The organism is Microbacterium sp. Root322 (genome assembly GCF_001425645.1).
Classification (GTDB): domain Bacteria; phylum Actinomycetota; class Actinomycetes; order Actinomycetales; family Microbacteriaceae; genus Microbacterium; species Microbacterium maritypicum.
Genome location: NZ_LMCS01000001.1, coordinates 1 through 57671, shown reverse-complemented (window position 1 = coordinate 57671; position 57671 = coordinate 1). Strand labels below are relative to the sequence as shown.

The window sequence follows — 57671 nt, the reverse complement described above, 5'->3', positions numbered from 1 at the left end:
CCAGCCGTGCCAGGCCAGCACCAGCCCGATGACGGCGGCGAGCTTCACGTCTCCGCCTCCCATCCCTGCACGGCTGAGCGCCCGCAGCACCGCATAGAAGCTCCCGAGGATCACCATTCCCAGGAGGGCACGAACGAGCGGTGCCCCCTGCCCCGCGGCCAGGGCGTCGACGGCGACGAGCGCGAGCAGGCAGCCGAGCGTCGGCAGCACGATCCTGTTCGGGAGGCGATGCGTGCGGGCGTCGATCACGATGAGCCACGCGCCGACGCCGATCAGTGCGGCGTGCACGAGGGCGATGAGGGCGAGCCGGATGTCCATCCCCGCAGGTTAGGAGATCGGCGGACCTCGCTCCGACTCCCTGTGGAGAACCCCTGGCCGATGTCCGATGTACGAACTATCGTCATTCACGCGGGTTGTTATATTAGAATATATCTTCGAGAAAGGATGCAGGTGATCGGGCTCGATGCAATCGCCTCGCTCTCTCCGGCGGGCGACTCCCGCGCGGGAGAAGTGCTGCGCCTGCGTCGCGAGATCAACCGGATGCAACGACGGCGCAGCGAACATGCGCTGCTCCCCCTCGACCCCGCCTTCGCCGCGCTCCTTCCGGAGGAGGGACTGCAGACCGGCACCTCCTACACCGTCTCCCCCTCGCCGAGCCTCGTCCTCGCACTGCTCAGCGCCGCATCGCAGAAGGGGCTGTGGTGCGCCGTGGTGGGCATGCCGACCCTCGGCGTCGAAGCCGCCGCCGCTTTCGGCATCGACCTCGCACGCCTGATCCTCGTCCCCACCCCCGGAGACCGCTGGTTGGCGGCGACCTCCGCCCTGGCCGAGGTCGTGCCCCTGATCGTCGTGGCCCCGGGCGCCCGCGCACGAGACGCGGATGTCGCTCGGCTGAGCGCGCGCCTGCGCGACCGCGGGTGCACGCTCCTGGTCACCGAGTCTCCCGTCACCGAACGCTGGCCGCAGAGCGAGGGGACGATACGCCTGCACGATCCGCACTGGCACGGCCTCGGCGCCGGCTGGGGGCTGCTCTCCGACTGCACGGTGACGGTGACGGCGCAGACGCGGCACAGCCCCCGCCCGTCGAGCGTGCGGGTGCAGCTGCCGGGAGGACACGGGGCCGTCGAGGCCGTCGGGGTCGAGCTCGCTGCACTGCCCGCACGACCGGCGGAGTCCGTCGCCTCACGCGAATCCGCACCACCGGAGCTCCTGCGATGGGCGGAAGCCGGATGAGCAGCCCGCTCCGCGTGCTCGTGCTGTGGTTCCCGGATTGGCCGATGCGGGCCGTCCTCGGCAGCGCGCCCCCGCATCCGCCCACCGCCCTGGTGCAGGCCAACACGATCGTCGCCTGCACCGCCTCCGCCAGAGAGCATGGTGTGCGCACCGGTCAGCGCCGCCGGGTCGCGCAGGGCCACCTCTCCTCGCTGCGTGTGCTCTCCCACGACCCCGATCGAGACGAACGCGCCTTCCTGCCGGTGCTGCACCTGATCGAGAAGCACGCCCCCGGAGTCACGCTGCTGCGCCCCGGGCTCGCGATCCTCCGCGCCAGGGGCCTCTCCCGCTATCACGGAGGAGAGGCGGAGGCCGCGGAAGCACTCACCGCCGTCCTGACGGAGGCCGGCTTTCCCGAGGTGCGCGTGGGTGTGGCCGATGGCCCGTTCACGGCCGAGATCGCCGCACGGGGTCCCATGCCCTGCACGGTCGTGCCGCCAGGAGGTTCACGGGAGTTCCTGGCGCCGTACCCCGTGCAGGTGCTGCGCGACGAGCAGGTCACCGGCCTCCTCGTGCGGCTCGGAGTGCGCACTCTCGGCGAGTTCACCGCCCTCGCACCGCTCGATGTGCGCGATCGTTTCGGCGAGCACGGTGCGCGCCTGCAGGCACTCGCCGCCGGCGCCGACTCCCGTCCGCTGACACCGCGCCCTCCCGACCCTGAGCTGGTGCGCAGCATCGAGTTCGACTCCCCGCTGGGCGGAACCGATCAGGTGGCGTTCGCTGTGCGTCAGACGGCGGATGCGGTGCTGCTCGCTCTCGGTGACGCCTCGCTCGTCTGCACGGAGGTGCGGATCGACCTGACCGACGACAACGGGGTGGTCTTCTCGCGGTCCTGGCTGCATCCGACCTGCTTCGACGCCTCCGACCTCGTCGACCGGGTGCGCTGGCAGTTGGAGGCGCTGGCCGCGCAGTCCGCGAAGGATCCGGTCGACGAGGCACGAGCGTTCGGCGGCATCGTGGCGGTGCGCATCATCCCGGCCGCCGTCGACGATGCCGCGCACCACCAGCCCGGCCTCTTCGGATCCGGCACCGATGAACGCCTGCACCATGCGGTCTCGCGCGTGCAGACCATGCTCGGCCACCAGGGCGTGGTCACAGCCGCTGTGGCGGGCGGCCGCTGGCTCGCCGATCGCCAGGTGCTCACCCCCTGGGGCGAGCGCACGGTACCCCCGCGCGACCCCGGATCCCCATGGCCGGGCAGCCTTCCCGACCCGCTGCCCGCCGAGGTGTTCCTGCCCCCGCGCCCCATCGGGGTGCTCGCCGCGGATGAGAGCACCATCAGCGTCGATGAGCGCGGGGCTCTCTCGGGCAAGCCCGCCCGCATCGACGGAGCCGCCGTGCAGGCCTGGGCCGGCCCCTGGCCGGTGCATGAGAGGCGCTGGACCTCCGGCGGTGGGAAGCGAGGGCATCGCCTCCAGATCATCGACGCCCACGACCGCGCGTGGCTGGTCTTCCACACCGGCGAGCGCTGGTGGGCCGAGGGGAGGTATCGCTGATGGGCTGGCACAATCCGCCCCTGTCCTGGAACGACCTGGAGCGCACCCTCAGTGGCGAGGAGTCACCCCCGTCGCCTCCTCCTGCCGCCGAGCCCCGGGGGCAGCGGACGGATGCAGGGCCGGTGAGCCATCGCCGCAAGCGCACCCCTCCCGTCGCCATCCCCCGTCCCGAGAGCGCGGTCCCCTATGCCGAGCTGCACGCTCATTCGTCGTACTCGTTCCTCGACGGTGCCTCCTCCCCCGAAGACCTCCTCGCCGAGGCCGATCGCCTCGGGCTGACCGCTCTCGCCCTCACCGATCACGACGGCTTCTACGGCGCCGCGCGCTTCGCCGAGGTGGCTGATCTCATGGAGAGCCCGCTGCAGACGGTGTTCGGGGCAGAGCTGTCGCTCGATCTGCCCGCGCCGCAACGAGGCTCCGCCGACCCCGCCGGCGAGCATCTGCTGGTCCTCGCCCGAGGCATGGAGGGCTATCACCGGCTCTCGGGGGCCATCACCGCGGCACAGCTGCGCGGCGGTGAGAAGGGACGCCCGGTGTACGACCTCGACGATCTCGCCGCGCGTGCAGACGGGCACTGGACGATCCTGACCGGATGCCGCAAAGGTGCCGTGCGCCGCGGGCTCGAGGCGGGAGACGCGCGCGCCCCGTTGCGGTCGCTCGTCGATCTGTTCGGGAGCGACCACGTCGTAGTCGAGCTCTTCGACCATGGTGATCCCCTGGACACCCGTCGCAACGACGCCCTCGCCGAGCTCGCCGGTCGGATGCGACTGCCGATGGTCGCGACCAACAACGTCCATTACGCCACCCCTGCGCAGGCGTCGCTCGCCGAAGCCGTGGCCGCGGTCCGCGCGGTGCGCAGCATGGACGAGCTCGACGGCTGGCTGCCTGCGCACGGGGGCGCGCATCTGCGCAGCGGTGCCGAGATGTCGGCGCGCTTCTCACGCCACCCCGGAGCGATCTCGTACGGGCTCGAGCTGGCCGCGGCATCCGCCTTCCCCTTGCGCCTGGCGCGACCGGCACTGCCTCAGCAGAAGGTGCCGGCGGGGCACACACCGATGACGTGGCTGCGCCACCTGGTCTGGGAGGCCGTGCCGTCGAAGTACCCGCGAATGGACGACGACGGTCGCCACCGGATCGCCCGCGAGCTCGACGTGATCGAGGAGAAGGACTTCCCCGGGTACTTCCTCATCGTGCACGGCATCGTCACCGAGGCGCGCAGACGCGGCATCCTCTGCCAGGGGCGGGGGTCGGCTGCGGCGAGCGCGGTCTGCTACCTGCTGGGGATCACCGCGGTCGACCCGATCCTCTACCGCCTGCCGTTCGAGAGGTTCCTCGCGACCACGCGGACCGAGGAGCCCGACATCGACGTCGACTTCGACTCCGATCGCCGCGAGGAGATCATCCAGTGGGTGTATGCCGAGTACGGCAGGGAACGTGCGGCCCAGGTGGCCAACGTCATCCAGTACCGCCCGAAGAACGCGGTGCGCGACATGGCAAGAGCGCTCGGCCATTCCCCCGGTCAGCAGGACGCCTGGTCCCGTCAGGTCGATGGCTGGGGCGCAGGACTGGAACCCGTCGAGGGGCACGACATCCCCGAGAAGGTGCTCGCCTATGCCGGTGAACTGTTGAAGGCCCCCCGGCATCTCGGCATCCACTCCGGCGGCATGGTGCTCACCGCCCGTCCCGTCGGCGAGGTCGTGCCTGTGGAGCACGCCCGTATGGAGAACCGCACGGTCATCCAGTGGGACAAGGACGACTCGGCCTTCATGGGCCTGGTGAAGTTCGATCTGCTGGGGCTCGGGATGCTCGCCGCCCTTCAGCACTGCTTCGATCTGATCCGGGAGAGCACGGGCGAGGAGTGGACGCTCGAGACCATCCCCAAGGAGGAGCCCGCGGTCTACGACATGCTCTGCCGTGCGGATTCGATCGGGGTCTTCCAGGTGGAGTCGCGCGCGCAGATCGGGCTGCTCCCCCGCCTGCAGCCCCGGGCCTTCTACGACCTCGCCATCCAGATCGCCCTCATCCGCCCCGGCCCCATCCAGGGCGGCGCGGTGCATCCATTCGTGCGGCGGAAGATGGCCAAGGATCGCATCGACGAGGAGAACCGGGAACGGGCGACTCGCGGCGAGGCGCCGGTGGAGTTCGCGATCCCCTACCCGCACAGCGATCTGGAGGACATCCTCAAGCGCACGCTGGGCATTCCGATCTTCCAGGAGCAGCTCATCCAGATGGCGACGGCGATCGGCGATTGCACGGCCGATGAGGCCGACCTGCTGCGTCGTGCCATGGGATCCAAACGCGGCCTGGAGAAGATCGAGAAGGTCAGGGACAAGCTGTACGCGGGGATGGCCAGGCGGGGCCTGGTGGATGAGGCCGCCGATCGCATCTACGCGCAGATCCAGGCATTCTCCAATTTCGGATTCGCCGAATCGCACTCCCTGTCGTTCGCTCTCCTCGTCTACGCCAGCTCCTGGGTGAAGCTGCACTACCCCGCAGCGTTCCTCGCCGGCCTCCTGCGCTCACAACCGATGGGCTTCTATTCCGCAGCGACCCTCACCGCGGATGCGCGGCGGCATGGGGTCGAGGTCCGACGTCCCGATCTGCACGTCTCGGGGGCGACGGAGACCCTGGAGCCGCTCGTCGACGGCGCCCCGCGAAGGCCGACGGGTCGGGACGGGTGCACCGCCGACCTGCAGCCGCCCGCGCTCCGCTTCGATCGGGATGCGCCGGACGAATCGGCCGCGCACCGCAGGGACGGGAACTCCGCGGTACGGCTGGGGCTCAGCGGCATCCGTGGGATCGGTGTGCCGATGGCGGAGAGGATCGTCGCCGAACGCGACGCGAACGGCCGGTACCGGGATCTGAACGACCTGGTGCGGCGAACGGATGCCACCGCCGCACACGTGGAGGCTCTGGCCACCGCCGGCGCTTTCGACTGTCTGGGCCTGGAGCGTCGCGAGGCCATCTGGCTGGCCGGTGCGGCGGCAGACGACCGCTCCCGGTTCCTGCCGGGGACGACGGTCGCCGTGCAGCCTCCGCTGTTCGCCGACCAGACCAGCTACGAGCGCCTCTCCGCCGACCTGTGGGCGACCGGTGTGTCGACCGACGATCATCCGATGGCGCACTTCCGTGAACAGCTGCGCGCCCGCGGTGTGCTGACGGCACTCGACCTGCGCGGGCACGAAGTGGGTCGACGCATCGAGGTCGCCGGTCTCGTCACCCATCGTCAGCGACCGGCGACGGCCGCCGGGATCACCTTCGTGAACCTCGAGGACGAGAGCGGCCTGGTGAACATCGTCTGCTCCGCCGGGGTGTGGAACCGCTACCGCCGCGTCGCCAGGGATTCACCGGCGCTCATCATCCGCGGCATCCTGGAGCGATCCACCGAGGGCGTGATCAATGTGCTCGCCGATGGCTTCGAGGACCTGCGCACCGGTCTCACGCACCGCTCCAGGGACTTCCGTTGAGGAGGACCCCCCGACTCACCAGAAGCGCTCTGACTCCTCCATCGGAGGACGGTCGACTCCACCCCATCTGTCGGCTTCGGCCTTCGCGGCATCGGCAGCCGCGTCGGCTTCGCGCAGAGCGACCTTGGCGCCGGTCGGGCCGGGCCCGAGGGGATCGACGAGCAGCGTGGTGTGCGCGCCTGCGTCCCCCATCGTCACGGTGCACCGCAGGACTCGCCCGATCCAGCGGGAGAAGTCGCCGCTCGGGTCTTCTGCACGTCGGTAGCGGATCCCCGTGTCGAGGTCGACGAGGGTGAGGACCACCGGTTCATCGGTGAGCGGATCGGCCTGCTCCGTCACCTCGATGCGGTGGCCGTGAGCGATGGCGACCTGAGCGGAGAGCACGAGCAGTCTGTCCATGAGTCCACCCTAGGCACGCCCGTCAGGAAGGCAACAGGGCGTCCATGCGAGTAACATTCGTAGATTTCTTTGTCCCCCAAATGGCGGACAAGGGGATTAAGCGATATTCTGCTCGGGTAGCGGGGGCTACGAGGCTGATGGACTGGGGAATCAGCCGTGAGCGCAGCGAGATCTTCGCCGCCTCCCCTACCGTCCGGGAAGGGCGGTGAGCCCTCTCGACGGCACCGTCTGGGGCGGGTCATCGAGAGGGCCATTCTCCCCGGTGGGCCTGTCGGGCCACGACTCGCCGAGCAGAGCCCTGTCGCGCAGAGTTCCGGTTCAGTCGAGCGGGATGACCTCGAGCGTGTTGGACCGCACCGGCTCCTGACCCATCTCGGGAGCGTACGGGCTGGGCGTGTACTTGCGGAGATACTCGGCATCGATCGCGGAGTTGATCGCCTCGTCGGTGATCCGCTCGAAGCGGACATCCTTGGTGACGCCACCCGCCGAGACGCGGCCGCGCAGACTGGCGAGAGCCGGGGCGTACCACTTTCCCTCGAGCCCCGTGTAGGAGCGGACGAAGAGTCGCCCGTCGACGGCGACCGCCCAGATCCCCACCGTCTTCGGCGTCGTCCCGTCTTCGAGCTGCGCGGAGAGATCGAACATCTCCGGCTCGGCGATGCGCGCGAGCTCTTCAGTGTTCCAGGTCGTCATGAGTCCTCCTCGGTCGATACGGCAGAGTGCATGCTACGTCAGATCGCGCCCGGCCTCACGATCGACCGCGGGTGGGGCATCGATGAGACGCATGCGCAGCGAATCGAGGAGAAGACCGACGCCGAGTTCGAACGTGCGATCCGACCGGGCGGTCCCCCGTTCCGCGCCGTCGATGAGGCGACCGAGCGTGCGTGTCGGCCCGCCGGGCTGCCAGACCTCGTCGGGAGATGCGAGATCGAGACCGAATCCGATCGCGAAGGCGTCGATCACCGCGATGACCGAGAGCACCTCGTCATCGGCGAATCCTCCGTCGACGAGCACGGAGGCGAGGTCGTCGTATGCGGCGATGACCGCCGGGTGCGTGATCGTCTTGCCCACGAGCAGCGGCACGAGCTGCGGATGATCCGCGTACATCCGACGCTGGGTGCGCAGCACGGTGAGCACGAACTCCTCCCAGTGCTCCCCCTGCCATTGGATGCGGTAGCCCTCCATGAGCTGTCCGCGCATGAGTTCGAGGATCCCCTCCATACCGTCGACATGGTTGTAGAGCGACGACGGCCGCACTCCGAGCTCGCGAGCGATGGCGTTGACTCCGAACGGCTCGCCTGCTCTGGCCAGCGCGAGGCCCGCGGAGCCGATGATCTCCGGGGAAAGAAGCGGTGAGGAGGGCCTCGGCATCGGAAGCTCGCTTTCTCCGGATGACCGGATCGTGAAATTCGGGGTTCCGCGGAAACCCTCTCCTGTGCATAATAATGAACACCATTCGTTTACGAACACCATTCGTTTACGACGTCGTGCCCCATCCGATGCACGTCCGCCGACTTCCCCTCCGCGCACAATGCCGTGCCGACTCCCTGGAGCCCCATGACAACTCTCGATCTCCGCACGCGAATCCCCCTCCGATTCCCGACAGCGACGGCGACCTTCGCCGTCGGAATCGCGGGATACCTCGGCGTCAACCTGTCGCCCTACATGATCACCGCCGCGCAGACGGGGCTGGGCCTCGACATCCTCGCCGCCAGCTGGCTCGTCACCGCGACGCTCCTGCTCACGGCGGTGACGGGCCTGGCGATCGCCCCCCTGTGCGCCGGCGTGCATCGCCGGGCCGTCGCACGCGCGGGCCTCGGTCTCGCCGTGGTGGGTTTCACGATCGCGGCCCTCGTGCCCGCCGCCATGCTTCCGGGACTCCTCCTCGGCGGGGCCGGAGCCGGTGGCGCGGTCGCCGCGTCCGGGGCGGCGCTCGCGGCCTTCCGCAACCCGGACAGGGTCGCCGGCTTCAACGGACTCGCGAACCGCGGCATCATCACGGTGGTACTCGCCGTGATCCCCCTGATCGGACTCGCTCCGATCGATGTCTTCGGCGCCCTCGCACTGTTCAACCTGATCGGACTCATCGCCTCGGCGTGGCTCCCCGCTGCGCCGGTCGTCGCTCCGCAGGCGGGAGCGGCCGTCGCCGAGGCGATGCCGATCGAGATCCCCCCGACCGGGACGATCCGCACCTCTCCCGCCCGTTCGCGCACCGTCACCCTCGCCGGCTTCGGGCTCCTCCTCGTGTTCGCACTTTGGGCGGCCAGCGAGGATTCGCTCTGGGCGATGGCAGGCGTCATGGGCGCGGAGCAGGCCGGTTTGACACCCGAGGGACTCGGCATCGCGCTCAGCGGCGCCACGGCCGGCGGACTGCTCGGCTCACTGCTGCTGATGATCGTCGGAGCGCGCTTCGGGCGTGCCGTCCCCCTCGTGATCCTGCTGATCGCCGGCGGCGCACTCAAGATCGTGGAAGGGTTCGTGACCGACCCCACCACCTTCATCGTGGTGTTCATCGTCTGGAACTCCGTGTATGCGATCGCGTTCATGTACTTCGTGTCGACATCGGCGGCGCTCGACGCCGACGGCCGCTGGTCGGGCCCTCTGCTCGCCGTCTACCTCGTCGGTTCGGCACTCACTCCCGTCATCGGCGCCGCGCTCGTCGGCGCTCTCGGATACCAGGGCTTCGCGATCGCTCTCGGCGTCGCGAGTTTCGTCCTGGCCGTGCCCGCCGGGGCGATCGCCCTCGTATCGACACGTCTGGAACGCATGACCGCACAGGAGATCGACGCATGACCCGCACCCTTTACCGCAACGGCCGCATCTTCACCGGCGACGAGTCGCGCTGGGCGGACTCCCTCGTCGTCGACGGCGAGGAGTTCATCCACGTCGGCACCGAGGACTCCGCGCCGCCCGCCGACGCCGCGGTCGACCTGGGAGGTCGCATCGTCCTTCCCGGCTTCACCGACGCGCACACCCACCTGCTCATGATGGGCGAGGCGCTCGGACAGGTCGGACTCACCGATGCGCACTCGCTCGAAGAGATCCAGCGCCGACTGCTCGCCGCGCGACGCACAGCGCCCGGCGTGCTGCGCGGACGCGGCTGGCTGTTCGACGCGATCCCCGGGGGCGAGCCGACCGCGGCCATGATCGATGAGGTCGTCGCCGACATCCCGGTCTACCTCGATGCGAACGACTACCACTCCTGCTGGGTGAACACGGCGGCCCTCGCCGAGCTGGGAATCGCAAGAGACACCCCCGACCCGATCGGTGGACGCATCGCGCGCGACGCGCTCGGCGAGCCGACGGGGATGCTGTACGAGACGGCCGCGCAGCTGCACGCGTGGGCTCATCGTGACGCGACCACGACCGATGCCCAGCGGGACGCGGCGGTCGAGCGGGTCGTGTCCGCCTATCTCGCCGCCGGTGTGACCGGCGCTGTGGACATGGCCTTCGACGAGCTCGGGCTCGCCGCGCTCGGTCGAGCGGCCGAGCGCGATCGGCTCCCGCTGCGCATCGCCGCGCACTGGTTCGTCGCGAACACCGGAGACGACGCCGCGAACCTCGCACAGGTCAGACAGGCATCAACCCACGCTTCGGGAACGACGGCGGGGGTACGGGTGCTCGGGATCAAGCTCGTGCTCGACGGCACGATCGACGCGTGCACGGCGGCCATGGGCGCCCCCTATGCCGATGGCACCAACGCCGAGCCGATCTGGCCCGCCGAACGACTGCTGCCGGTCGTCGCGGCGGCCGATGCCGCGGGACTGCAGATCGCGATGCACGCGATCGGCGACGCGGCGAGCGCGCTCGCCCTCGATGCGATCGAGCATGCCATCTCCGTGAACGGCGAGCGCGCGCGCCGTCACCGGATCGAGCACCTCGAGTTCGCGGCGGCAGGGACGGCGGAGCGGATGGCGCGACTGGGGGTGACGGCATCCATGCAACCCGTGCACGCCGACCCCGCGATCTTCGCCAACTGGACGGCACAGGTCGGCGACGAGCGCGCTGACCGCGCATTCGCCTGGTCGGAATACGAGGAGGCCGGTGCGCTTCTCGCCTTCTCGACCGATGCACCGACAGCGCCGCACGAGGCCCTCGCCAACATGTACGTCGCGGCCACCCGCGCCTCGGCTCTGGCTCCGGGTACACCGGCGGTTCACCCGGAACAGGCCCTCCCGCTCGAGCGAGCCATCGCGCACGCCACTCGGGATGCGGCGGCGTCGATCGGCGATGGGAGCTGGCGCGGTCGCATCGCGGTCGGCCACGCGGCAGACTTCGCCGTTCTCGACGTCGACCCGTTCGCGGCGGATCCGGCGACCCTGCTCACGACGCGAGTGGTCCGGACCGTGATCGCGGGCCGTACGGTGCACGAGGCCTAGCGCTCGGCAGCCCCTCACACCGCGGCGGCGTTTTATGCCAGCGCGTCACGCAGGGCGAGGAGATGAGCGCGGCTGCGCGCTGATGCGGCTGATTCATCACGGTCGGCGATCGCTTCCACTTGCTCGGCATGGGCGTCGTGGTCGGCATCGTCGCCGAACTTGCGACGGAGGCGGAGCATCTCGATCATGGACTCGCGCAGCCGGGGGGTGAAGCTGTCGAACAGATCGAGGAGTACCGGGTTGTGCGAGGCGGCGACGATCGTCCGATGAAACGCGGTGTCGGCATCGACATGGCTTTCGATGTCGGACCGCTGCGCTCCACGATCGGCGAGGGCGCGACGGATGCTGCGCAGGTCTGCGGGGGTACGTCGCACGGCGGCGAGCGCCGCGGCTTCGGTCTCGATCGCGATACGCGCCTCGATCACCGCGGCGATGCCGGCCCTGCGCAGAACTGCGTCCCAGTCTTCCGGGGCGTCGAGCGCCGTCACGAACACGCCAGCGCCCTGTCGCGAGGCCAGCACCCCGCGCCCGGCGAGCTGGCGGATCGCCTCGCGCACGGTGGAGCGGCCGACGCCGAGCTGCGGGGCGAGCGTCGTCTCGCCAGGGAGCTTCTCCCCCAATGCCCATTCCCCGGCGCGGACGCGCTCCAGCAGAAGCTCCGCAGCCTGGTCCGCCAAGGGTGCACGTCTGACCTGTGCCATGCGTCGACTCCGCTCTCTCCACCTCAGATCATCTCATCCGACTAAATTTGTCTACTTGTCTGAGGAGTTGTGTTACAGTCTAGCCATGTTCTCGTCAGAGCACCTTCTTCTTCGCCGCCACGGCGGGGCGTAGCCGGACCGGCTCCCCGTCGTGGGGTCGAACGTGTGCCGGTCGCAACTCCCGACGAAGGACCCGCACCGCCATGACCACGACATCGTTCCCCCGCATCTGCACCCCCACCGGCCCCGTGCCCCTCCAGGCTCCCTCCTGGAACCGGCAACGACACTCCTCGATGCCGTCGCACCGCTATCGCGACGTCCACTCCCGGGTGGAGGTGCCCCAGACCGAGCGGGACTGGCCCGCGAATCGGCTGACCGCAGCCCCGCTGTGGGTGCCGGTCGATCTGCGCGACGGCAACCAGGCGCTCGCCGAGCCGATGGACCCTGCACGCAAGCGTCGCTTCTTCGAGCTGATGGTGACGATGGGCTACAAGGAGATCGAAGTCGGATACCCCTCGGCGTCGCAGACCGACTACGACTTCGTCCGGCTGATCGCCGAGGGCGACATCGCCCCCGATGACGTCACGGTCGTGGTGTTCACTCCCGCGCGCCGGGACCTCATCGAACGCACCGTCGCGTCCATCCAGGGCATCGCCAATCCCGTCGTGATCCACATGTACACCGCGACCGCACCGACCTGGCGCAGCGTAGTGCTCGGCCGCGAGCGCGAAGACCTGAAGCAGCTGATCCTGGCAGGCGGACGCGATGTGTGGGAGCTCGCCGGAGACATGCCGAACGTGCGATTCGAGTTCTCCCCCGAGGTGTTCAACCTGACCGAGCCCGACTACGTGATCGAGATCTGCGACGCGATGACCGACCTCTGGCACGCCACGCCGGAGCGTCCGGTGATCCTCAACCTCCCGGCGACGGTCGAGGTCGCCACCCCGAATGTGTACGCCGACCAGATCGAGTACATGCACAAGAACCTCGCGCGCCGCGATGCCGTGATCCTCTCGGTGCACCCCCACAACGACCGCGGCACCGGCATCGCGTGCGCCGAGCTCGCGGTGCTGGCCGGAGCACAGCGGGTCGAAGGCTGCATCTTCGGCAACGGCGAGCGCACCGGCAACGTCGACATCGCCACTCTGGCCCTGAACCTGCATGCGCAGGGTGTGGATCCGATGATCGACTTCTCCGACATCGACGAGATCCGCCGCACGGTGGAGCACTGCAACCGGATCGAGGTGCATGCCCGTCACCCGTACGTCGGCGATCTGGTGCACACGGCGTTCAGCGGCACCCACCAGGACGCGATCAAGAAGGGCTTCGCCGAACACCGCACCCGCGCGGCAGCCGAGGGACGCGAGGAGAGCGAGATCGAGTGGCGGGTCCCCTACCTGCCGATCGACCCCGCCGACATCGGCCGTGACTACGACGCGGTGATCCGCGTGAACTCGCAGTCGGGCAAGGGCGGCATCGCCTACCTGTTGGAGACCGAGTTCGGGATCGAACTGCCTCGTCGGCTGCAGATCGACTTCGCCCGACATGTGCAGCAGCACACGGACACGACCGGCACGGAGGTCACGGCGACAGAACTGTGGAGAGTGTTCGAAGAGGCCTACCTCCGCGCTGATGTCGACGCCGGCATCGCGATCACCTCGTACGATACCGCCGAGACCGACGGGGATTCCCGCACGCGGATCACCCTGCGCATCGACGGGCGCGAGCACACGACCACTCATCGGGGCGGCGGTCCGGTCGAGGCGCTCACCGCGGCGCTCGACGCTCAGAGCATCCGGATCGACGTCGTCAGCCTGCACCAGACCAGCGTGGGATCCGGCGCCGACAGCGAGGCGCTGACCCTCCTCGAACACCGCACTGCCGACGGTGGCGCCTGGTCGGCGGGGCGGGACCGGTCGGTCCTGTCGTCGACTTTGTCCGCGGTGATCGCGGCAGCCAACCGCATCAGGGCGGACCAGACGGCCTGACGCGTCGCGCCCGACTCAGTGCACGAGGGCCTTGAGGACCACGAACACGAGCCCGAAAGACGCCGTGCCCAGCGCGCCGAGAATGCGCGTGAGGAAGGGGCTGCCCCGACGGAGGAAGGCCACGTAGCCGAGGAAGGCGAGGATGACGACGCCCGACCAGAGGGCGAGATCGTTCGCGAGCCCGTCGGGCATGGCGCGGGTCGTGCCGGCCAGGAGGAACACCGCCGGCACCGTGGCGGAGCTGAGCATGCCCAGGGAGTGCTTCACCGAGGCCGCGAACGCCGCGCGCACGCCCACGGTCTCGCCCTGTTCGCGCTCGTCCCGATCGCTGACCCTGGCCACGGTGCCGGCATAGACATGTGCGCCCCAGAACACCAGCACGGTGACGGCGACGGTCACGAGCACCACCAGTGATGTCTCCCCGTGCGCCGAGGACACCGCCACCAGACCGCTCACGAGAATCGTGCCGTAGACGGCCGCCTCCGTGCCGAATCCCGACCGCAGCGCCTGATGCACCCGGAGGATCCCGTCGTCCGCAGCCGTTCTCCGCCTGTCCGTCACCGCCGTCCCTCCCGATCCTCGGCGCCGTCGCCGCATCCGACTCCCCTCATCCCTCGACGCGCAGCGGGACCTTCACGTCGCCTCCTGCCTCCTCGGTGATCCGCTCCCCCATCTGCACGAAGGTCGGGGCCGCGATGAAGCCCCCGGCGAACAGGGCCTGCCCCTGCACGAAGTCCGCCGACCTGCGGATGGCGTCCTCAGAGGCGAAGCCGAAGACCTCGGCCAGCTCGGCGAGGTCCCGCGGTGCGTTGACGCGCATCAGCGCGAGGTTGTCGCACTGCGAGAGCACATTGGGGTGGATCTTCGTCGGTCGCTGCGTGGAGAGCAGCAACCAGAGCCCGAACTTGCGTCCCTCGGCGGCGATCTGCACGAGTTGCTCGGTGAGAGCGCGCTCGACCGCCGTCTCCGGGTTCGGCGAGCACAGGTTGTGAGCCTCATCGATGACGATCAGGACGGGTCGACGCTCCTCACGATGCGCCCAGAGGTGCTCGAGCACGGCGAGGGCGGCGACTTTCGGCTCCGCGGGGTGTTCGAATCCGCCGAGATCGAGCACGGTCGCCCGCGGGCGCTCTTCGATCACGTCGACGACCGATCCTGCACCGCGCGACCACAGTGCCCACTCCAGCACCTGCAGGTTCTCCATCCGGTTCGCCAGCCGCACCCGTGCGGGGTCTCCCGATGCGCGCAGCCCCGGGAGCATGTTCCGTCCGTCGAAGGTACGAGCGTCTCGCTCCTCGTGCAGAAGGGCGTTGTACTCCTCCGCATCCGCGATCGGGTCCATCTGCAGAACGGCCGCTTTCGACGCCGGGGCGAGATCGACGTAGCGCACGTGCAGACGCTCGCCCTCGCCGGCACCGGAGCGGAAGACGCGGATGTCGAGTTCCGCCATCCGGTCCGCATCCACCACGCCTGCAGAAGCACGCGTCTCCGGCAGGCGTGTGAAGTCGCCGTTCGGGTCGAGGATGAGCATCGGCAGCTCGGTGTGCAGCAGGAGCTGCTCGAGCACGACACCGAGCGCATAGGTCTTGCCGCTGCCGCTCTGCCCGACCCAGAAGGTGTGCCGGTTGAAGCGTCGCGCATCGAGGTCGACCGACGCGTCGGGGTCCTCGAGCGCCGCTCCGATGGTGAGGTTCGTCATCACTCCGATAGGCCTTTCACTGTCGTCATCGTTCTGCCCGGCCGAGGCGCCTCCTCCTCCGAGGCCGGTGGACGACATCATCCTCGGTCGCGCTCGTGCGCACCAGTGCGAACATGCGATGCCGCGGATTCCCGCAGGGCGGCCGCACGCCCGGAAACCGACCGGTTTCTCGCATTTCGACCATGATCGGCGCGCCCGCGCTCCACTACAGTGACAACGTGGGCGCGGAGTGGAGACGACGGGTGCTCGTCGTCGAGGATCAGGGCGCCCTGCGCATGCTGGTGTGCGACCTGCTCGAGCGCCACGGTTTCCAGACCGCCGCAGCCTCCGATGCCGCAGAGGCGACACGGCTGTTCACCGAATTCGACCCCGACGCACTGCTGACCGACATCGACCTGGGCTCCCGCCCCTCCGGAGCCGACCTGGCCGCCATGCTGGTCGAGCTCGCACCGCACATCGCGGTCGTCTTCCTCAGCAGCTACCCTCGCGCCGCCGCGGGGGCCACGGCGATGGGCATCGAGCATGCCGTGTTCGTCGCGAAGCAGGACCTCGACTCACCAGAGACTCTCCTCTCCGCGCTGGAGCGCGCCCTGTCGACGCATCCGACGCCGGCACCTCCCGAAGCCGACTCGGTCGACGCCCTCGGCGCTCTCACGCGGCATCAGCTGGAGATCCTCGCGATGATCGCCCGCGGATGGTCGAATGAGCGCATCGCCGTCGAGACCGGCGGCACGGTGCGTGCGGTCGAACGGTCCATCAGCCGACTGTTCGCGCGGCTCGAGGTGACACGCGACCCGACCGTGAACGCGCGCGTGGCGGCGGCGGGGCTGTATCTCGCCGCATTCGGTCCCGCTCGATGAGGAATCTCCTCCGCGCCGCCGGTCGCGCGGTCGGCAGCGGCCGCTTCCTCACCCCCTGGTCGATCGCCGCCTCGCTCCCGCTCTCGTTGACCGTCATGGCCCCGACAGGAGACGGCGTCGATCCGCTGAACGCGCTCGCGGCGACGGGCGCGACCTGGCTCTGCTTCGGCGCCGCACTCGCCGTCATCGCCGCGCTGGAACGGTGGAGCCGCACGAGGCGGGCGCGCACCGCCATCGTGATCGCCGGGATCATCGTCTGCGCGGCACTGCGTCCTGTGGTGCAGGACGGCTGGCTCCACCTCAGCGGCTTTCCCACCCCGCCGACAGATCAGCTGCCGTTCCGCATCGCGACGAACATCGTCGTCTGGGCGGTCGTGCTGAGCATCCTCGCCGTGCTCGAATCCTCGCTCCGATCGCTGCGTCGTGCGAACGCCCTGCTGCGGTCCGTCGCCCAGGAGCTCGCTCGGGCGAAAGACGAAGCGCAGGTGTTCGCCACCGACGCCGGCCACCTCGTCGACCGGGCGCGAGCGACTCTCGATGCGGCGATCGTCGAGCTGGAACCGACATCCGCCGGCGTCCGCCGTCTCGGCGGCGAGCAGATCCGCGAATGGAGCCACCGCCTCGCCGAGCTCTCCGCGGCGAAGGGTACGGCAGGCCCGCGCAGCGCCGACGACGCTCTCTCCGACGACGGTGTCCCCCTCGCCCGACCCGCACGGCGACGCCTCCCGTTCCGTGTGCCGCCACCGGGCATGGTCACCCTCGTCTACGCGGCGTGCCTGTTCCCCTACGCGGCGCGGACGCAGACACCGCTCGACCTGCTCATCGGGGTCGCCGCGCTCGCCGCGGGAGGCGTGCTGGCCGATCTGCTGCCCCGTCGCCGCACGATCACCCGAATCCCCCACGGAGACTCCTGGCTCTTCGCGCTCCTCTCCCTCGCCGTCGGCGTCGCGCTCGCGGCCCTCGCGGTCGCGCAAGGGGTGACACCGCTCCTGGCTGCCGTGTCCGCGATCGCGTACGTCGGTTTCGCGCTCGCCGCCGCGTCGTGCGCCGGCGTCCTGCACAGCCTCCGCCGTGAGCAGCACCGACTCTCCAGCGCTGTCTCCGCCGCCCAGGACCTCGCCCGTGCCGGTACACGCCCCACTCGCGAAGGCCTCCGCGCCGCTGCCGATCTTCTGCACGCCGAGGCCCAGGGAGCCTGCATCGTGTTCGCGCTCGCTCACCCGACACCCACCCTGGACGAGGTGCAGCTCCTGCAGGGCGACCTCGCCGCGGTGGTGGGACGCCTGCCCGATGCCTTCACCGCGGCACCCGGTCCCTCAGCCCACGTCTCTCTGACCGCGCTGTTCGACACCTGGGCGCACGTCATCGACCTTCGCCTCGACATCGACGAGGCCGCCCGCTCGGCGCTGCAGCATGCGCCGTGGGTGGCGAGAGACTGCTACGACGTCATCGCCGAGGGGCTCCTGAACTCCGCCAAACACGCGAGCGAGCGACGGGCGGCGGTGTCGCTCCACCGCGTGACGACCGGCGCCGGGCCCCGGCTTCGTGTTCGCGTCTCCTCGGCCGGTGCGGCAGCTCCCGGGGCACGACTTCGAGCCTCTTCCCGGATGCAGGAACTCGGCGCCCGCCTCATCCGCATCCCCGACGGGGTCACCCTCGAGGCCTCCTTCGCCCTCTCCTCCGTTCCGGCTGTCGTGTCAGCCGAACATCGCGTTCAGACGCGCACCCCGCAGCCGTAACGTCGTCTTCGCCCCGCTCCGCAGGGCACACGAAGACGAACGGACGCGAAGTGAACCAGCTGCACGATCTCCTCCCACTGGCGGTGGGCATGCTCATCTCGCCGCTGCCCATCGTGGCCATCGTGGCGATCATCCTCGCTCCGCGCGGACGCACGGCGGCACCCGCCTATGCGTCGGTGTTCATCGGCGTCTCCCTCGTGTTCATCATCGTCGGTGCCCTCACCTCCGCCGGCTCCTCCTCGGCCTCCCCGTCCGGTACCGCGAAGACCGTGTCGTTCATCCTCGCGATCGTGCTCACGCTCGGTTTCGCGGCCCTCGCCATCGCGAGCTGGCTCTCGCGTCCGCGCCACGGGCAACCGCCGAAGGCGCCGGCCTGGCTCGCGGCGCTCGACTCCGTCACCCCGGCCAAGGCAACGGCTCTGGGCCTGATCATGGCGGTCACCAACACGAAGAACATCCCGCTCGCGCTGAAGGGCGGTGCCCTGATCGGTGAAGCGCATCTCCCCCTGCTCGCGGCAGGAGGGCTGTGCCTCGCACTGGTCGTCGTCGGTTCGCTGCCGCTCATCGTCGCGGCCAGCGTCGCGACCAGCGGTTCAGCAGCCGTCACGAAGGCACTCGAGCGGGTGAAGACCGAGATGATCGCCCACAACGCCATCATCATGACGGTGCTGTTCGCGATCCTCGCCGCGAACGAAGCCGCCCAGGTCATCCGTCATCTGATCTGAACCACGACCATGTCAGGAGCAGCGCACATGTCAGACGAGTCCCTCCCTCTCGACGACACGCAGGTGGTCACGGCTCCGGCCGGAGCCTTCCGCGGCACGGCAACCGGCGCCGTGCGCTCGTGGCGCGGAATCCGCTACGCTCAAGCGCCCGTCGGCCGGCTGCGCTGGCGTGATCCCGTCGCTGCGCCGCCTGCCGCGGGCGAGGTCGATGCCACCGCGTACGGCAACGTGTGCCCGCAGAAGCCCAACCCCGCAGTGCCCCTGGGTGATGATGCGGTAATGGACGAGGACTGCCTCGTGCTGAACGTATGGGCGCCGTCGGAGCCACGCGAGACCCCGCTGCCGGTGATGGTGTGGCTGCACGGAGGTGCCTACACCTTCGGATCGTCGAGCCAGCCGTTGTTCGATGCGACCTCGTTCGTGACGCGCGGCGAAGTCGTGATCGTGACGGTCAACTATCGACTCGGCGCTTTCGGTTTTCTGGATCTCGCCGGACTCCTGCCCGAAGGAGGTTTCGATCGCAACCTGGCCGTGAAGGACGCGCTGCTCGCGTTGCGCTGGGTGCAGGCGAACATCTCCGCGTTCGGGGGCGACGCAGGCAGGGTCACGGTGTTCGGGGAGTCCGCGGGAGGAGGGCTCGTGACGACGCTGCTGGCGACGCCTTCCGCTGAAGGCCTGTTCACGCGCGCGATCGCGCAGTCCTCCCCCGCCTCGAGCATGTACGGCACCGAGCGAGCGCGTGACGTCGCCGCCCGGTTCGTGCATGAGCTGGGCATCGATTCGACGGATGCTGCGGCAGTCGCGGGGGCACTGCGCGCGGCATCCGTCGATGACATCGTGACCGCGAGCATGAGCGTGTACGCAGCTGTGCCTGACGCGGCCCCGGGAACCCTCGCCTTCGCGCCCGTCATCGACGGCGAGCTGATTCCGGAGGCACCGGTGACGGTCCTGCGCGAGGGACGCGGGATCCGGGTTCCTCTCCTGATCGGGACGAACAAGGACGAGGCGTCGCTGTTCAAGTTCATGAAGTCGCCTCTCATCCCGATCACAGACGATCGCATCAGGCAGATGTTCACCGATATGGCCGAGGACAACCCGACGATCACACTCCCCGCCGTCGCCCAGGTGCAGACGGCGTACGAGAACGTGCGGCAACGCGCCGTGGGTCTCGGCATCGCCCGTGACATCGGCTTCCGCATGCCGACCCTGTGGATCGCGGAAGGACACAGCACGGTGGCCGATGTGTGGCTGTACCGGTTCGATCACGCCGCCCCCTTCCTGCGGTTGCTCGGCCTCGGGGCGACGCACGCGACCGAGCTGCCGTATCTGTGGGGCAACCTGTCGAGCGGACCGAAGGATCCGACGTTCCGGTTGGGCGGTCGACGAGCCGCCGAGGAGATCTCGGTGCGGATGCAGGAGCGCTGGACGGCCTTCGCTCACGGACGCAGCCCCGATTCCCCGACGGCGAAGGATGCGCCTGCGTGGGCACCCTATCGCGCAGGCGAAGCGGACAGCAGTCGACAGACTCTCGTGATCGAGCGGCAGGACACCCTCGTCGCCGACCTCGATGCACCGCTGCGAGCAGCCTGGGGCGACGAGGTGCTCGACTTCCGCTGAGTGCGCTCAGGACCGGAGCCGTGGCAGCATTCCTCTTCCGTTCTTCACAGCGCGTCAGTATGGTGGCCGCATAGCCGTTGAGTCATCGCGGCCAACGGGCCTGCGGAGTCCCCCAACTTGGCGGGCCCGGGCGGTCCCTCGAGGTCTCCCCAGGACCAGAGGGGGACCGCCGCCGCCTCGGTCTCGTACATCGGTCCGGAGCGACTGAAATGCGGCTCACAGCAGCGCGACGACGGCCCCGCGCCGGTCTTGCCGGCACGAGAATCACCCCTTGCCGCGCCACAGTCGATCGATATACTGGCGCAAAACGGGTGCGAGATTATCTCTCACCCGCGCCAGGGGGATCGGCGGCGGAGCTGAGGTTCCGCCCCGGCCAGGGGAGGAAAAAATGAACAACGATCGTCGCGCCCTCGCTGCGCACACCGGCGAGTCACCAGGAAAGCGCCGAGCGGCCGTCATCGCTGTGCTCGCGATGATCTTCGCGATGCTGACCACGATCAACGTCATCGGGTCCCCGCAGGCCGCTCAGGCCGCGGCGGTATGCACGCCAGGGAACATCTACGCCAACACCGGTGGCGCCGTCAACGAGCTCAACAAGTACTCGACGACCGGTGACCTCGTGTCGAGCGTCCCGCTTGCGCGCTCCTACACAGACATCGCGTTCCTGGGCGATGGTGTCACGCTTTACGGCATCGCTCCGGGAACCCCGACGGTCCTGTACACGATCAATCCCGACACCGGAGCCGAGATCGCATCGGTTCCCGTCACCGGCTTGCCCGCCACTGCCTACTTCGCGAATGCCTTGAGTGCGCTGCCGGACGGGTCTCTTCTCGTCGGTGCCGCACCGAATGGGGAAACCGGCCGCATGATCTTCGAGATCAACCCGACGACGGGTGTCGCCACACCGTTCCAGGCCATGTTCCCGACGGGCTTCGGTTCAGCCGGCGACTTCCTCTCCCTCGCGGATGGAGACATCCTCGCTGTCGGTTCCACTGGGACCGGGGGTGCGCTGTTCCGCATCGCCCCCGACTTCTCGGTGACTCAGGTCGGCACCGTGCCGCAGTCGTTCGGCGCCGCCCAGAGCGGCGGAAAGATCTATCTCGCCGGGTCCAACGGTGACCTGTACGAGATTGCGACCGTACCCGTCGTGCCCTCCACCTCGCCTGTGCCGCTCACCACGATCGTCGCGACGGGACTGCCGTTCTTCGGTGCGACCTCACCCCAGGACAGCGGATTGTGCTCGGAGCTCACGCTGGTGAAGTCGGTCGACCCGGCGGATGCAGCAACCTATGAGGTCGGCCAGGAGCTGACGTACTCGTTCGTCGTGACCAACACGGGAAACACCACGCTCACGAACATCTCGGTCACGGAAGGCGCGTTCACGGGCTCGGGTCAGCTGGGACCGATCACGCCGGCATCCGTCCCCTCGCTGGCGCCCGGAGCGGTGACCACGTTCACCGCGACCTACACGCTGACCCAGGCGGATGTCGACCGCGGAACCACGAGCAACACCGCCATCGCGACCGGTGTCCCGCCCACGGGCCCGCCGATCGAGTCCCCGCCCTCCACGGTCGAGGTCCCCTCGATCCCTGCACCGGGACTGTCCCTGGTGAAGTCTGCTGACCGCAACAGCGTCTCGGCCGCCGGTCAGACACTGACGTATTCCTTCTTGGTGACGAACACGGGCAACASMACCCTCACCGACGTGACCGTCGAAGAAGGCGCGTTCACCGGTTCCGGCACCCTCGGGGCGATCACCCCGGCGTCCGTCGCCACTCTCGCACCGGGAGCATCCACGACGTTCACCACCGGTGTCCCGCCCACGGGCCCCCCGATCGAGTCCCCGCCCTCCACGGTCGAGGTCCCCTCGATCCCCGCCCCCGGACTCTCCCTCGTGAAGTCCGTGACCCCGTCGGATGAGGCCTCCTACGAAGTCGGTCAGGAACTGACCTACTCGTTCCTGGTCACCAACACCGGAAACACCACCCTCACCGACGTSACCGTCGAAGAAGGCGCGTTCACCGGTTCCGGCACCCTCGGGGCGATCACCCCGGCGTCCGTCGCCACTCTCGCACCGGGAGCATCCACGACGTTCACCGCGACCTACACGCTCACCCAGGCCGACATCGACCGCGGAACCACSAGCAACACCGCGACCGCGACCGGTGTCCCGCCCACGGGCCCCCCGATCGAGTCCCCGCCCTCCACGGTCGAGGTCCCCTCGATCCCCGCCCCCGGACTCTCCCTCGTGAAGTCCGTGNAGCAACACCGCGACCGCGACCGGTGTCCCGCCCACGGGCCCCCCGATCGAGTCCCCGCCCTCCACGGTCGAGGTCCCCTCGATCCCCGCCCCCGGACTCTCCCTCGTGAAGTCCGTCGACCGCCCCAGCGTGTCCACTGTCGGTCAGACCATCACCTATTCGTTCTTGGTGACCAACACCGGCAACACGACGCTCACCGCCGTCACGGTCAAGGAAGGCTCGTTCACCGGTTCCGGTCAGCTGGGACCGATCACGCCGGCGTCCGTCGCCACTCTCGCACCGGGAGCATCCACGACGTTCACCGCGACCTACGTCGTCACGCGCGCTGATCTGCAGTCCGGAAGCCTGTCGAACACGGCGACCGCCACCGGCGTCCCGCCCACGGGCCCGCCGATCGAATCGCCGCCCTCCACGGTCAAGGTTCCCGCGGTTCCCCCGTTCTCCGGGCTGGCGACCACGGGATCGGAGCCCCTGTGGGCTGCGCTTCTTGCAGCCGCCTTCCTCCTCGTGCTCGGAGGAGCGCTCAAGGTGAGGTCGGGATCGAGATTCTCCCGATCGTGAGTGAGGGCAGGATCCTCTAGCAGAAGGGAGGGAGTGGGAGTCGATCCCACTCCCTCCCTTCTTTGCTGTCCACGACAGGGCGCAGCTGAGAATCGGCGCCGTCTGCCTCTCCCCCGCACCCCAGCGGCCGACGGACCTCTGGGCCGTCGGAAGAGGCGTGCACAACGCATCGACACGCCCGGTCAGCCCATGGTTTCGGGCAGATGACCCAGCAGCGCTCAGGCGAAGTCGAGCTCGCCGCGCACGATCGAATCACCGGAGTGCGCCGGATCACCGTCGACCGGCTCGAACGAGATGTCGACGACGCGGTACTCGTCGAGGTCGACGCCGTCCGGCACGAGGAATGTCCCTGACGCGTTCTCGAGCACACCGAGACTGATCAGGGCCTCACCGTCGGCACGGATCAACCACACCTCGCGGTAGTCGCCGTCGAGTCCCTCGTCTCCTTCGAGAGTCACGGTGAGGGTGCGTCGTCCGTCGCCGTCGTCGTCGACTTCGGCTTGCCCTGTCGCCTGCGGGTGGTCGGGGAAGGCTGCGAGCTCGGCGGACGCGATCACCGCAGACGACGGCGTGAGCGTGCGCGTGATCCAGATGCCGGCGCCGATCGCGGCGACGAGTGCCATCGAAGCCGCGAGCACCCAGATGGTCGACCGCGAGCGACGCGTGCGTCCGGCACGCGGTGGTGTCGGCGCAGCGACACGCATCGGCTGCTCATGCGCCTCGGAGACTTCGAGTGCGCCCGAAGACGCCGGATCCGAAGCCAGCGTTGGACTCAGACGGAGCTCCTCGTGAATCCTCGACCACACATCCGTGGAGGGACTCTCCAGCTCCCCCTCTACGACGCTGGATCGAGCCACGAGTGCCACGCGCGACATCTCGGCCACCTCAGCGGCACAGGCATCGCATTCGGCCAGGTGCTGCGTGTCTGCGTCGGAGTCGACCGGTTCACCCATCGCGATCAGAGCGATCGTCTCGTCATCAAGATGCGACATGGTTCACCTCCAATCGATCACGCATTCGGGCAAGACTTCGGCGGATGTGACTCTTCACTGTGCCGAGCGGCATCCCCATTCTCCGGGAGATCTCGTCATGTGTGAGGTCATCGTAGAAGGCCAATCGCATCACGGCCTGAGCGTCCGGTGCGAGCTGCTGCAGCTCGCTCGAGAGCAGAAGCGTCTCCGAGAGATCGATGGCATCCGAGACGAGTGCGTCCGGCGGGGTGAGGCGCTCCATCTCGGCCTGCAGCTGCTGCACCTTGGCCCTCGCTTCGAAGGTGTCGGCGATGCGCCGTCGGGCGATCGTGATCAACCAGGTCGAGAGGCGCGCCTTCGACGAGTCATAACCCGCGCGCGAGTTCCACGCCGAGACGAAAGTGCGCTGCGTCACGTCCTCCGCATCGCCTCGATCGCCGAGCGATCGCAGCGCGAGCGTGAAGACGACCGGAGACCATCGCCGGTACAGCTCAGCGAGGGCTTGTTCATCGCCCGCGACGAAGCGTCGATCGAGCGCCGCTTCGGCTTCGGTGGTCTCATCCACCCGGAGTCTCCTCTCCATGGTGATCACCCCGACTCACTGCGGGACGGCCACGGCCACCACGTTATCGCGGTAATGGCCGGTGGTGCTGTCGAAAGGGCCGCCGCAGGTGACGATCACCAGGGCGGACGATCCACCTCGGGCGAACAGCTCATCGGAGGGCAATGCGGACTTCTCGTAGTAGGTCAGCGACTGGATCACGAAGTCGCGAGTCGTCCCGTCCGCCACGGTGACGCTGACGGTCTCGCCTGCGGGCACGTCCCGCAGGCGAGCGAGCGGTCCGATCGGATAGTCGATCGCGTCGACGTGCGCTGCGATCAGGATCCGGCCGCTCGTGCTCGTGGCATCCGCCCCGTATCGGTACCACCCGGCCACGGCCGGGTCGACGGGAAGCTCCATCTGTCCCGACTCCTCCACCCCGACATCCGTCACCGGCATGTCGACGTCGAGAGATGGGATGGCAAGACGCGTGGGGGCGACGGGTGCGACCGGGGCGGGGAGGGAGCCCGGTCGCACCTCCACGTCTCGCGTGGGTGTGGGAGGGACGGGGGTCGGAGTCGTGGGGGTCGGCTCCGACGACGGAGGGGAGCCATCACCCGCCCCTCCCGGTGTGCATGCCACGAGGCACGCCGCGGCGACCACTGCACCCAACGCCGCGATGGCGCGGTGCCGACCGGGGATCCGCGACGTGCCTGCGGGCATCAGCGCACCGACTGGCGCCGACGCACGACCAGGCCTGCGCCCACCGCGGCCGCGATGGCCATCGCGATGACGCCGACCGAGAGGATCGTCGTCACCGACGCGTCCTGCTGTGCGAGATAGCCGGCGGTACCCGAGGGCACACCGTCGGGGTTCGTGTGCAGCCCGCCGATCGTCTGCGCCGCGATGGCGAGGTTTCCGTCTTCGGCGCTGCCCCAGGCGTACAGGATCGTGTTGACGCCCTCCTGGATGGCGACGTCGGTCGGGCCGATGACAGGGTCGGTCGTTCCGGCCAGAGCCACGGCCGCCGACACCGTTCCCGCGGCGAGGTCGAGCTTCGCCTCATCGGGGTTGGCGAGGTTCTGGATGACGGGCGATCCGCCCGCCAGGATGTCGACCGCGGGTGCCGCGGCCGTGTGACGGACAGTGAGCCGTCCCTGACCCGGTGCCGTCTGAGAGATGTCGTTCGTGAACAGGTTGAGGCCCGGATCTCCCGCCGCCGTCAGGTGTGCGACGGCCGTGTAGTTCGCACCGCCCTCGAGGGTGAGAGTGGCCGGACCGAGGATCGGGGCGCTCGCGTCGGCGGCATCAGGAGCGGTGAGGGCGACCTCGTAGTCACCGGCGGGCAATGCGAGAGGGCCTGCCAGGTCTCCCGGGGCGAAGTTGTCGAGGGTCAGCTCGCCGTTCACATACACGTCGACCGGCGTGTCAGGGATCGCGTGGAGCACGGAGAGCTGAGCCTCCTGGGCCGTAGCGGCGCCGGCCGGCAATGCCAGGCCGAGAGCGGTGATCATTCCGACGGCGAGGCCGGCGGCGACTGTCTTGCGCATCTGTTCCTCCTGAACGCGGACCGCCCTGCGCGGCCCTTCATAGGAGTTGTTCTCCGAGAAGTCGGAGTTTGGATGCACTGGATCTGAAATTCGTCGCGACGGAGTCGCTCGACCGTTCTGCCACGGCACCGCGGTGGATACGACAGAGGCTCGGAACCTCGCGACTTCCGCGTGATTCCGAGCCTCAATGTGGTCGGGCTGACAGGATTTGAACCTGCGACCCCTTGACCCCCAGTCAAGTGCGCTACCAAGCTGCGCCACAGCCCGTTGTTCTGCACTCTCGCGCAGGCAACTCCACTATCTTAGCCGCATCCTCGGCCCCTCCGCGAACCGAGGCGTTGCGAGTGTCGGATGCCCGACTTAGCGTCGCGGCATGGCGACGATCACGACCGCGCGAGGGGATGACGTGCATGCGCTCACCGACGGCGGCGTGGCCAGTCGCCAGTGCCTCCGGCCGGTGCTGAGCGACCGGGGCTGGAACACGACCGCCGGCACAGAGCTGAAGCCGGGTCGCACTCTCGTCGTCCTCGGTCTCGCCGCATGATCGTGACCATCGAGAAGCCGCTAGCGTGAAGGCATGAGCGACGAGACTTCGACCATCGACGATCCAGAGCTCGGCACGTTCGCGCGCGCCCGTTCGGAGCTCACGGACGGCACGGTCCTGACGCACGACTGGTTCGTCGGCACGATCTCCGTCGAGGGCACCGAGCTCGAACTCATGCTCGAGGGCACGACGTCCGACGAGGTCGCCCCGCTCCTCCCCCGACTGCGCGACACGGTGAAGCGACTGCCCATCATGAAGCGGATCGCGACCGATGCGGTCGTCACGAACTTCAGCACGGGCACCCCCGAAGCCCACGAGCTCGACGGCGCCGCGTCCGACCTCACCATCGAAGCGATCGAGGCGGCCGCAGACGGCACCGTCGTCCTGCACCTCATCGACGGCTGCGGCGAGCACTTCCCCGAGGGATACTGGCCCGCCGTGCATCTCGGCGTGGACGACGGCGTCCTTCAGGTCACCGTCGAATCGTGAACAGCGCGGCCCCCGAGAGCCCGTCACGGGCGTCATCCTACGATGGGGGGATGCAGCGTCGCGCCCCGTCCCTCTCACTCACGTGGGCCTTCCTCCCGTTCGTCGTGATCTCGATCGTCCACGTCGTCCTGCTGGCCACGGACAACCCGTTCGCCGCACCCACGAAGCTGCTCCTGATGCCGATGCTCGCCATTCCGGTGCTGGTCGTCGCGCGACATCTCACTCCGCGCATCACGGTGTTCCTGTTGCTCGCGGCATTGCTGTTCTCCTGGCTCGGCGACGGTGCAGGGGCGTTCTTCCCCGCCGGTCCCGAGCTGCCCCTGATGCTGCTGTTCTTCGGCATCGCGCACGTGGCATACATCCTTCTGTTCGCGCGACACCTGTCGACGCGTCGGATGCCCTGGTGGGCTCTCGTATACGCCGCCTGGTGGGTCGCGATGATCGCTGTCCTCGGTCCGCACACCGGCGGCCTGCTCGTGGCGGTCGCCCTCTACGGACTCGTCCTCGGCAGCACCGCAGCCTTCTCGGCGCGCTGCCATCCCCTCGTCGCGGTCGGCGGGGCCTTCTTCCTCGCGAGCGACACGATCCTCGCCTTCCGCCTCTTCCTCCCCGATTCCCTACCGTCGTGGAGCAGCCCCGCGGTGATGCTCACCTACGTGATCGGTCAGGGCCTGATCATCGCGGGCGCACTCGTATCCCTGCGGAGGACGAGTTCCTGATGGATGCCGCACGTGTGGACAGCTGGCTCTGGGCGATCCGTGTCTACAAGACCCGCTCGGCCGCGACGACAGCATGCCGCGCAGGGCATGTAAGGGTGAACGGCGACAAGGTGAAGGCGGCGCAGCAGATTCGTGTGGGCGACGAGTTGCGCATCCGCATCGCGGGATTCGATCGGATCCTCATCGTTCGTCAGCTCCTCGTCAAGCGCGTCGGAGCGCCGGTAGCGGCGCTCGCCTACGAAGACCGCACGCCCGAGCGCGAGCCTCAAGCCGCCCTGGGCCTTCGTGATCGTGGGGCCGGGCGCCCGACGAAGCGAGAGCGTCGCGACATCGACAAGCTTCGTGGACGCAACGACGACCGCCTGACCTGATATCTCGGCATTCATGCCCCCTCTCGCCTTCCTTCATTCGAAGCTATGTTCCAAACTGGGGAAATGGCGAAAACGACCGATCTCGACCTCGAACTCGAGGAGCGACGTCGCGTCCTGGATGCCTGGGTCGCGACGAGGCGTCGGATCGCCGCGCTCGAGGCGGAAGCCGCAGAGCTGCTGACCGAGCAGATCGCCCTGCACGATGCCGAAGTAACCGTGAGCCCCTTCCATCGAGAGGCGATCTACCGTTCCATGATCGCGGAGTTCTCCGCCGCCGGCCACGTGTCGAAAGGCTCGGTGGAGTTCGCCTTCGCCGATGCCCAGGCGCTGCGCACCTTTCTCCCCGCCGTCCGCGCCGCTTTCTCGAAGGGCGCCGTGAGCGCCGGGCACGTGCGCGAGATCGCCAGGGCGAGCGCGATCGTCGCCGAAGCCGTCCGCAACAAGAAGGTCGACGCCGCGGTCATGAGCCTGTTCGAGACGGCGGTGCTTGTGGTCGCCGAACAGGACACGGCAGCGCGCACGAAGGCTCATGCGCGCCAGGTCGCAGCCGCGCTCGTCGGCGAGACCGTCGTGCAGAGGCACCGACGTGCTGCGGAAGAGCGCTGCGTCACGGTGAAGTCCCTCGACGACGGGCTGGCCCTGCTCACGGCGGTGCTCCCCGAGTGGATCGCCACCGCGATCTCCGACAGGCTGAACCGTATGACGCGCGAAGTCGTGCGCGCTCGGAACGACCGCGACATCGTGCCGCTGCCCTGGTGGTTCGACGAAGTCGATGGCATCAGCCCCGAAGATCTCTCGCTCGACGACCCCGCGTTCGACCTGCTCGACGACGGGGTGATCCCGAGCACCGGGGGCGACACGTTCGCCACCGACCCCGAGGTCGAGCACTTCCCCACCGACACTCGAACGTGGGCGCAGACGGAAGCCGACCTCTTCACGGATCTCCTGCTGACCGCAGACCCCAGCGTCGCGCACGGCGACGGCCTCGACGGCATCCGGGCCCGTATCCAGGTCACCGTCGCGGCGACAACGCTCGCCGGCGCCGACGACAACATTGCGGAACTCGACGGACACGGCCCACTTCACCCCGACATCGCCCGCGACCTCGCGGGTCGCAACACCGGCTGGAGCCGCCTGTTCCTCGATCCGACCGGCCTGGTGGTCGAGACCGACACCTACACGCCGACCGAGGGGATGCGACGGTTCCTCCGTGCGCGCGACCAGCACTGCCGGTTCCCCGGGTGTCGAATGCCGGTGCACCGCTGCGAGATCGACCACAATCACGATCACGCGAAGGGCGGGGAGACCAGAATCGACAACCTCGGCCACTTCTGCCGTGGCCACCACACGCTCAAGCATCCACACATGCCCGACCCGCATCGTTGGACGGCCCAGCAGGAGAAAGACGGCAGCGTCACGTGGCACAGCCCCCTGGGTCGCGACTACGTCGACCCGCCACCCCGCCGCGTGATGTTCGTCTGAATCATGATGTCCGCAGAGCGGGAGACGAAGTCAGCCGTGCGCCGCGAGATTTTCGAGAAGCCATCCTGCGGATCGGACCTGACCGGCACCGGCGCGCTCCACTCGTTCGCGGAGTTCCCGGTCGCTTGTCACCGCGATGACCGTCTCCGCGCCGGCGACGCGGCGTTCGACCTCGGCGACGATCGCGTCGTCGCCCGCGGCCTCCGCCCGGATGACGGCGACTGCGCTCGCATCGTCATCGATTCCTCGGGCCTGCCCTTCGACCACCATCGACACCTCGGGGAACCACTCGTCACCCCCGAGCTCCAGGTCGCCCGCAGAGACCGCCAGTCCCTCCAGCCGAGCCCTCAGACGAGCCGCCGCCCCTGCGCGATCCTTCCACCAGCCGTCCGGAACAGATCCGACGACGTTCGCGGCATCCACGACGACAGCCAGACGCACAGTGAGCAGTGCCCGCAGCGCCGGCCACGACGCTGCGAAGCCGGGGTGCAACGGTCGAGAATCGACCTGATCGACCGGCACCCATTCCAAGGCGACGCTCTCCGGGTCGCTGATCACCGGCTCGAAAGGAACCCGCACGTCGGCGACGACGGTCGTGTACGCCCAGATCCCCAGGTCGAGAACGCTCGTGAACCGGGCTCGCACCGCCCCGTCCGGGACGCCTGCCTCTTCCTGAGCTTCGCGGATAGCTCCGGCGATCGCGCTCTCCCCCTCGTGCAGCGCGCCTCCCGGCAGCCCCCAGGTGCCCCCGAAGTGGCTCCACGAGACGCGATGCTGCAGCAGGATCCCCCGGGCAGGGTCGTAGGCGAGAAGACCGGCGGCGCCGAAGCGCCCCCAGTACTTCTCCCCCGACTCCGCGATCACCCAGGCATCGCCGGGATTCCGCGGACCCTCAGGGCGACGCGGTTCACCGGAGGCAGGAGGTACGACAGTCACCCCCTCAGCCTTTCACAGCATCGGGGTCACGGCACCACGGCGCGACACGCGCCGGAACAGATCAGCGCTGACGCTTCTCGCGCACCCGCATGTTGATCACGATCGGCGTGCCCTCGAACGAATAGAGCTCACGCAGACGCCGCTGGATGAATCGGCGGTATCCCGGGTCGAGGAACCCTGTCGTGAACAGCACGAACGTCGGCGGACGCGTCGACGCCTGGGTGCCGAACAGGATGCGCGGCTGCTTTCCACCACGCAGCGGGTGCGGGTGCTCGGCCACGAGTTCCGCCAGGAAGGCGTTGAACTTGCCCGTGGGGATACGACGATCCCAGTTCTCCAGCGCCGCCTCCAGCGCCGGCACGAGCTTGTCGAGGTGACGACCGGTCTTCGCCGAGATGTTCACGCGCGGGGCCCAGGCGACGTGCGCCAGGTCCTGCTCGATCTCACGCTCGAGGTAGCGACGGCGGTCGGCGTTCTCGAGGTCGTCGTCGTTCAGACGATCCCACTTGTTGAACGCGAGCACGAGCGCGCGGCCCGACTCGAGCACGAGGTCGATGATGCGCACATCCTGCTCGCTGATCGTCTCGGAGACGTCGAGCACGACGACCGCGACCTCGGCCTTCTCCAGCGCGGCAGAAGTGCGCAGCGAGGCGTAGAAGTCCGCGCCCTGGGCCATGTGCACGCGGCGGCGGATGCCGGCGGTGTCGACCAGTCGCCACATCTTCCCGCCGAGCTCCACGACCTCATCCACCGGGTCGCGGGTGGTGCCGGCCAGGTCGTTCACGACCACGCGTTCCTCGCCGGCTGCCTTGTTCAGCAGCGACGACTTGCCCACGTTCGGGCGTCCGAGGATCGCCACTCGACGCGGGCCGCCGATCTCCTGCTTCGCGACGGCCGAGACCTCGGGAAGCTTCTTCAGCACGGCGTCCAGCAGGTCGGCGACGCCACGTCCGTGGATGGCGGACACGGGGTGGGGCTCACCGAGGCCCAGGCTCCACAGGGCCGCGGTCTCCGGCTCCTGGCGGGCATCGTCGATCTTGTTGGCGACGAGGAACACCGGCTTGCCGCTCTTACGCAGCAGCTTCACGACGTGCTCGTCTGTCGACGTCGCACCCACCATCGCGTCGACCACGAACAGCACCATGTCGGCGAGGTCGATCGCGACCTCGGCCTGCATCGCGACCGACCGGTCGATGCCGCGGGCGTCAGGCTCCCATCCGCCGGTATCGACGAGCGAGAAGCGACGATCGGCCCACTCGGCCTTGTACGTCACGCGGTCGCGGGTCACGCCCGGGGTGTCCTCGACGACGGCCTCGCGGCGGCCGAGGATGCGGTTCACGAGCGCGGACTTGCCCACGTTCGGTCGTCCGACGATCGCCACCACGGGCAGCGCCGGGCTGTAATGGATGCCGTCCTCGCCGAGCGTGATGCCCGCGAGGAGTTCCGCATCCTCGTCGTCCAGCTCGTAGTCGGAGAGTCCGGCGCGCAGTGTCTCCGCACGCTGCTCGGCGAGATGCTCGTCGAGCTGGTCCATCTTCTCGGCGAGCTGGTCGGGGCCGCCTTCGTATTCGTCGTCAGCCACGGTGTGCTCCTTGGATTCGTTCGATCACCGTGAGGACGGCATCGATGGTCTGGGGGAAATCGAGTTCCGTCGAATCGACGACCTCGACGCCTTCTGCGGCGTTGAGGAAGTCGACGACGGCGCTGTCTGAGGCATCGCGCTTGTGCAGCGCCGCGGCGACAGCAGCCGCGTTCTCGCCGGCGAGTTCGCCGGCACGTCGGGCGGCCCGTACCTCGGGGGCCGCGGTGAGAAGGATCCGCACCGGGGCGTCGGGGGCGACAACGGTCGTGATGTCCCGCCCTTCGACCACGACGGCGGGGTACGACGACTCGGCGACGAGCCGCCGGAACATCTCGTTGACCTGTGCCCGCACCTCGGGCACGCGCGCCACGCCGCTCACGGCCCCGGAGACCCGCGGGTCGCGGATCGCCTCGGTGACATCGACGTCACCGACGAGCACCGTCCGCTCGTCGGGGTCGAGCCCGAGCGTGAGCGGGAACGCGGACGCCGCGGTGCGAACAGTCTCGGGGTCGTCGGTGTCGGCACCCTGATCGAGTACGTGCCAGGCCAGCGCACGGTAGGCGGAGCCGGTGTCGAGGTAGCCGAAGCCGAGCGTGCGGGCGACGGCCTTGGACACACTGGACTTGCCGGAGCCGGCCGGACCGTCGATCGCGATGAACTTGTGGGCGTCGGTCACGTGCGTCTCCGCGGCAGAGGTCGAGATGTCAGTCATTGGTGCTCCCTGCGATGCGCCAGCCGCGCTCCTGCAGTCCGGTGATCGCACCGTGCAGCGCTGCCGGATCGACGCTGATCTCAGCGAGACCGAACTGCGCGCCGGGAGAGTGCTCGAGACGGAGATCCTCGACGTTGACGCCGAGCTCGCCGAGCTCGCCGAACAGCCTTCCGAGCTGCCCGGCGGTGTCGTCGACCATGACGACGAGCGATTCGAAGCGCTGGTTCTGTCCGTGCTTGCCGGGAAGACGCTCGACGCCGTCGTTGCCCTGACGGATCGTCTCGGCCACGATGCGGCGGGCGCCGGGAGCCCCGGGCTGGCGAAGGGCGTCGGAGATCTCCCCGAGGTCGGACGCGAGCGCGTCGAGGATCTCGACCACCGGCGCGGCGTTCGCCCCGAGGATCTGCACCCAGAGCTCAGGGGCGGATGCCGCGATCCGCGTCGTGTCGCGGACGCCCTGGCCCGCGAGACGGAGCGCCCCCTCCTCTGCTTCGGCGAGGCGACCCGCAAGCAGACTCGCCACGACCTGGGGCACGTGCGAGGTCAGTGCGACCGAACGGTCATGCTCCTCCGGAGTCATCTCGAGCGGCATCGCTCCCACATCGAGCGCCAGAGCCTCGACGAGGGCGAGATCGGAAGCCTTGGTCTCCTCGTCACGGCACACCACCCACGGCCGACCGATGAAGAGGTCTGCGCGGGCCGAGATCGCCCCACCGCGCTCACGACCGGCGAGCGGGTGCGAGCCGATGTAGCGGGCGAGGTCGACGCCGCGGGCCCGGAGCGTGCGGAACGGCTCGAGCTTCACGCTGGCGACGTCGGTGACGACGGCGTGCGGGAACCGTTCGAGCTCTACCTGGATCACGTCGGCCGTGACATCGGGCGGGACGGCGACCACGATCAGGGATGGTGAGTCGTCCTCCGCGGGGAGGCGGCCTGCACCGTAGTCGACGGCGAGGCGGAGCTGTGCGGGCGAGGCATCGGTCAGCACGACGTCGACGCCCTTCGTGCGGAGCGCATGCCCGATGCTCGCGCCGAGGAGTCCGGCGCCGACGATGCGGACGGTGCCGGAGAGGCGCGGCGCGACAAAGCCCGCTCTCCGCCCCGTGGGCGCACTCGTCGTATCGGTCATTCGTTCTCCTGCTCGCCTGGCGCCTCGGCGACACCGGAATCACGGCGCGACAGGGTCAAAAGCGCGCCGAGTTCGATTTTACTCAGTTCCCGCGTCTTCCCGGCCGGGAGGGTTCCCAGGTGGAGCGGACCGAACTGGCGACGCACGAGCTCTGTGACGGGGTGGCCGACCGCGGAGAGCATCCGACGCACGATCCGGTTGCGACCGGAATGCAGCGTCAGCTCCACCAGGCTCGACCCGCGAGACGTGTCCAGCAGCCGCGCCTTGTCCGCCGCGATCGGACCATCTTCGAGCTCGATGCCCTTGGTGAGCTTCGAGATCGTCTGCGGCAGCACGGTGCCCTCGACCTTCGCGATGTACACCTTGGTCACGCCGAAGGAGGGGTGCGCCAGCACGTGCGCGAGGGCGCCGTCATTGGTGAGGATCAGCAGTCCGCTGGTCTCGGCATCGAGGCGGCCGACGTTGTACAGACGCTCCTCGTAGTCGGCGGTGAAGCGACGGAGGTCGGGACGGCCGCTCTCGTCCTTCATGCTGCTGACGACGCCGGTGGGCTTGTTGAGCATGACGTAGCGCTTCGAGACGTCGAGCTGCACGGCGGTGCCGTCGACATCGACGAGGTCGTTCTCCGGGTCGATCCGCCTGCCGAGCTCGGAGACGACGATGCCGTTGACGCGGATGCGCCCCTCGGTGATGTACTGCTCGACGACGCGTCGCGAGGCCACCCCCGCGCCGGCGAGGACCTTCTGCAGGCGCACGCCCTCGGGTGCGGTCTCGGAGTCTGTCGAGGCGTCGAAGCCGGTCATCGGATGGTCCCTTCGTCGAATCCGTCTGCCCCGTCATCGAGCAGCGGGGAGATCGGGGGCAGCTCGTCGAGCGAGTTGATGCCCAGGTGCTGGAGGAGCGCGTCGGTCGTGCCGTAGTTGAGCGCGCCCGTCTCGGAGTCTGCGAACAGCTCGGTGATCAGGCCTCGGGCGAGGAGAGTGCGCACGACCGAGTCGACGTTCACCGCGCGGATGGAGGCGACCTGGCTGCGCGTCACCGGCTGCTTGTAGGCGATCACGGCCAGAGTCTCGAGAGCGGCCTGCGAAAGACGAGCGGGGGCCTGTCCGCCGACGAACTCGGCCACCACGGCGTCGAGGTCCTCACGCACGTACAGTCGCCACCCGCCGCCGACCTCCCGCAGCTCGAAGCCGCGTCGGGGACCAGTGCCCGCACCGTCGTAGTCCTCGACGAGCGCCTCGAGCGTCTGACGCACGGCGGGCACGGGCGATCCCACGGCGGCGGCCAGTGCGACGAGACCGATCGGCTCGTCCACGATGAACAGGATCGCCTCGATCCGCTCGGAGAGGGGGATCTCCGGCACCGCGTCCGTGCTCTCCGGGGTCAGGCTCTCGTCGGTCACTTCATCGGTCATAGTCGGCTCCCAGGGTCGCCAGCGTCTCATCCGACCAGGAGTCGGCTGCCCAGCGCAGCGTCAGCTCGCCGAGCGGTTCCAGTTGTTCGAAGGACAGTGCCGCATGCCGGTACAGCTCCAGCACCGAGATGAAGCGCGCGACGACGATACCCGGCTCGGTCACGCCGGCGACGAGCTCGCGGAAGCTCAGCGACTCGGCGCCGCGCAGCAGCGTCACCACGATCGCCGCCTGTTCGCGGATGCTGACCAGCGGCGCGTGCAGATGGTCGAGCCCGACGTGCGGGATCTCCTTGGGCGCGAAGGCCAGCAGTGCGAGCGCCGCGAAGTCGTCGGCGGTCAGCGACCAGACGAGCTCCGGCGTCTGGCGGCGGTGCTTCTCCTCGAGGCGGACGGCACGCACATGACGACGGTCTTCGCGCTGCAGGCAGCGGGCGAACCACGTCGAGACCTCCTTGAAGGCCCGGTACTGCAGCAACCGGGCGAACAGCAGATCGCGCGCCTCGAGAAGAGCCACGGCCTCGGCATCCACCAGCTCGCCCTGCGGCAGAAGCCCTGCCACCTTCATGTCGAGCAGTGTCGCAGCCACGACCAGGAACTCGGAAGCCTGATCGAGATCGTCGTCGTCGTCGAGCGCGCCCAGGTACGCGATGAACTCGTTGGTGACCGCGCTCAGAGACACCTCGGTGATGTCCATCTCGTGCTTCGAGATGAGGTTCAGCAGCAGGTCGAAGGGGCCGTCGAAGTTCGACAGCGAGACCCGGAAGCCTGCGGTGTCGGCAGCCGCGGAATCGCCTGTGCCCTCCTCGGGCGACGCGTCGACAGGTCTTTCGCTAGGCGACGGCGCCACGGGCGACCAGCTCCCGCGCCAGCCGCAGGTACGCCTGAGCGGCGGCGTGCTCGGGGGCGAACTCGGTGATGGGCACACCTGAGACCGAGGCATCCGGGAACTTCACGGTGCGGCCGATCACGGTCTCCAGCACGTCGTCGCCGAAAGCTTCGACGACGCGCTCGAGCACCTCGCGAGAGTGCAGCGTGCGCGGGTCGTACATCGTCGCCAGCAGGCCGTCCATCGTGATCGACGGGTTCAACCGATCGCGCACCTTGTCGATGGTCTCGATCAGCAGCGCCACACCACGCAGCGCGAAGAACTCGCACTCGAGCGGGATGATCACGCCGTGAGCGGCCGTCAGTGCGTTGACGGTGAGGATGCCGAGCGAGGGCTGGCAGTCGATGAGGATGACGTCGTACTCCCCCGCCACCTGGCGGAGGACACGGGCGAGGATCGTCTCACGCGCCACCTCGTTGACGAGGTGCACCTCGGCGGCGGAGAGATCGATGTTGGCCGGCATGACGTCGAGACCCTCGACGCTCGAGTGCACGATCGCGTCGTGCGCGTCGCGCTTGGTGTCCAGCAGCAGGTCGTAGATCGTCGGCACATCGTGCGTCGGGATGCCGAGGCCTGCCGAGAGCGCACCCTGCGGGTCGAAGTCGACGGCGAGGACCTTCCGGCCGTACTCCGCAAGAGCCGCGGCCAGGTTGATCGAGGTCGTCGTCTTGCCGACGCCGCCCTTCTGGTTGCACAGCGCGATGATGCGCGCAGGACCGTGCGACTTCAACGGCCCGGGGATCGGGAACCCGTGATAGGGGCGGCCGGTGGGTCCCATGGGGGTCTCGTCGGCCTTCTGCGCCTTCGCCCTGGACTTCGCCACTTTCTCAGCCACCCGTTCTCCTGCTCCTTCGTGCTTGGTCGATTGTACCGGCCGGGCCCCCTCTCACACGCCGCGCAACGCGGCGACCGGCTCGATGCGGGCTGCACGACGTGCCGGGTACCATCCGGACGCCCATCCGACCAGCGCACCCAGGAGGGTCCCGGCGACGGCGACCAGAGGATCGGTCACGGGCGACCACCCCTGCACCGCCGCGACGGCGATCACCGCGACCACGCCGAGTGCCGACCCGATGATGCCGCCGATGAACCCGATGACGATGGACTCCACCATGAACTGCGCGCCGATCTGTCGCCGGGTCGCGCCGAGCGCACGCCGCAGCCCGATCTCGCCGATGCGCTCCATCACCGAGAGCAGGGTGACGTTGGCGATGCCGAGACCGCCGGCGAGCAGAGCGATGACGCCCAGGATGAGGAACACGACGTTCACGTCGGCCTGCACGTTCTGGCTGAGGTCGGACGATGCCGCCGGTGACCGCGCCTCGAGCGAGTCGGGGTCGTCGGGCTGGAGGGCCAGCACCGCCTGCTTCGCGACCTGCGGCCCCGCCCCCAGCGCGATGTGGATCGTCAGCTCGGAGGGCGCGGTCAGTCCGAAGTCGGCACGAGCGGACCTTTGAGGGATGATGACCCCGTCCACGAACTCGGAACGGCGATCCATGCCCTCGATGATGCCGATGACGGAATATGAGACACCTGCGATGAAGATCGAGGGCTGCGAATCGACGCGATTGATCCCCATCCGCTCGGCCGCGCGCTGTCCCAGAACCGCGACGCGGTCGCCACGGGCGTCGTGTCCGTCATCGAAGAAGCGACCGGTCACGAGGTCGCCGTCCACCGTCTCCGGAAGGTCCTGCGTGGTGGCGAAGAGCTTCGGGGATGCCGTGATCGGTGCCGAGGGATCGTTCACCGGCACTGCCGTGATCGTCTCGCCGTCCGCGAGCTCGACCGGGGCGATCAGTGCGGCGCTGTCCACACCGGCCAACAGCTTCACGCGCTCGGGAGAGTCCCACGGCAGCCGCCCGGTCGCGACCGTCGTGTTCCCCTTGCCCGATTGCGCCTTGGCCGGGGTGACGACCACCTGCGTCGCAGCGACGCCGTCGAACTGCCTCGCGATCTGCGCGGCGGCGGTCTGCGCGAATCCGAGCGTCGCGACCAGCGAAGCGATACCGAGGACCGTGCCGAGGATGGTCATGACGAGCCGTGCCGGACGCGAGCCGATGTCGGCCGTGGCCTCGGCTACGAGGTCCTGAAACGTGAACCGATCGGCATGCTTCACCGCCGGGAGCAGCGCGGCCGCCGAGTTCTTCGGCTCCACGACCTCATCGCCGGGGTTCTCGGCGCTCGTTTCCTCGACGTTCCTGCGACGCCGCAGCACGCGTTTCACAGTTCCGTCAATCGGCCGTCGGCGATGCGTATGCTGCGGCCGGCACGCCGTGCCACCGCATCGTCGTGGGTGATGACGATGAGCGTGAGCCCATCGGCGTTCAGCTCTTCGAACAGCTCCATCACCTCGCCCGAGGTGCGCTGGTCGAGGTTTCCCGTCGGCTCGTCCGCGAGCAGCAGCTGCGGGCTGCTGACGACCGCCCGCGCCACGGCGACGCGCTGGCGCTCACCGCCCGAGAGCGAGTTGGGGAAGAAGTCGATGCGGTGTCCGAGGCCCACGCGGGTCAACGCCGCCCGCGCACGGGCCTCGCGCTCCTGTCGCGGCACGCCGCTGTACAGCATGGGCATCAGCACGTTGTCGATCACGCTGCGCCGCGGGAGCAGGTGGAAAGACTGGAACACGAAGCCGATGAACCGCGCGCGCACCGCCGCCCGCTCGTCCTCGGTGAGGTCACCGGTGAGCGAGCCCGCAAGCCGGTACTCCCCCACACTCGGACGATCGAGGAGGCCGAGAAGGTTGAGCATGGTCGATTTGCCCGATCCACTGGGTCCGACGATGGAGATGTAGTCTCCCGCTTCCACGGTGAGCGTCGCGGCCTTGAGCGCCTGCACCTCGGGCGGGCCGGGGAACGAGCGCGTGACATCGCGGAACTCGACGAGCGGAGGTGCAGGCGTCACCGCCCGACCACCACCAGGTCGTTCTCCTCGAGCCCGCCATCGACGGCCGTCACCTCGACAGCGCCCTTCGCGGCGAGTCCTGTCTCGACGACGACGAGCCTCGTCTTCGCATCCTTGCCCTCACGGGGATCGGACTCGACGACCTCCACACGGGATTCGCCGCCCGGCCCGGCAGTGAGTGCGGCGAGAGGAACGGAAAGCACGTCTCCGTCTGTCGCGCCGATCGCGAGCTTCACCCGCACGTTCTTCCCCTGCAGCTGCGTGATCTGCTCGGGCGTGAGCGGATCGGGATCGAGGAGCACCTCCCATCGCGCCTTATTGTCCTTGCCCGCTTTCAGCTCCGTGATCACGGCACGATGCGCCGTCCCGTCTGGGAGTTCGAACGACCCTTCCGCTCCCGCGCTGAGAAGGGCGGCGTCCGCCTCGGCTGCGGCACCGGTCAGACGCACCGTCGCTCCCGAGACGGTCATGGCCGAGCCCGACAGCACCGATCCGCGCTCGACGCCGACCGCGTCCACCCGGCGCGGGAGCTCAGTGAGGTAGAGCACCTCGCTCGCCGGCAGGTAGGGAAGCGCCTTCTGACGAGCCTCTTCGAGAGCCTGATTGGCAGAGGTCACCTGAGCGCGAGCCGAGTCGAGTGCCGAGCGCTGGGCGCTGGTGTCCCTGCCCTTGCGGAGCTCGTCTCGTTCGAGCTGGGCGGTCTGCAGATCCCATTGCGCCTGTTGCACGTCTCCATCGCCGCCCTGTGCCTTGGCGAGAGCCTGCTGGGCCGCGGCGACCTTCACATCGGCCTGCCAGGTCTCGACGGCGCTGGGCCCGGCTCCTGCCTCGTTCAGCGCCTTCTGGGCCTCCGTGACTCCGGTCTGCGCCGCGCGGACCCCCTCCTCGGCGGCCCGCACGCCGTCGGACGCGCCGTCCTCGGGCGAGGGCACGGGATATCCCGCCTGCGCGTACAGCTGGGCGACCGCATCAGCCGTGGCCCGATCGAACACGTTCGAGTTCACGTCGCCGACGCCGATCCCGACGCTCGTGAGTGCCTGCTTCAGCTGGAGCACGTCCGGGCCGGAGACCCCGAACCGCAGCGTGCGGTACGAGGGGAGCTCACCCGGAAGCACGATGACCGGCCTCCCGACCACCTCGAGGGCGATCGAGAGCGGGGTGAGAGTGGCTCCGACCTCAGGGACCTGACCTGTGACGACCGCCGCGCCGGAGAACGCCGACGTGTCGAGCTTCACCTCGACCGCGTCCGCGTATCCGACATCCGCACGCAGCGTCACGTCGTTGCTGAGCGGGCCGAAATCGACCGGTGCCGTGACGAGGCCGGGTTCGGGTGCATCGGCGCTGGAGGCGTCCGGCGACATCAGGAAGCGGCCGACGAGCAGCCCCGCGACCAGGCACACCACGGCGATGAGCGCCACGATCCAGAGTGCACGATTCCCCCGCAGCACCCGGCCCCACCCGCTCACGCGAGAGGTGTCCGCCTCCGTCGCCTTCTCCTCGGCATCGGGATCAGGCTCGGTGCCGTCGATGAGTTCGGAGAACGCCGTCGTCTCCGCCGTGGATGCGGCCGTGGATTCGGGTTCGGATTCAGGCGTGGAATCGGTGGGGAGCTTCGTGGTCGGGGTATCGTCCTCGCGCATCACTTGCTCTGCTCTGCAGCGGCCTTGAACGCCTCGAGCTCCGTCTTGTTCTCGGCGATGAACTTCTCCTCGAGCGCGAACTGGATCTCCAGGGACTTCGTCGCGAAGGAAGTCTTCTCACGGCAGTCGAGATCGATGAGGGCCAGCTTCAGCTCCCGCTCCCCGAGCGCCTTCATCTCCGGGCTCTTGCTCGGGTCCTCGAAATCGGCAGCTTCGGTGTCGACCGGCTCCGAGCCGTCGCCGTAGGCCGTCTCATAGATCTTGTTCTGCTCCTCCATGATCGACTCCGCCGCCTCGGCCTGCTTGGTGAAGCCGGGCTCACCCTTGTCTGCCATGCACGACGCCCACTCCGCGTTGAGGTCGGCCAGCTCCGGGGACTCCTGCGACGCCGTCGTCAGCTCCTCCATCTTCGTGCGGAGGGCACTGAACTCCTCGGACTGCGTGATGTCGTCGCCCTGGACCTCATGCTGCGCCCAGCCCTGGCAGCCGGCGTCCTCCCAGCTGTACTCGTAGCTGCCGTCCTCGGCCATCTCGTCCTCCGCCGGGCTCGGGCCGTAGAGCGTCTCATAGAACGCGGTCTGCTCCGACTCCGAGAGCGAGGAGACGTAGTCGGCGTTGGGGTCGGAGTTCTCCTCCTCGGACGGGTTCTCCTCGACCTGCTCCGCGAACGGGCTGTTGACGTACCCGTAGCCGTACTTCTCGACCCACTCCCGCTTCTCGGGCTCCCACTCGCCGCCATCCGAGATGACGGTGCCGTTGCTGGCGTTCGGTGTGTACTCGAACCCTTCGTCGGCCATGCACTGCGCGACCAGTTCCTCGACCTGGGCCTGCTCCTTCTCCATCTTCTTCTGCTGCTCCTCCTGCGAGAGGTCTCCGCCCCACGCCGCAGAGAGGTACTGGCTCAGCGGCGAGTCCTCGTAGCTGAGCTTGTCGTCGGAGGACGCGCCTCCGCAGCCCGTGAGGATGAACACCATGGCGGACGCCGCGAGCGCGGCGAGAGGAACGGTGGAACGCATGCGAAAGACTCCTTTGTACGACCGAAGATGGCCGGAGCCCTCCACGCTAAATCGTCAGACGCGGGCCCCGCATCCACCTGAGGGATGATAAATCACGCGTCGTGAAGAATCGGGGCGATATCCCTGGCGCGTCCGATAACGGACCTCTCCCCTCAGCGCGCGCGGGGATGCGAGGTCGCGTAGATGTCGCGGAGGGCGTCGACCGAGACGTGCGTGTAGATCTGCGTGGTCGCGACGGAGGAATGGCCGAGCAGCTCCTGCACCACGCGCACGTCGGCACCTCCCTGCAGGAGGTGCGTCGCGAACGAATGCCGCAGGGTGTGCGGCGAGACGTCAGTGGTGATCTGGGCGCGCTCGGCGGCGGCCCGGATGACCAGCCACGCGCTCTGGCGGGAAAGCGGGGCTCCACGAGCACCGAGGAAGAGTCGGGCCGATGCCCGTCCCTTCATGGCGAGCCCCGGGCGCACGCGCGTCAGATAGGCGTCCACGGCGGTGCGCGCGTAAGACCCCAGGGGCACGATGCGTTCCTTCGACCCTTTGCCCCTCAGCCGCAGGACGTCGCCGTGAGCCAGATCGTCCACATCGAGGTCGATCGCCTCCGACACGCGCGCGCCGGTCGCGTAGAGGAGTTCGAGCAGAGCACGATCACGGATGCCGAGAGGTTCTTCGCCTGAGGGCGCCGAGAGCAGGCGCTCGACCTGTTCTATGGTCAGCGCCTTGGGAAGCCGTTGCGGCGCCTTCGGCGGACGGAGACGGGCGCTCGGGTCATCGACCTCGATGCCCTCCCGCGCCAGGAAGCGATGCCACCCTCGCACCGAGGACTGCAGTCTGGCCAGGCTCGTCGAGGCCGGGGGCGGCTCCGCCGAGGCCCGCTCACCGATGAACCGATCGATCACCGCGGGTGTCACCTCCGCGGTGTCGCCGATCCCCTCGGCGACCAGCCACTCACGGTATGTCCCGAGGTCACGTCGGTACGCCGCGATCGTGTGCGCGCTCAGTCCGCGCTCGACCGTGACATGACGCAGGTAGGCGTCGAGGGCGCGCTCGAGCAGCATCGTCAGCTCCGGTCGCGGAGCCTCTGTGCGGCTGCGAGCACACCGATCGCGAGGATGCCGTTGCGCATCCGCCCCTCGAGCACGGCGGAGACGGCCTCGGCCAGCGGCACCCACTCCACACGGATGTCCGCTTCCTCGTCTTCGCGATCGTGTGGCGATCCGGCCGATGCGACCCCGGTCGCGAGGAACAGGTGGATGATCTCGTCGTTCCCGCCGGGAGTCGTCCATGAGGAGACCAGCGGCTCCCAGTGCGCGGCGACCAGGTCGGCCTCCTCGGCGAGCTCGCGTCGGGCGGCAGCGAGAGGCTCCTCCCCCTCCACGTCGAGCAGCCCGGCCGGAAGCTCCCAGTCACGGTGCCGGATCGGATGGCGATACTGCTGGATCAGCAGCACGCGCCCCTCGTCGTCGAGCGCGACGATCGCCACCGCGCCGGTGTGATCGACGTACTGCCGAACGATCTCGCCCTCGCCGTAGCGCACGCGGTCGGAGCGCACGTCCCAGACGCTGCCCCGGTAGACGAGGTCGCTGTGGAGAACCTCCGGCTCGAAGGGCTCGTCCCGGAGGTTCTCCGTCGACTCAGTCATCCGCGCTGACGTCGAACAGCTCGCTTGCACGGTGCCGCTCGATCGCCGCGCCGACCAGGCCGCGGAACAGCGGGTGCGGGGCGGTCGGACGCGAACGCAGCTCGGGGTGCGCCTGGGTGGCGATGTAGTACGGGTGCACGTCGCGCGGCAGCTCGACGTACTCGACCAGGTCGAGCTCAGGGTTGAGGCCTGAGAACACCAGTCCTGCTGCCGAGAGACGGTCACGGTAGGCGTTGTTCACCTCGTAGCGGTGACGGTGGCGCTCGGATGCCTCGGGCGCGCCGTAGAGGTCACGGGCGAGCGATCCCTCGGCGAGTGCGGCCTGGTACAGACCGAGGCGCATGGTGCCACCCAGGTCGCCGCCGTCGAGGATGTCGACCTGCTCGGCCATCGTCGCGATGACGGGCTCTGCGGTGTCCGGGTCGAACTCGCTCGACGAGGCACCGACGATTCCCGCCACGTCACGGGCGTACTCGATGACCATGCACTGCAGTCCGAGGCAGAGGCCGAGCGTCGGGATGCCCTGCTCGCGCGCGAACTTCAGCGCGCCGAGCTTGCCTTCGATGCCGCGGATACCGAATCCGCCGGGCACGCAGATGCCGTCGAGCTCGGCCAGCTGCTCCTGGGCGCCTTCCGGCGTCTCGCAGAGGTCGGACGGAATCCAGCGGATGTTGACCTTGGTCTCCTGCGCGAAGCCGCCGGCCTTGAGCGCCTCGGTCACCGAGAGGTAGGCGTCCGGCAGATCGATGTACTTGCCGACCAGACCGATCGTCACCTCGTGCTTGGGGTTGTGCACCGCGTGCAGCACCTTGTTCCAGCGGGTCCAGTCGACATCGGCCGCCTTCTGGTCCAGACCCAGGCGGCGCACGATGTACGAGTCGAGACCCTGGTCGTTCAGCGTCGAGGGGATGTCGTAGATGCTCGGCAGATCGACGGTGTTGATGACACCCTCGACGTCGACGTCGCACATCAGCGCGATCTTGTTGCGGTTGCTCACGCTCACCGGACGGTCGCTGCGCAGCACCAGCGCATCCGGCTGGATGCCGACCTGGCGGAGGGCTGCGACCGAGTGCTGGGTCGGCTTGGTCTTCTGCTCCCCCGATGCGCCCATGAACGGCACGAGCGACACGTGCACGAAGAAGACGCTGTCGCGTCCGAGCTCGTGGCGCAGCTGGCGGGCGGACTCGAGGAACGGCTGGGACTCGATGTCGCCGACGGTGCCGCCGACCTCGGTGATGATCACGTCGGGGCGCGGCTCCTCAGAGGCCTGCAGCCGCATGCGGCGCTTGATCTCGTCGGTGATGTGCGGGATGACCTGCACGGTGTCGCCGAGGTACTCGCCGCGGCGCTCGCGCGCGATGACCTGCGAGTAGATCTGACCGGTGGTGACGTTGGCCGCCTCGGACAGGTTGATGTCGAGGAAGCGCTCGTAGTGTCCGATGTCGAGATCGGTCTCGGCCCCGTCATCCGTCACGAAAACCTCGCCGTGCTGGAAGGGGTTCATCGTGCCCGGATCGACGTTCAGGTACGGGTCGAGCTTCTGCATCACGACGCGCAGACCGCGAGCAGTGAGGAGGTTGCCGAGGCTGGCAGCCGTCAGTCCCTTACCCAAAGACGAAACGACACCACCAGTCACGAAGATGTGCTTGGTCGTGTCGTTCTTGGGTCCCGCAGAAGAAGAGTTCATCACGGGCTTCGATCCTATCAGGCAGTGGGGACGCGGAGGCTGAGAAGTTCGCGGGCATGGGTCAGAGCGGCATCGGAATCGGCGAGTCCCGACAGCAGACGCGCCATCTCGGCTTCCCGCTCCTCCCCCTCCAGACGCCGCACACTGGAGGCCGTGACCGCGCCGTCATTGGCTTTGACGACCGAGAGATGGTTGTTCGCGAAGGCAGCGACCTGTGCGAGATGCGTCACCGCGATGACCTGCGACTTCTCGGCGAGCCGGGCGAGTCGCCGCCCGACTTCGATAGCCGCCGCTCCGCCGATGCCCGCATCGACCTCGTCGAAGACGAAAGTCGGAACCGGGTCCGTCGCGGCGATCACCACTTCGATGGCCAGCATCACGCGCGAGAGCTCGCCACCGGACGCACCTTTCGAGACGGAGCGCGGCTCCGCACCGGGGTGAGGAGCGAGGAGGATCGCGACATCGTCGCGACCGTGCGCGCTCTCCGCTCCTTCGGAGACCACGACCTCCAGGCGCGCGTCCGGCATCGCGAGTGCGTGCAGCTCTTCGGTCACGGCCGCACCGAGCCGGGACGCGGCCTCGGTGCGCGCTGCCGTCAGGGCGTCGGCGTGTGCGTCGAGCTCGCTCCGCGCCGCATCCCGCTCGGCGATGAGGCGTTCGATGCGATCTCCGTCGTCATCGAGCTCGGCCAATCGAGCGGATCCGGTCTGCCAGAGGGCCAGGGCTTCGTCGAGAGATCCGTGCGCACGGATCAGGGTGCCGAGGGCGGCACGGCGTTCCTCGACGGCGGCGAGCTCATGCGGACCGGTCTCATCGAGGTCTGCGAGATAGGCGGAGAGGAGGCCGGCGGTGTCGGCGATCCGGTAGCCGATGTCGGCGAGGTTCTCCCCGATCGCGGTCAGCTGGGCATCGGACGCCCTCTCCAGCACGCGACGCGCCTCAGCGACGAGTGCCGAGGCATCGGGCTCGCCCTCTTCGTTCGAGAGCGCGCCGTGGGCGAGGGAGGCCGCGAGACGCAGCTCTTCGGCATTGGCGAGACGCTCCGCGCGCGCAGTGAGCTCCTCGTCCTCCCCCGGCTCGGGCGCCGTCGCCTCGATGAGGGCGATGGCCTCCCGAAGACGCGCGGCCTCTTCGGCTCGACGGTCCCGGTTCTCGGTGATCTCCGTGATCTCGCTGTCGAGGGTCCGCCAGCGTGCGAAGGCCTGGGCGTAACGGTCCACGGCGTCCGTGATCGGAGAGCCGCCGAAGCGGTCGAGGGCATCGCGTTGAGCCGCGGCCGAGCGCAGACGCAGCTGCTCGGACTGGCCATGGACGACGACGAGCTCTTCCGCGAGCGACGAGAGCACACCGGCGGGCGCGGCGCGTCCCCCCACGCTCGCACGGCTGCGACCCTCCGCGCTCAGCGTGCGCGACACGTAGAGCTCTGCGCTCCCGGCTCCGACGGGCTCGAGCTCGCCACCGGCATCGGCGACGATCTCCGCGACGCTGCCGGCGGCGGGGACGATCCAGACGCCGGCCACCGATGCCTGTGCTGCGCCGGCGCGCACCGCTCCGGAATCGGCACGCTGACCCAGCAGCAGTCCGAGGCCGGTGACGACCATGGTCTTGCCCGCCCCCGTCTCGCCGGTGATCGCGGTGAATCCGGGGCCGAGCGGCAACACGGCATCGGCGATGACGCCGAGTCCCTGCATCCGCATCTCCTCGATCATGACGTCTCCTCGATCACGACGATGCCCCCGGGGCTTGGCCACGCCATCCTTCGACGGGCAACTGGAACTTGCGCACGAGGCGATCGGTGAACGCCGTCGGATGCAGACGCGCGAGCCTCACCGGACGCGACGACCGACGCACCACGACGCGAGCGCCCGGCGGCAGATCGTGCGAGCGCCGGCCGTCGCACCACAGAATGCCCGAGCCGTCGGTGCGCTCGAGCATCTCGATCGCGACGGAGGCATCGGGACTGACGACGAGCGGCTTGGCGAACAGAGCGTGGGCGGACAACGGCACCACGGCGATCGCCTCGACGCTGGGCCAGATGACCGGGCCCCCGGCCGAGAAGTTGTAGGCGGTCGAGCCCGTGGGGGTGGACACGACCATGCCGTCGCAGCCGAAGCTCGACAGCGGTCGGCCGTCGATCTCGAGCACGACCTCGATCATCCGCTCTCGGCTCGCCTTCTCGACGGTGGCCTCGTTGAGGGCCCAGGTCTCGTAGACCACGGTGCCGTCGGCATCCTTCACACGCACCGACAGCGCGAGTCGCTCCTCGACCTCGTAGTCACGGTCGATGACACGACGCACGGCCTTGTCCATGTCGTCGCGATCGATCTCGGCGAGGAAGCCGACGTGCCCCATGTTGATGCCGAGCACCGGTGCACCGCTGTCTCGCACGAGTTCCGCCGCACGCAGGATCGTCCCGTCACCACCCAGAACGATGGCCAGTTCGAGGTCGGACGGGTCGACGGAGACGCCGAGCACCTCGGTCTCGGCGAAGAACGGGTCGACGGCGACGAGGGCCTCGTGATCATCGGCGGCGAGGACGGGCCGTGCGTCCGCGTCTCTCAGCGCATCGATCACCCGGCGGGCGGCCTCGACGGTGTCCACACGACCCGCGTGGGCGACGACCAGGATGCTGCGCTCGTTCATCGTCCTCCTGCCAGTCGGTTGATGCTGTCCAGCCATTCTGTCGGATTGCTTCCCCGGCCCGGCGCGAGATGCACGAGATACTCGGCGTTGCCGTGCGTTCCGAGGATCGGGGAGGGAAGGATGCCGAGCATTCCGAGCCCTGCGTCCCAGGCGCTCCAGACCGTTCGCGACACCGCATCCGCGCGCGTGGCGGGATCCGTGACCAGTCCCCCGCGGACGGCGGTGCGCCCGACCTCGAACTGGGGCTTCACGAGCAGCAGGATGTCGGATTCCGCTGTGCCCACGGCGGCGACGGCGGGGAGGACGAGTTCGAGGGAGATGAACGAGAGGTCTCCGACGATGAGGTCGGGCGCCTCAGCCTCTCCCGTGGCAGCAGTGAGGTTCTCACGAGTCATGTGGCGCACGTTGTAGCCCTCGACGGCCACCACTCCCGGGTCGGCGGCGATGGTCGGGGCGAGCTGCCCGTGCCCGACGTCGACGGCCAGAACTCTGCGTGCTCCGCGTTCCCGCAGCACCTGGGTGAAGCCCCCGGTGGATGCGCCCATGTCGAGCGCGAGACGCCCCTGGACCGGGATCGCGAAGCCGTCGAGACCGGCGATGAGCTTGTGGGCGGCGCGCCCGACGTAGTGGTCGGCCCCGGCGATCGTGATCTCCGCCGCGTCGTCGACAGCGGTGGACGCCTTCACGACGGGGCGGCCGTCCACGCTCACGAGCCCCTCGGAGATGAGGGTGGCCGCGTGGCTGCGCGAACGGGCGAGTCCTCGGGCGGCGAGGGCGGCGTCGAGTCGCGTCATCGGGATCCCGAAGTCTCCCGCTGCTCGAACTTCGCGCCGCTGTCGAGGCGACGTGAAAGCTCGTCGTGGAGGGCTGAGTACGCATCGGCTCGCGCCGGAAGCGGCTGGCCCTCGATCAGGCGCAGTCGACTCCACAGACCATCGGTCGGCGTGCTCGTCGTCTCATCGCTCACGGTTCTACTGTACGCGGCGCCTCCGACGCCGGAGGGAGCCACGCGAGCCGCCTCAGGGGCGATGGAACGGATCGTCGTACAGACGCTCGGGTACCCGCAGCACGAACACCGGGGTCCCGGATGCCCAGATGGCGGCGGCACCCGCACGCAGCAGATCGATCTGCTCGCCCGACTCCGCGACGATCTCGACATCCGCTCCCGAGACGCGCACGGCGGCACCGTTCACGTGGAACACACCGCCCTGCTCGATCACCTCGGGGTACGGGGCATGGAGCTCACGGAGGTCGCCGAGGATGTAGGTGGGACGCGAACCCTCCGGTGCAGCCAGCACATGCTTCGGACGATCGATGCCCGTGAGCACCAGCACCGAGTCGATACCGACACGACTCGCTCCCATGATGTCGGTGTCGAGGCGGTCCCCGATGAAGAGCGCCTTCTTCGCGCCGAAGCGCGCGAGGGCCTCACGGAAGATCGGCTCCTCCGGCTTCCCCGCGACCGTCGCGAGCCTGCCGATGGCCGTGTGCACGGCCGAGACGAGCGTCCCGTTGCCCGGCGCGACGCCGCGTTCGCGCGGAATCGTCCAGTCCGTGTTGGTGGCGATCCACGGGATGCCGCCTTCGTCCTCGGGAAGCTTGAGCGCGTATGCCGCCTCGGCGAGATCCGTCCATGCCACCTCGGGAGCGAACCCCTGCACGACAGCGCTCGGCGAGTCCTCGGCGCTTCGCGTGACCGTGTAGCCGGCCTTCTGCACCTCGTCGACCAGGCCGTCGCCGCCGATGACGAGGATCGTCGCCGGCGCGGGGACGATCTGCGCCATCAGTCGCATCGCGGCCTGCGGGCTGGTGACGACATCGGATGCCTGGGCACGCAGCCCGAGACTGCTCAGGTGCGCTGCGACCGAGGCGTCCGTGCGTGCCGCGTTGTTCGTGATGTAGCCGAGCCGGGCCGACTTCGCCGCCTCGTTGAGGCTGTCCACCGCGAACGGCAGCGCGCCAGGCCCTGCGTACACCACACCATCGAGATCAGCGAGAACCGTGTCGACCCCGTCGAGCGGAGTGCGCGGGGATCGCTTCCGAGAGAACAGCGCCACTACGCCTCCGGGTCCGAGTCTTCGTCCTCGTCTTCGCCGAGAAGCTCGCGCACCTCGTCTTCGACCGTCGGGTCCACTTCCGCAGACGCGTCGTCGTCGTCAGAGGCGCTCTCCTCTTCGACATCCGACTCTTCCTCAGCACCCTCAGGAGCGAGATCGTCAGAGGTCGCCGCGGCGACGCCCTGTGCGCCGTCCTCGTCGTCCGGGAACTCGCCTTCGATGAGGCTGTCTTCGATGAAGATCTCCTCGTCGCCGGCGTCATCGACGCCCAGCGCCTCGGCGGCCACCTCGGCGCGATGAGCCCAGAACTCCGCCTCGTCCGTGCGTCCGAGATCTTCGAGCACAGCGGCACGAGCGGCGAACAGAGCCGGGCTCCATTCGAATGCGCGATCGGGGTCGAGCTCGGGGATCTCGAGCTCGCCGAGTGCGAGTTCGAGATCGCCCTGGTCGAGGCGAGCGCCCGACATCGCGATCGCCAGCGCGACGCGGACAGGCGTGTCGAGCGCGGAGCGATCGACGGCTCGTCCGGTCTCGAGAGCACGGTCGGAACGACCGATGCCGCGCTCGCTGTCGACCATCAGAGCGATCTGATCGTCCTTGCCCGAGATGCGACGGTAGGTGCGCAGCTCGCGCAGAGCGAGGGCGAAGTCCTCCGTGGCATACGCGGTGATGCCGAGAGTCTCCCGGACGATCGCGATGCGGCCGGCACGTCGCGACGCAGCCAGCGCATGCTCGTGAGCCAGTGCGGGATCCTCGTCGATGAGGCGGGAGGCCATCGCCAGATGACGGGCGACGTGCTCGGCGTTCTCCTTGCTCAGAGTCTTGAGCTCGTTGCGAGCTGCCCCGTTGAGATCACGGGCCGTGACCTCATCGGGGATCTGCGGCTCATCGAACCGCGGACGCTCGTTGGCCGCCTGAGCCGGACGCTCCCTGCCCGCTCCCCCACGCTGCGGGAAAGACCGGGACTTGTCGCGGTCGCCGCCATCGCGGCGCGGGGCTGCACCGTCACGGTTGTAGCCGCCTTCGCGGCGCGGAGCTGCGCCGTCACGGTTGTAGCCACCTTCGCGACGGGGAGCTGCGCCGTCACGGGTGTAGCCACCTTCGCGACGGGGAGCTGCGCCGTCACGGTTGTAGCCACCGCCCTCGCGACGGGGAGCTGCGCCGTCACGGTTGTACCCGCCCTCGCGACGCGGAGCTGCACCATCACGGTTGTAGCCGCCCTCGCGGCGGGGAGCTGCACCGTCACGGTTGTAGCCGCCCTCGCGGCGGGGAGCACCACCRTCACGGTTGTARCCGCCCTCGCGGCGCGGGGCACCACCATCACGGTTGTAGCCGCCCTCGCGGCGCGGGGCACCACCATCACGGTTGTACCCGCCACCCTCGCGGCGCGGAGCTGCACCGTCACGGTTGTAGCCACCTTCGCGGCGGGGAGCTGCACCATCACGGTTGTACCCGCCGCCCTCGCGACGGGGAGCTGCACCATCACGGTTGTAGCCACCTTCGCGGCGCGGAGCACCACCATCACGGTTGTAGCCACCCTCGCGGCGCGGAGCACCACCATCACGGTTGTAGCCACCCTCGCGACGGGGAGCACCACCATCACGGTTGTAGCCACCTTCACGACGGGGAGCTGCGCCGTCCCGGTTGTAGCCACCCTCGCGACGGGGAGCTGCGCCGTCCCGGTTGTAGCCACCCTCGCGACGGGGAGCTGCACCGTCCCGGTTGTAGCCACCCTCACGGCGCGGAGCACCACCATCACGGTTGTACCCGCCACCCTCACGGCGCGGGGCTGCGGCGTCTCGGCTGTTGCCGGAGCGTCCGCCAGAAGCCCGGTTCCCGCGCGATCCACTGTCGTCGTTGCGACGCGGACGGCGCTCTTCCTCTTCTGGCATGATGCTCCCTGTTCTCTTCGTGTAAACGCAAAATGGCCACCCAACGATGGGTGGCCATTTTGACTAAAAGGAGTCCGGCGGTGTCCTACTCTCCCACAGGGTCCCCCCTGCAGTACGCGTGTAAACGCAAAATGGCCACCCAACGATGGGTGGCCATTTTGACTAAAAGGAGTCCGGCGGTGTCCTACTCTCCCACAGGGTCCCCCCTGCAGTACCATCGGCGCTGTGAGGCTTAGCTTCCGGGTTCGGAATGTAACCGGGCGTTTCCCTCACGCTATGGCCGCCGAAACACTATTGATGTTTCAATCAAACACATAACAAAGTCATTGTTGTTATGCGGTTCTCGACCGTACATCGAGAACCACTCAGTGGACGCGTAGCACCAACAAACGGTGTGTTATCAAGTCATCGGCTTATTAGTACCAGTCAGCTGCATGCATTACTGCACTTCCACATCTGGCCTATCAACCCAGTAGTCTGGCTGGGAGCCTCTCACCCGAAGGTATGGAAATCTCATCTTGAGGCCGGCTTCCCGCTTAGATGCTTTCAGCGGTTATCCATCCCGAACGTAGCTAATCAGCGGTGCTCCTGGCGGAACAACTGACACACCAGAGGTTCGTCCAACCCGGTCCTCTCGTACTAGGGTCAGATCCTCTCAAATTTCCTACGCGCGCAGCGGATAGGGACCGAACTGTCTCACGACGTTCTAAACCCAGCTCGCGTACCGCTTTAATGGGCGAACAGCCCAACCCTTGGGACCTACTCCAGCCCCAGGATGCGACGAGCCGACATCGAGGTGCCAAACCATGCCGTCGATATGGACTCTTGGGCAAGATCAGCCTGTTATCCCCGAGGTACCTTTTATCCGTTGAGCGACAGCGCTTCCACAAGCCACTGCCGGATCACTAGTCCCGACTTTCGTCCCTGCTCGACCTGTCAGTCTCACAGTCAAGCTCCCTTGTGCACTTACACTCGACACCTGATTGCCAACCAGGTTGAGGGAACCTTTGGGCGCCTCCGTTACTTTTTGGGAGGCAACCGCCCCAGTTAAACTACCCACCAGGCACTGTCCCTGAACCGGATTACGGTTCGAAGTTAGATATCCAGAGTGACCAGAGTGGTATTTCAACAATGACTCCACACGAACTAGCGTCCATGCTTCAAAGTCTCCCACCTATCCTACACAAGCCACACCGAACACCAATACCAAGCTGTAGTAAAGGTCACGGGGTCTTTCCGTCCTGCTGCGCGTAACGAGCATCTTTACTCGTAATGCAATTTCGCCGAGTTCGCGGTTGAGACAGTTGGGAAGTCGTTACGCCATTCGTGCAGGTCGGAACTTACCCGACAAGGAATTTCGCTACCTTAGGATGGTTATAGTTACCACCGCCGTTTACTGGGGCTTAAATTCTCAGCTTCGCCTTGCGGCTAACCGGTCCTCTTAACCTTCCAGCACCGGGCAGGCGTCAGTCCGTATACATCGTCTTGCGACTTGGCACGGACCTGTGTTTTTAGTAAACAGTCGCTACCCACTAGTCTCTGCGGCCTCCAAACGCTTTCGGGAGTAAATCCCTATACGCCGAAGGCCCCCCTTCTCCCGAAGTTACGGGGGCATTTTGCCGAGTTCCTTAACCACGATTCTCTCGATCTCCTTGGTATTCTCTACCTGACCACCTGAGTCGGTTTGGGGTACGGGCGGCTAGAACCTCGCGTCGATGCTTTTCTTGGCAGCATAGGATCACCCACTTTTTATCCGCATCGTGTCTCAGCCTATGTGAATCGCGGATTTGCCTACGACTCGGCCTACGCACTTGCACCAGGACAACCATCGCCTGGCTTGGGCTACCTTCCTGCGTCACACCTGTTAATACGCTAACCGCACCAGAATGGGGTCGTGCGCTAGGCCCAGAGCGTCACCCCGAAGGGATCAGTCACTGGGATTCAGACACTTAGCACTACTGGATTAGCTTGGGCGGTTCTTCGCCGGTACGGGAATATCAACCCGTTGTCCATCGACTACGCCTGTCGGCCTCGCCTTAGGTCCCGACTTACCCAGGGAAGATTAGCTTGACCCTGGAACCCTTGGTCTTTCGGAGGACGTGTTTCTCACACGTCATTCGCTACTCATGCCTGCATTCTCACTCGTGTAGCCTCCACGGCTGGTTTACACCGCCGCTTCGCTGGCCACACGACGCTCTCCTACCCATCAACACGGCTGGACCACGAAGGCCTACCAATAATGTCAATGCCACAACTTCGGTGGCGTGCTTGAGCCCCGTTACATTGTCGGCGCGGAATCACTTGACCAGTGAGCTATTACGCACTCTTTCAAGGGTGGCTGCTTCTAAGCCAACCTCCTGGTTGTCAAGGCAACTCCACATCCTTTCCCACTTAGCACGCGCTTTGGGACCTTAGTTGGTGGTCTGGGTTGTTTCCCTCTCGACTATGAAGCTTATCCCCCACAGTCTCACTGCTGCGCTCTCACTTACCGGCATTCGGAGTTTGGCTGACGTCAGTAACCTTGTAGGGCCCATCGGCCATCCAGTAGCTCTACCTCCGGCAAGAAACACGCAACGCTGCACCTAAATGCATTTCGGAGAGAACCAGCTATCACGAAGTTTGATTGGCCTTTCACCCCTATCCACAGCTCATCCCCTCAGTTTTCAACCTAAGTGGGTTCGGTCCTCCACGACGTCTTACCGTCGCTTCAACCTGGCCATGGATAGATCACTTCGCTTCGGGTCTAGGACATGCGACTGAATCGCCCTATTCAGACTCGCTTTCGCTACGGCTACCCCACACGGGTTAACCTCGCCACATATCGCTAACTCGCAGGCTCATTCTTCAAAAGGCACGCTGTCACCCCTACTAAGGAGGCTCCAACGGTTTGTAAGCAAACGGTTTCAGGTACTATTTCACTCCCCTCCCGGGGTACTTTTCACCTTTCCCTCACGGTACTTGTCCGCTATCGGTCATCTGGGAGTATTTAGGCTTATCAGGTGGTCCTGACAGATTCACACGGGATTTCACGGGCCCCGTGCTACTTGGGATACTCTTCGCGCCAAGAGAGGCATTTCGACTACGGGGTTGGCACCCTCTATGACCGGCCTTTCAAGACCGTTCGTCTATACCTTCTTGTAACGCCGCCATCTCGGCAGAGATGACTGAAAAGTCCCACAACCCCCAACGTGCAACGCCTGCCGGCTATCACACACGCTAGGTTTAGCCTGTTCCGGTTTCGCTCGCCACTACTAACGGAATCGCGGTTGCTTTCTCTTCCTGTGGGTACTGAGATGTTTCACTTCCCCACGTTCCCTCTACCCGCCCTATATATTCAGGCGGGAGTCACTAGGTCGGCACGCCGCCCAGCGGGGTTTCCCCATTCGGACACCCTCGGATCAAAACTTGCTTATCAGTTCCCCGAGGCTTATCGCAGATTGCTACGTCCTTCTTCGGCTCCAGATGCCAAGGCATCCACCGTTTGCTCTTAAAGACTTGAAATCACATGAGTTTGAATCAGAATCGACTCCAGACTCGAAAGCCTGGAATGAAATTGACTAATGATCTTTAAGATCATCTTGTGCAACCGATCCGAAGATCAGCTGCAAGATGCTCGCGTCCACTGTGTAGTTCTCAAAGTACGGGCGGTGCCCCTCATCGCTTCCCACCAAGGRGAAACAACGAAAGGCCCAGAGTAACCAAATGCTTCCAACCCGAAGGTCAAAGCGCATCCGGTCCCTCAGGACCCAACAGCGTGCAGGTGCGACATCCGCCACCCTCCCCGTTCCAACCACCGAAGTGGCGTACTRGAGAAGAACAACATCCTTCGCACCATGTCAAATGTTCCACCCATGAGCTCCCAGCGAAGAACRTATGCCTTCGATCTGGGTTCTGGACTCCGAAGAGTCAGATGCTCCTTAGAAAGGAGGTGATCCAGCCGCACCTTCCGGTACGGCTACCTTGTTACGACTTAGTCCTAATTACCGATCCCACCTTCGACGGCTCCCTCCACAAGGGTTAGGCCACCGGCTTCAGGTGTTACCGACTTTCATGACTTGACGGGCGGTGTGTACAAGACCCGGGAACGTATTCACCGCAGCGTTGCTGATCTGCGATTACTAGCGACTCCGACTTCATGAGGTCGAGTTGCAGACCTCAATCCGAACTGGGACCGGCTTTTTGGGATTCGCTCCACCTCGCGGTATTGCAGCCCTTTGTACCGGCCATTGTAGCATGCGTGAAGCCCAAGACATAAGGGGCATGATGATTTGACGTCATCCCCACCTTCCTCCGAGTTGACCCCGGCAGTATCCCATGAGTTCCCACCATTACGTGCTGGCAACATAGAACGAGGGTTGCGCTCGTTGCGGGACTTAACCCAACATCTCACGACACGAGCTGACGACAACCATGCACCACCTGTTTACGAGTGTCCAAAGAGTTGACCATTTCTGGCCCGTTCTCGTATATGTCAAGCCTTGGTAAGGTTCTTCGCGTTGCATCGAATTAATCCGCATGCTCCGCCGCTTGTGCGGGTCCCCGTCAATTCCTTTGAGTTTTAGCCTTGCGGCCGTACTCCCCAGGCGGGGAACTTAATGCGTTAGCTGCGTCACGGAATCCGTGGAATGGACCCCACAACTAGTTCCCAACGTTTACGGGGTGGACTACCAGGGTATCTAAGCCTGTTTGCTCCCCACCCTTTCGCTCCTCAGCGTCAGTTACGGCCCAGAGATCTGCCTTCGCCATCGGTGTTCCTCCTGATATCTGCGCATTCCACCGCTACACCAGGAATTCCAATCTCCCCTACCGCACTCTAGTCTGCCCGTACCCACTGCAGGCCGGAGGTTGAGCCTCCGGATTTCACAGCAGACGCGACAAACCGCCTACGAGCTCTTTACGCCCAATAATTCCGGATAACGCTTGCGCCCTACGTATTACCGCGGCTGCTGGCACGTAGTTAGCCGGCGCTTTTTCTGCAGGTACCGTCACTTTCGCTTCTTCCCTGCTAAAAGAGGTTTACAACCCGAAGGCCGTCGTCCCTCACGCGGCGTTGCTGCATCAGGCTTGCGCCCATTGTGCAATATTCCCCACTGCTGCCTCCCGTAGGAGTCTGGGCCGTGTCTCAGTCCCAGTGTGGCCGGTCACCCTCTCAGGCCGGCTACCCGTCGACGCCTTGGTGAGCCATTACCTCACCAACAAGCTGATAGGCCGCGAGCCCATCCCCAACCGAAATTCTTTCCAGACGCAGACCATGCGGTCACGTCACATATCCAGTATTAGACGCCGTTTCCAGCGCTTATCCCAGAGTCAGGGGCAGGTTGCTCACGTGTTACTCACCCGTTCGCCACTGATCCCACAGAGCAAGCTCCGTGTTCACCGTTCGACTTGCATGTGTTAAGCACGCCGCCAGCGTTCATCCTGAGCCAGGATCAAACTCTCCGTAAAAAAGAAATGCATACCCCACCGGGAAAACGGTGACGCAGCGAGTTTGATGCTGACCAAAGAGACAAATTCATTGCTGACTTCATCCATTGCCAACCCCCCGGAAGGRRTTGGTCTTTGATCCAAAGGAATTCTCAACTAGCCGAAGCTAGACGAGGATAATTTGGCATTTGACAAGTGCACGCTGTTGAGTTCTCAAGGATCGGATGCTCCCACGACCCAGCCATCACAGCCAGGCCCGAAGGGCAACTTCTCTATCTTACC

The 57671-nt window shown here is 67.5% G+C and carries 48 protein-coding genes, 1 tRNA gene, 3 rRNA genes and 1 pseudogene (1 of these 53 running past the window's edge); 17 read left to right on the top strand and 36 right to left on the bottom strand.

Annotation, left to right across the window (positions count from 1 at the left end; all coding sequences use genetic code 11):
• Positions 1-318: the 5' portion of a prepilin peptidase gene (locus ASC55_RS00255; protein ID WP_055872317.1), read on the bottom strand. The gene continues 153 nt to the left of window position 1, outside the view; 318 of the gene's 471 nt are visible here — the first part of the coding sequence; the start codon lies at positions 316-318; the stop codon falls past the left edge of the window.
• A 126-nt stretch (positions 319-444) separates the two neighbouring features.
• Between ASC55_RS00255 and ASC55_RS00250 the strand changes: the two genes are divergently transcribed.
• From ASC55_RS00250 to ASC55_RS00240, 3 genes are read left to right on the top strand one after another with little or no spacing between them, the layout of a single operon-like run.
• On the top strand, positions 445-1233 hold the full coding sequence (locus ASC55_RS00250) for a hypothetical protein (protein ID WP_017830196.1): 789 nt from the start codon (positions 445-447) through the stop codon (positions 1231-1233).
• Entirely contained in the window at positions 1230-2768 is a 1539-nt protein-coding gene (locus ASC55_RS00245) for a DNA polymerase Y family protein (protein ID WP_055872316.1), read from the top strand. Before ASC55_RS00250 ends, ASC55_RS00245 begins: the two co-directional genes overlap by 4 nt.
• Complete coding sequence (locus ASC55_RS00240; RefSeq protein WP_055872315.1) at positions 2768-6235, top strand: error-prone DNA polymerase; 3468 nt, start codon at positions 2768-2770, stop codon at positions 6233-6235. Before ASC55_RS00245 ends, ASC55_RS00240 begins: the two co-directional genes overlap by 1 nt.
• A 15-nt stretch (positions 6236-6250) precedes the next feature.
• On the opposite strand, the gene ASC55_RS00235 is transcribed toward ASC55_RS00240, so the two are convergent.
• The 3 genes from ASC55_RS00235 to ASC55_RS17545 form a co-directional block, all read right to left on the bottom strand.
• On the bottom strand, positions 6251-6634 hold the full coding sequence (locus ASC55_RS00235; RefSeq protein WP_055867259.1) for a hypothetical protein: 384 nt from the start codon (positions 6632-6634) through the stop codon (positions 6251-6253).
• 318 nt (positions 6635-6952) lie between these two features.
• Complete coding sequence (locus ASC55_RS00230) at positions 6953-7327, bottom strand: DUF2255 family protein (RefSeq protein ID WP_055867256.1); 375 nt, start codon at positions 7325-7327, stop codon at positions 6953-6955.
• A 33-nt stretch (positions 7328-7360) separates the two neighbouring features.
• Positions 7361-8005 carry a TetR/AcrR family transcriptional regulator C-terminal domain-containing protein gene (locus ASC55_RS17545; RefSeq protein WP_055872314.1) on the bottom strand — a complete coding sequence of 215 codons (645 nt, stop codon included), beginning with the start codon at positions 8003-8005 and terminating at the stop codon, positions 7361-7363.
• A 186-nt stretch (positions 8006-8191) separates the two neighbouring features.
• Here ASC55_RS17545 and ASC55_RS00220 point away from each other — a divergent pair, with 186 nt between their 5' ends.
• Positions 8192-9427 (top strand): hypothetical protein, encoded by a 1236-nt coding sequence (locus ASC55_RS00220; RefSeq protein WP_055872313.1) that lies wholly within the window; start codon positions 8192-8194, stop codon positions 9425-9427.
• On the top strand, positions 9424-11013 hold the full coding sequence (locus tag ASC55_RS00215) for an amidohydrolase (protein ID WP_055872312.1): 1590 nt from the start codon (positions 9424-9426) through the stop codon (positions 11011-11013). The genes ASC55_RS00220 and ASC55_RS00215 overlap by 4 nt, the downstream gene beginning before the upstream one ends.
• Positions 11014-11045: 32 nt before the next feature.
• On the opposite strand, the gene ASC55_RS00210 is transcribed toward ASC55_RS00215, so the two are convergent.
• Entirely contained in the window at positions 11046-11714 is a 669-nt protein-coding gene (locus ASC55_RS00210; protein ID WP_055872311.1) for a FadR/GntR family transcriptional regulator, read from the bottom strand.
• Positions 11715-11917: 203 nt separating this feature from the next.
• Here ASC55_RS00210 and ASC55_RS00205 point away from each other — a divergent pair, with 203 nt between their 5' ends.
• The gene (locus ASC55_RS00205) at positions 11918-13702 is read left to right on the top strand and encodes a 2-isopropylmalate synthase (RefSeq protein WP_055872310.1); all 1785 of its coding nucleotides are present in this window, start codon (positions 11918-11920) and stop codon (positions 13700-13702) included.
• 15 nt (positions 13703-13717) lie between these two features.
• Here the strand turns inward: ASC55_RS00205 and ASC55_RS00200 are convergent, their stop codons facing one another.
• Both ASC55_RS00200 and ASC55_RS00195 read right to left on the bottom strand, forming a co-directional pair.
• The gene (locus tag ASC55_RS00200; RefSeq protein ID WP_127482181.1) at positions 13718-14263 is read right to left on the bottom strand and encodes a hypothetical protein; all 546 of its coding nucleotides are present in this window, start codon (positions 14261-14263) and stop codon (positions 13718-13720) included.
• A gap of 46 nt (positions 14264-14309) precedes the next feature.
• Positions 14310-15401: an ATP-binding protein gene (locus ASC55_RS00195; RefSeq protein WP_055867232.1), complete on the bottom strand. Its 1092-nt coding sequence runs from the start codon at positions 15399-15401 to the stop codon at positions 14310-14312.
• Between the two features lie 182 nt (positions 15402-15583).
• Between ASC55_RS00195 and ASC55_RS00190 the strand changes: the two genes are divergently transcribed.
• The 6 genes and pseudogenes from ASC55_RS00190 to ASC55_RS17675 all read left to right on the top strand — a co-directional run.
• Positions 15584-16261: a response regulator gene (locus ASC55_RS00190; RefSeq protein ID WP_200935120.1), complete on the top strand. Its 678-nt coding sequence runs from the start codon at positions 15584-15586 to the stop codon at positions 16259-16261.
• Positions 16258-18000: a hypothetical protein gene (locus ASC55_RS00185; RefSeq protein ID WP_055872309.1), complete on the top strand. Its 1743-nt coding sequence runs from the start codon at positions 16258-16260 to the stop codon at positions 17998-18000. Before ASC55_RS00190 ends, ASC55_RS00185 begins: the two co-directional genes overlap by 4 nt.
• A 50-nt stretch (positions 18001-18050) precedes the next feature.
• Entirely contained in the window at positions 18051-18725 is a 675-nt protein-coding gene (locus tag ASC55_RS00180; RefSeq protein WP_055872308.1) for a GAP family protein, read from the top strand.
• Between the two features lie 27 nt (positions 18726-18752).
• Positions 18753-20342 (top strand): carboxylesterase/lipase family protein, encoded by a 1590-nt coding sequence (locus ASC55_RS00175; protein ID WP_055872307.1) that lies wholly within the window; start codon positions 18753-18755, stop codon positions 20340-20342.
• Positions 20343-20730: 388 nt separating this feature from the next.
• Positions 20731-22602 (top strand): annotated as a pseudogene (locus tag ASC55_RS17835) (DUF7507 domain-containing protein); the annotation flags it as partial.
• A 1-nt stretch (position 22603) separates the two neighbouring features.
• Positions 22604-23164 (top strand): DUF11 domain-containing protein (locus ASC55_RS17675; RefSeq protein WP_235563060.1); only part of this gene is annotated, 561 nt, incomplete at its 5' end.
• A 218-nt stretch (positions 23165-23382) separates the two neighbouring features.
• Here ASC55_RS17675 and ASC55_RS00165 read toward each other — a convergent pair.
• The 5 genes from ASC55_RS00165 to ASC55_RS00145 all read right to left on the bottom strand — a co-directional run bounded on the left by ASC55_RS00165 (position 23383) and on the right by ASC55_RS00145 (position 26493).
• A complete protein-coding gene (locus ASC55_RS00165; RefSeq protein ID WP_055872305.1) occupies positions 23383-24156 on the bottom strand; it encodes an anti-sigma factor in 774 nt (257 codons plus the stop codon).
• Positions 24143-24700, bottom strand: coding sequence for an RNA polymerase sigma factor (locus ASC55_RS00160; protein WP_017830174.1), 558 nt, complete (start codon positions 24698-24700; stop codon positions 24143-24145). The genes ASC55_RS00165 and ASC55_RS00160 overlap by 14 nt, the downstream gene beginning before the upstream one ends.
• A gap of 33 nt (positions 24701-24733) precedes the next feature.
• Positions 24734-25213, bottom strand: coding sequence for a class F sortase (locus ASC55_RS00155; protein ID WP_235563059.1), 480 nt, complete (start codon positions 25211-25213; stop codon positions 24734-24736).
• 185 nt (positions 25214-25398) lie between these two features.
• On the bottom strand, positions 25399-26226 hold the full coding sequence (locus tag ASC55_RS00150) for a DUF4397 domain-containing protein (protein WP_055872303.1): 828 nt from the start codon (positions 26224-26226) through the stop codon (positions 25399-25401).
• 190 nt (positions 26227-26416) lie between these two features.
• Positions 26417-26493 (bottom strand) — tRNA-Pro (locus ASC55_RS00145).
• A gap of 106 nt (positions 26494-26599) precedes the next feature.
• Here ASC55_RS00145 and ASC55_RS17435 point away from each other — a divergent pair.
• The 5 genes from ASC55_RS17435 to ASC55_RS00125 all read left to right on the top strand — a co-directional run bounded on the left by ASC55_RS17435 (position 26600) and on the right by ASC55_RS00125 (position 29831).
• A complete protein-coding gene (locus tag ASC55_RS17435) occupies positions 26600-26770 on the top strand; it encodes a hypothetical protein (protein ID WP_157559394.1) in 171 nt (56 codons plus the stop codon).
• Positions 26771-26803: 33 nt separating this feature from the next.
• Positions 26804-27259 (top strand): hypothetical protein, encoded by a 456-nt coding sequence (locus tag ASC55_RS00140; RefSeq protein ID WP_055872302.1) that lies wholly within the window; start codon positions 26804-26806, stop codon positions 27257-27259.
• 50 nt (positions 27260-27309) lie between these two features.
• Complete coding sequence (locus tag ASC55_RS00135; RefSeq protein WP_055872301.1) at positions 27310-27978, top strand: lysoplasmalogenase family protein; 669 nt, start codon at positions 27310-27312, stop codon at positions 27976-27978.
• The gene (locus ASC55_RS00130; RefSeq protein ID WP_200935119.1) at positions 27978-28349 is read left to right on the top strand and encodes an RNA-binding S4 domain-containing protein; all 372 of its coding nucleotides are present in this window, start codon (positions 27978-27980) and stop codon (positions 28347-28349) included. The genes ASC55_RS00135 and ASC55_RS00130 overlap by 1 nt, the downstream gene beginning before the upstream one ends.
• A gap of 63 nt (positions 28350-28412) precedes the next feature.
• Positions 28413-29831, top strand: a complete 1419-nt coding sequence (locus ASC55_RS00125) for an HNH endonuclease signature motif containing protein (RefSeq protein WP_055872300.1) — start codon at positions 28413-28415, stop codon at positions 29829-29831.
• 30 nt (positions 29832-29861) lie between these two features.
• Here ASC55_RS00125 and ASC55_RS00120 read toward each other — a convergent pair whose 3' ends face one another.
• From ASC55_RS00120 to ASC55_RS00005, 24 genes are all read right to left on the bottom strand, one after another.
• Positions 29862-30767 carry an NUDIX hydrolase gene (locus ASC55_RS00120; RefSeq protein ID WP_055872299.1) on the bottom strand — a complete coding sequence of 302 codons (906 nt, stop codon included), beginning with the start codon at positions 30765-30767 and terminating at the stop codon, positions 29862-29864.
• A gap of 61 nt (positions 30768-30828) precedes the next feature.
• Positions 30829-32301 carry a ribosome biogenesis GTPase Der gene (der, locus tag ASC55_RS00115; RefSeq protein WP_235563089.1) on the bottom strand — a complete coding sequence of 491 codons (1473 nt, stop codon included), beginning with the start codon at positions 32299-32301 and terminating at the stop codon, positions 30829-30831.
• A gap of 40 nt (positions 32302-32341) precedes the next feature.
• The gene (gene cmk / locus ASC55_RS00110; RefSeq protein ID WP_157559393.1) at positions 32342-33061 is read right to left on the bottom strand and encodes a (d)CMP kinase; all 720 of its coding nucleotides are present in this window, start codon (positions 33059-33061) and stop codon (positions 32342-32344) included.
• Positions 33054-34190: a prephenate dehydrogenase gene (locus tag ASC55_RS00105; protein ID WP_055867150.1), complete on the bottom strand. Its 1137-nt coding sequence runs from the start codon at positions 34188-34190 to the stop codon at positions 33054-33056. Before ASC55_RS00105 ends, cmk begins: the two co-directional genes overlap by 8 nt.
• Entirely contained in the window at positions 34187-34993 is an 807-nt protein-coding gene (locus tag ASC55_RS00100; protein WP_055872297.1) for a pseudouridine synthase, read from the bottom strand. Before ASC55_RS00100 ends, ASC55_RS00105 begins: the two co-directional genes overlap by 4 nt.
• Positions 34990-35604, bottom strand: coding sequence for an SMC-Scp complex subunit ScpB (gene scpB / locus ASC55_RS00095; protein ID WP_055872296.1), 615 nt, complete (start codon positions 35602-35604; stop codon positions 34990-34992). The genes ASC55_RS00100 and scpB overlap by 4 nt, the downstream gene beginning before the upstream one ends.
• The gene (locus ASC55_RS00090) at positions 35594-36451 is read right to left on the bottom strand and encodes a segregation and condensation protein A (protein ID WP_055872295.1); all 858 of its coding nucleotides are present in this window, start codon (positions 36449-36451) and stop codon (positions 35594-35596) included. Before ASC55_RS00090 ends, scpB begins: the two co-directional genes overlap by 11 nt.
• Positions 36435-37268: a ParA family protein gene (locus ASC55_RS00085; RefSeq protein WP_174799605.1), complete on the bottom strand. Its 834-nt coding sequence runs from the start codon at positions 37266-37268 to the stop codon at positions 36435-36437. Before ASC55_RS00085 ends, ASC55_RS00090 begins: the two co-directional genes overlap by 17 nt.
• A 108-nt stretch (positions 37269-37376) precedes the next feature.
• Positions 37377-38714, bottom strand: a complete 1338-nt coding sequence (locus ASC55_RS00080; RefSeq protein WP_082524181.1) for an ABC transporter permease — start codon at positions 38712-38714, stop codon at positions 37377-37379.
• Positions 38711-39391: an ABC transporter ATP-binding protein gene (locus tag ASC55_RS00075; RefSeq protein WP_055872294.1), complete on the bottom strand. Its 681-nt coding sequence runs from the start codon at positions 39389-39391 to the stop codon at positions 38711-38713. The genes ASC55_RS00080 and ASC55_RS00075 overlap by 4 nt, the downstream gene beginning before the upstream one ends.
• Positions 39388-41031: a hypothetical protein gene (locus ASC55_RS00070; protein ID WP_055872293.1), complete on the bottom strand. Its 1644-nt coding sequence runs from the start codon at positions 41029-41031 to the stop codon at positions 39388-39390. Before ASC55_RS00070 ends, ASC55_RS00075 begins: the two co-directional genes overlap by 4 nt.
• Positions 41031-42047 carry a hypothetical protein gene (locus ASC55_RS00065; RefSeq protein ID WP_055872292.1) on the bottom strand — a complete coding sequence of 339 codons (1017 nt, stop codon included), beginning with the start codon at positions 42045-42047 and terminating at the stop codon, positions 41031-41033. The genes ASC55_RS00070 and ASC55_RS00065 overlap by 1 nt, the downstream gene beginning before the upstream one ends.
• A 152-nt stretch (positions 42048-42199) precedes the next feature.
• Complete coding sequence (gene xerD, locus ASC55_RS00060; protein ID WP_055872291.1) at positions 42200-43102, bottom strand: site-specific tyrosine recombinase XerD; 903 nt, start codon at positions 43100-43102, stop codon at positions 42200-42202.
• A gap of 2 nt (positions 43103-43104) precedes the next feature.
• The gene (locus tag ASC55_RS00055; protein WP_055867133.1) at positions 43105-43686 is read right to left on the bottom strand and encodes an NUDIX domain-containing protein; all 582 of its coding nucleotides are present in this window, start codon (positions 43684-43686) and stop codon (positions 43105-43107) included.
• Positions 43679-45373 (bottom strand): CTP synthase, encoded by a 1695-nt coding sequence (locus ASC55_RS00050; protein ID WP_055872290.1) that lies wholly within the window; start codon positions 45371-45373, stop codon positions 43679-43681. Before ASC55_RS00050 ends, ASC55_RS00055 begins: the two co-directional genes overlap by 8 nt.
• Before the next feature lie 17 nt (positions 45374-45390).
• A complete protein-coding gene (recN, locus tag ASC55_RS00045; protein ID WP_055872289.1) occupies positions 45391-47082 on the bottom strand; it encodes a DNA repair protein RecN in 1692 nt (563 codons plus the stop codon).
• 13 nt (positions 47083-47095) lie between these two features.
• Positions 47096-48016 (bottom strand): NAD kinase, encoded by a 921-nt coding sequence (locus ASC55_RS00040; protein ID WP_055867128.1) that lies wholly within the window; start codon positions 48014-48016, stop codon positions 47096-47098.
• Positions 48013-48810: a TlyA family RNA methyltransferase gene (locus ASC55_RS00035; RefSeq protein WP_055867122.1), complete on the bottom strand. Its 798-nt coding sequence runs from the start codon at positions 48808-48810 to the stop codon at positions 48013-48015. The genes ASC55_RS00040 and ASC55_RS00035 overlap by 4 nt, the downstream gene beginning before the upstream one ends.
• Positions 48807-48983 carry a hypothetical protein gene (locus ASC55_RS17595; protein ID WP_200935118.1) on the bottom strand — a complete coding sequence of 59 codons (177 nt, stop codon included), beginning with the start codon at positions 48981-48983 and terminating at the stop codon, positions 48807-48809. The genes ASC55_RS00035 and ASC55_RS17595 overlap by 4 nt, the downstream gene beginning before the upstream one ends.
• 52 nt (positions 48984-49035) lie before the next feature.
• Positions 49036-50073 (bottom strand): HAD-IIA family hydrolase, encoded by a 1038-nt coding sequence (locus ASC55_RS00030; RefSeq protein WP_055872288.1) that lies wholly within the window; start codon positions 50071-50073, stop codon positions 49036-49038.
• Positions 50073-51965: a primosomal protein gene (locus ASC55_RS17670; protein WP_235563058.1), complete on the bottom strand. Its 1893-nt coding sequence runs from the start codon at positions 51963-51965 to the stop codon at positions 50073-50075. Before ASC55_RS17670 ends, ASC55_RS00030 begins: the two co-directional genes overlap by 1 nt.
• A gap of 171 nt (positions 51966-52136) precedes the next feature.
• Positions 52137-52253 (bottom strand): 5S ribosomal RNA (gene rrf, locus ASC55_RS00015).
• A 108-nt stretch (positions 52254-52361) separates the two neighbouring features.
• Positions 52362-55466 (bottom strand): 23S ribosomal RNA (locus tag ASC55_RS00010).
• 420 nt (positions 55467-55886) lie between these two features.
• Positions 55887-57410, bottom strand: a 16S ribosomal RNA gene (locus tag ASC55_RS00005).
• The 16S, 23S and 5S rRNA genes sit together here, the layout of an rRNA operon.
• Positions 57411-57671: the final 261 nt, after the last annotated feature.

Bases quoted from the DNA above. Each gene is read 5' to 3' on its own strand.
- ASC55_RS00245 (WP_055872316.1), top strand. From the start codon at position 1,230: ATGAGCAGCCCGCTCCGCGTGCTCGTGCTGTGGTTCCCGGATTGGCCG.
- ASC55_RS00190 (WP_200935120.1), top strand. From the start codon at position 15,584: ATGATCGGCGCGCCCGCGCTCCACTACAGTGACAACGTGGGCGCGGAG.
- ASC55_RS00220 (WP_055872313.1), top strand. From the start codon at position 8,192: ATGACAACTCTCGATCTCCGCACGCGAATCCCCCTCCGATTCCCGACA.
- ASC55_RS00210 (WP_055872311.1), bottom strand. From the start codon at position 11,714: ATGGCACAGGTCAGACGTGCACCCTTGGCGGACCAGGCTGCGGAGCTT.
- ASC55_RS00135 (WP_055872301.1), top strand. From the start codon at position 27,310: ATGCAGCGTCGCGCCCCGTCCCTCTCACTCACGTGGGCCTTCCTCCCG.
- ASC55_RS00085 (WP_174799605.1), bottom strand. From the start codon at position 37,268: ATGGGACCCACCGGCCGCCCCTATCACGGGTTCCCGATCCCCGGGCCG.
- der (WP_235563089.1), bottom strand. From the start codon at position 32,301: ATGGACCAGCTCGACGAGCATCTCGCCGAGCAGCGTGCGGAGACACTG.
- recN (WP_055872289.1), bottom strand. From the start codon at position 47,082: ATGATCGAGGAGATGCGGATGCAGGGACTCGGCGTCATCGCCGATGCC.
- ASC55_RS00105 (WP_055867150.1), bottom strand. From the start codon at position 34,190: ATGACCGATACGACGAGTGCGCCCACGGGGCGGAGAGCGGGCTTTGTC.
- scpB (WP_055872296.1), bottom strand. From the start codon at position 35,604: ATGACCGATGAAGTGACCGACGAGAGCCTGACCCCGGAGAGCACGGAC.
- ASC55_RS00125 (WP_055872300.1), top strand. From the start codon at position 28,413: ATGGCGAAAACGACCGATCTCGACCTCGAACTCGAGGAGCGACGTCGC.
- ASC55_RS17545 (WP_055872314.1), bottom strand. From the start codon at position 8,005: ATGCCGAGGCCCTCCTCACCGCTTCTTTCCCCGGAGATCATCGGCTCC.
- ASC55_RS00050 (WP_055872290.1), bottom strand. From the start codon at position 45,373: ATGAACTCTTCTTCTGCGGGACCCAAGAACGACACGACCAAGCACATC.
- cmk (WP_157559393.1), bottom strand. From the start codon at position 33,061: ATGACTGACATCTCGACCTCTGCCGCGGAGACGCACGTGACCGACGCC.
- ASC55_RS00035 (WP_055867122.1), bottom strand. From the start codon at position 48,810: ATGACGCGACTCGACGCCGCCCTCGCCGCCCGAGGACTCGCCCGTTCG.
- ASC55_RS00185 (WP_055872309.1), top strand. From the start codon at position 16,258: ATGAGGAATCTCCTCCGCGCCGCCGGTCGCGCGGTCGGCAGCGGCCGC.
- ASC55_RS00165 (WP_055872305.1), bottom strand. From the start codon at position 24,156: ATGTCGCATCTTGATGACGAGACGATCGCTCTGATCGCGATGGGTGAA.
- ASC55_RS00215 (WP_055872312.1), top strand. From the start codon at position 9,424: ATGACCCGCACCCTTTACCGCAACGGCCGCATCTTCACCGGCGACGAG.
- ASC55_RS00195 (WP_055867232.1), bottom strand. From the start codon at position 15,401: ATGACGAACCTCACCATCGGAGCGGCGCTCGAGGACCCCGACGCGTCG.
- ASC55_RS00150 (WP_055872303.1), bottom strand. From the start codon at position 26,226: ATGCGCAAGACAGTCGCCGCCGGCCTCGCCGTCGGAATGATCACCGCT.
- ASC55_RS00055 (WP_055867133.1), bottom strand. From the start codon at position 43,686: ATGACTGAGTCGACGGAGAACCTCCGGGACGAGCCCTTCGAGCCGGAG.
- ASC55_RS00070 (WP_055872293.1), bottom strand. From the start codon at position 41,031: ATGCGCGAGGACGATACCCCGACCACGAAGCTCCCCACCGATTCCACG.
- ASC55_RS17435 (WP_157559394.1), top strand. From the start codon at position 26,600: ATGGCGACGATCACGACCGCGCGAGGGGATGACGTGCATGCGCTCACC.
- ASC55_RS00250 (WP_017830196.1), top strand. From the start codon at position 445: ATGCAGGTGATCGGGCTCGATGCAATCGCCTCGCTCTCTCCGGCGGGC.
- ASC55_RS00040 (WP_055867128.1), bottom strand. From the start codon at position 48,016: ATGAACGAGCGCAGCATCCTGGTCGTCGCCCACGCGGGTCGTGTGGAC.
- ASC55_RS00130 (WP_200935119.1), top strand. From the start codon at position 27,978: ATGGATGCCGCACGTGTGGACAGCTGGCTCTGGGCGATCCGTGTCTAC.
- ASC55_RS00175 (WP_055872307.1), top strand. From the start codon at position 18,753: ATGTCAGACGAGTCCCTCCCTCTCGACGACACGCAGGTGGTCACGGCT.
- ASC55_RS00240 (WP_055872315.1), top strand. From the start codon at position 2,768: ATGGGCTGGCACAATCCGCCCCTGTCCTGGAACGACCTGGAGCGCACC.
- ASC55_RS00205 (WP_055872310.1), top strand. From the start codon at position 11,918: ATGACCACGACATCGTTCCCCCGCATCTGCACCCCCACCGGCCCCGTG.
- ASC55_RS00100 (WP_055872297.1), bottom strand. From the start codon at position 34,993: ATGACCGGCTTCGACGCCTCGACAGACTCCGAGACCGCACCCGAGGGC.
- ASC55_RS00140 (WP_055872302.1), top strand. From the start codon at position 26,804: ATGAGCGACGAGACTTCGACCATCGACGATCCAGAGCTCGGCACGTTC.
- ASC55_RS00235 (WP_055867259.1), bottom strand. From the start codon at position 6,634: ATGGACAGACTGCTCGTGCTCTCCGCTCAGGTCGCCATCGCTCACGGC.
- ASC55_RS00230 (WP_055867256.1), bottom strand. From the start codon at position 7,327: ATGACGACCTGGAACACTGAAGAGCTCGCGCGCATCGCCGAGCCGGAG.
- ASC55_RS00065 (WP_055872292.1), bottom strand. From the start codon at position 42,047: ATGCGTTCCACCGTTCCTCTCGCCGCGCTCGCGGCGTCCGCCATGGTG.
- xerD (WP_055872291.1), bottom strand. From the start codon at position 43,102: ATGCTGCTCGAGCGCGCCCTCGACGCCTACCTGCGTCATGTCACGGTC.